Annotated in this window: 45 protein-coding genes and 1 riboswitch (1 of these 46 running past the window's edge); of the genes, 24 read left to right on the plus strand and 21 right to left on the minus strand. The window is 74.4% G+C overall.

The features are described 5' to 3' along the window. On the minus strand, positions 1 to 115 hold the start of the coding sequence (locus tag ACZ45Z_RS21610) for a bile acid:sodium symporter family protein (RefSeq protein ID WP_468364680.1). Its footprint begins 902 nt before the window's first position; 115 of the gene's 1017 nt are visible here — the first part of the coding sequence; its start codon is at positions 113 to 115; the stop codon falls past the left edge of the window. A gap of 325 nt (positions 116 to 440) precedes the next feature. On the opposite strand from ACZ45Z_RS21610, the gene ACZ45Z_RS21615 reads away from it, so the two are divergent. Continuing rightward, the gene (locus ACZ45Z_RS21615; RefSeq protein WP_468364840.1) at positions 441 to 1427 is read left to right on the plus strand and encodes an SCO1860 family LAETG-anchored protein; all 987 of its coding nucleotides are present in this window, start codon (positions 441 to 443) and stop codon (positions 1425 to 1427) included. A gap of 238 nt (positions 1428 to 1665) precedes the next feature. Here the strand turns inward: ACZ45Z_RS21615 and cobC are convergent, their stop codons facing one another. Genes cobC through ACZ45Z_RS21630 form a run of 3 tightly spaced genes read right to left on the minus strand, consistent with a single transcriptional unit; the run spans position 1666 to position 4281 of the window. After that, entirely contained in the window at positions 1666 to 2772 is a 1107-nt protein-coding gene (gene cobC, locus ACZ45Z_RS21620; protein ID WP_468364683.1) for an Rv2231c family pyridoxal phosphate-dependent protein CobC, read from the minus strand. Further along, the gene (locus ACZ45Z_RS21625) at positions 2756 to 3676 is read right to left on the minus strand and encodes a sirohydrochlorin chelatase (RefSeq protein WP_468364685.1); all 921 of its coding nucleotides are present in this window, start codon (positions 3674 to 3676) and stop codon (positions 2756 to 2758) included. The genes cobC and ACZ45Z_RS21625 overlap by 17 nt, the downstream gene beginning before the upstream one ends. Continuing rightward, positions 3673 to 4281 (minus strand): cobalamin biosynthesis protein, encoded by a 609-nt coding sequence (locus tag ACZ45Z_RS21630; RefSeq protein ID WP_468364687.1) that lies wholly within the window; start codon positions 4279 to 4281, stop codon positions 3673 to 3675. The genes ACZ45Z_RS21625 and ACZ45Z_RS21630 overlap by 4 nt, the downstream gene beginning before the upstream one ends. 136 nt (positions 4282 to 4417) lie before the next feature. On the opposite strand from ACZ45Z_RS21630, the gene ACZ45Z_RS21635 reads away from it, so the two are divergent. After that, positions 4418 to 5143, plus strand: coding sequence for a ZIP family metal transporter (locus tag ACZ45Z_RS21635; RefSeq protein ID WP_468364690.1), 726 nt, complete (start codon positions 4418 to 4420; stop codon positions 5141 to 5143). Positions 5144 to 5163: 20 nt separating this feature from the next. Here ACZ45Z_RS21635 and ACZ45Z_RS21640 read toward each other — a convergent pair whose 3' ends face one another. From ACZ45Z_RS21640 to ACZ45Z_RS21660, 5 genes are all read right to left on the minus strand, one after another. Continuing rightward, positions 5164 to 6576 carry a cobyrinate a,c-diamide synthase gene (locus tag ACZ45Z_RS21640; RefSeq protein ID WP_468364692.1) on the minus strand — a complete coding sequence of 471 codons (1413 nt, stop codon included), beginning with the start codon at positions 6574 to 6576 and terminating at the stop codon, positions 5164 to 5166. A 7-nt stretch (positions 6577 to 6583) separates the two neighbouring features. Further along, positions 6584 to 7189 (minus strand): cob(I)yrinic acid a,c-diamide adenosyltransferase, encoded by a 606-nt coding sequence (gene cobO / locus ACZ45Z_RS21645; RefSeq protein ID WP_468364694.1) that lies wholly within the window; start codon positions 7187 to 7189, stop codon positions 6584 to 6586. Next, positions 7189 to 9285: a putative cobaltochelatase gene (locus ACZ45Z_RS21650; RefSeq protein ID WP_468364696.1), complete on the minus strand. Its 2097-nt coding sequence runs from the start codon at positions 9283 to 9285 to the stop codon at positions 7189 to 7191. The genes cobO and ACZ45Z_RS21650 overlap by 1 nt, the downstream gene beginning before the upstream one ends. 148 nt (positions 9286 to 9433) lie before the next feature. Then, positions 9434 to 11044, minus strand: coding sequence for a cobyric acid synthase (locus ACZ45Z_RS21655; protein ID WP_468364699.1), 1611 nt, complete (start codon positions 11042 to 11044; stop codon positions 9434 to 9436). After that, positions 11041 to 12132, minus strand: coding sequence for a cobalamin biosynthesis protein (locus tag ACZ45Z_RS21660; protein ID WP_468364702.1), 1092 nt, complete (start codon positions 12130 to 12132; stop codon positions 11041 to 11043). Before ACZ45Z_RS21660 ends, ACZ45Z_RS21655 begins: the two co-directional genes overlap by 4 nt. 110 nt (positions 12133 to 12242) lie before the next feature. Continuing rightward, positions 12243 to 12463: riboswitch (cobalamin riboswitch) on the minus strand. A 161-nt stretch (positions 12464 to 12624) separates the two neighbouring features. Here ACZ45Z_RS21660 and ACZ45Z_RS21665 point away from each other — a divergent pair. The 3 genes from ACZ45Z_RS21665 to ACZ45Z_RS21675 are packed head-to-tail and all read left to right on the plus strand — an operon-like array spanning position 12625 to position 17245. Further along, the gene (locus tag ACZ45Z_RS21665; protein WP_468364705.1) at positions 12625 to 13104 is read left to right on the plus strand and encodes a hypothetical protein; all 480 of its coding nucleotides are present in this window, start codon (positions 12625 to 12627) and stop codon (positions 13102 to 13104) included. Between the two features lie 5 nt (positions 13105 to 13109). Next, positions 13110 to 15848 (plus strand): caspase family protein, encoded by a 2739-nt coding sequence (locus ACZ45Z_RS21670; protein ID WP_468364707.1) that lies wholly within the window; start codon positions 13110 to 13112, stop codon positions 15846 to 15848. Continuing rightward, the gene (locus ACZ45Z_RS21675; RefSeq protein WP_468364710.1) at positions 15845 to 17245 is read left to right on the plus strand and encodes an extracellular solute-binding protein; all 1401 of its coding nucleotides are present in this window, start codon (positions 15845 to 15847) and stop codon (positions 17243 to 17245) included. The genes ACZ45Z_RS21670 and ACZ45Z_RS21675 overlap by 4 nt, the downstream gene beginning before the upstream one ends. A 67-nt stretch (positions 17246 to 17312) precedes the next feature. On the opposite strand, the gene ACZ45Z_RS21680 is transcribed toward ACZ45Z_RS21675, so the two are convergent. Together ACZ45Z_RS21680 and ACZ45Z_RS21685 are read right to left on the minus strand one after the other, a co-directional pair. Beyond that, a complete protein-coding gene (locus ACZ45Z_RS21680) occupies positions 17313 to 17549 on the minus strand; it encodes a hypothetical protein (protein WP_468364712.1) in 237 nt (78 codons plus the stop codon). 22 nt (positions 17550 to 17571) lie between these two features. Next, positions 17572 to 18843 (minus strand): inorganic phosphate transporter, encoded by a 1272-nt coding sequence (locus ACZ45Z_RS21685; protein ID WP_468364714.1) that lies wholly within the window; start codon positions 18841 to 18843, stop codon positions 17572 to 17574. Between the two features lie 326 nt (positions 18844 to 19169). Here ACZ45Z_RS21685 and ACZ45Z_RS21690 point away from each other — a divergent pair, with 326 nt between their 5' ends. The 3 genes from ACZ45Z_RS21690 to ACZ45Z_RS21700 all read left to right on the plus strand — a co-directional run bounded on the left by ACZ45Z_RS21690 (position 19170) and on the right by ACZ45Z_RS21700 (position 22800). Continuing rightward, complete coding sequence (locus ACZ45Z_RS21690) at positions 19170 to 19913, plus strand: class II aldolase/adducin family protein (protein WP_468364717.1); 744 nt, start codon at positions 19170 to 19172, stop codon at positions 19911 to 19913. 70 nt (positions 19914 to 19983) lie between these two features. After that, positions 19984 to 21111, plus strand: a complete 1128-nt coding sequence (locus tag ACZ45Z_RS21695) for an alpha/beta hydrolase (protein ID WP_468364719.1) — start codon at positions 19984 to 19986, stop codon at positions 21109 to 21111. A 171-nt stretch (positions 21112 to 21282) separates the two neighbouring features. After that, positions 21283 to 22800, plus strand: a complete 1518-nt coding sequence (locus ACZ45Z_RS21700) for a hypothetical protein (RefSeq protein WP_468364721.1) — start codon at positions 21283 to 21285, stop codon at positions 22798 to 22800. A 73-nt stretch (positions 22801 to 22873) separates the two neighbouring features. On the opposite strand, the gene ACZ45Z_RS21705 is transcribed toward ACZ45Z_RS21700, so the two are convergent. Further along, a complete protein-coding gene (locus ACZ45Z_RS21705) occupies positions 22874 to 23287 on the minus strand; it encodes a VOC family protein (protein ID WP_468364724.1) in 414 nt (137 codons plus the stop codon). Positions 23288 to 23601: 314 nt separating this feature from the next. On the opposite strand from ACZ45Z_RS21705, the gene ACZ45Z_RS21710 reads away from it, so the two are divergent. The 3 genes from ACZ45Z_RS21710 to ACZ45Z_RS21720 all read left to right on the plus strand — a co-directional run bounded on the left by ACZ45Z_RS21710 (position 23602) and on the right by ACZ45Z_RS21720 (position 26721). Further along, complete coding sequence (locus ACZ45Z_RS21710) at positions 23602 to 25200, plus strand: ABC-F family ATP-binding cassette domain-containing protein (protein WP_468364727.1); 1599 nt, start codon at positions 23602 to 23604, stop codon at positions 25198 to 25200. 404 nt (positions 25201 to 25604) lie between these two features. Further along, entirely contained in the window at positions 25605 to 25826 is a 222-nt protein-coding gene (locus tag ACZ45Z_RS21715) for a helix-turn-helix domain-containing protein (RefSeq protein ID WP_006606369.1), read from the plus strand. A gap of 115 nt (positions 25827 to 25941) precedes the next feature. After that, the gene (locus ACZ45Z_RS21720; protein ID WP_468364730.1) at positions 25942 to 26721 is read left to right on the plus strand and encodes an enoyl-CoA hydratase/isomerase family protein; all 780 of its coding nucleotides are present in this window, start codon (positions 25942 to 25944) and stop codon (positions 26719 to 26721) included. Between the two features lie 69 nt (positions 26722 to 26790). On the opposite strand, the gene ACZ45Z_RS21725 is transcribed toward ACZ45Z_RS21720, so the two are convergent. After that, a complete protein-coding gene (locus ACZ45Z_RS21725) occupies positions 26791 to 27537 on the minus strand; it encodes a hypothetical protein (RefSeq protein ID WP_468364733.1) in 747 nt (248 codons plus the stop codon). 199 nt (positions 27538 to 27736) lie between these two features. Between ACZ45Z_RS21725 and ACZ45Z_RS21730 the strand changes: the two genes are divergently transcribed. Genes ACZ45Z_RS21730 through amaP form a run of 5 tightly spaced genes read left to right on the plus strand, consistent with a single transcriptional unit; the run spans position 27737 to position 30119 of the window. Continuing rightward, positions 27737 to 28204: an Asp23/Gls24 family envelope stress response protein gene (locus ACZ45Z_RS21730; RefSeq protein WP_468364736.1), complete on the plus strand. Its 468-nt coding sequence runs from the start codon at positions 27737 to 27739 to the stop codon at positions 28202 to 28204. A 36-nt stretch (positions 28205 to 28240) separates the two neighbouring features. Further along, positions 28241 to 28438 (plus strand): hypothetical protein, encoded by a 198-nt coding sequence (locus tag ACZ45Z_RS21735; protein WP_468364738.1) that lies wholly within the window; start codon positions 28241 to 28243, stop codon positions 28436 to 28438. Between the two features lie 6 nt (positions 28439 to 28444). Further along, positions 28445 to 28831 (plus strand): Asp23/Gls24 family envelope stress response protein, encoded by a 387-nt coding sequence (locus ACZ45Z_RS21740; RefSeq protein WP_468364741.1) that lies wholly within the window; start codon positions 28445 to 28447, stop codon positions 28829 to 28831. Continuing rightward, the gene (locus tag ACZ45Z_RS21745) at positions 28828 to 29505 is read left to right on the plus strand and encodes a DUF6286 domain-containing protein (protein ID WP_468364744.1); all 678 of its coding nucleotides are present in this window, start codon (positions 28828 to 28830) and stop codon (positions 29503 to 29505) included. Before ACZ45Z_RS21740 ends, ACZ45Z_RS21745 begins: the two co-directional genes overlap by 4 nt. Positions 29506 to 29513: 8 nt before the next feature. After that, on the plus strand, positions 29514 to 30119 hold the full coding sequence (gene amaP, locus ACZ45Z_RS21750; protein ID WP_468364842.1) for an alkaline shock response membrane anchor protein AmaP: 606 nt from the start codon (positions 29514 to 29516) through the stop codon (positions 30117 to 30119). Between the two features lie 30 nt (positions 30120 to 30149). Here the strand turns inward: amaP and ACZ45Z_RS21755 are convergent, their stop codons facing one another. The 6 genes from ACZ45Z_RS21755 to ACZ45Z_RS21780 all read right to left on the minus strand — a co-directional run bounded on the left by ACZ45Z_RS21755 (position 30150) and on the right by ACZ45Z_RS21780 (position 35804). Then, positions 30150 to 30905 carry an SDR family oxidoreductase gene (locus ACZ45Z_RS21755; protein ID WP_468364746.1) on the minus strand — a complete coding sequence of 252 codons (756 nt, stop codon included), beginning with the start codon at positions 30903 to 30905 and terminating at the stop codon, positions 30150 to 30152. A 4-nt stretch (positions 30906 to 30909) separates the two neighbouring features. Then, on the minus strand, positions 30910 to 32697 hold the full coding sequence (locus tag ACZ45Z_RS21760) for a glycoside hydrolase family 15 protein (RefSeq protein ID WP_468364748.1): 1788 nt from the start codon (positions 32695 to 32697) through the stop codon (positions 30910 to 30912). Between the two features lie 30 nt (positions 32698 to 32727). Continuing rightward, complete coding sequence (locus ACZ45Z_RS21765) at positions 32728 to 33573, minus strand: SURF1 family cytochrome oxidase biogenesis protein (RefSeq protein WP_468364751.1); 846 nt, start codon at positions 33571 to 33573, stop codon at positions 32728 to 32730. Between the two features lie 88 nt (positions 33574 to 33661). Beyond that, positions 33662 to 33895 (minus strand): hypothetical protein, encoded by a 234-nt coding sequence (locus ACZ45Z_RS21770; RefSeq protein WP_468364754.1) that lies wholly within the window; start codon positions 33893 to 33895, stop codon positions 33662 to 33664. Between the two features lie 63 nt (positions 33896 to 33958). After that, positions 33959 to 35002 carry a DEDDh family exonuclease gene (locus ACZ45Z_RS21775; RefSeq protein ID WP_468364757.1) on the minus strand — a complete coding sequence of 348 codons (1044 nt, stop codon included), beginning with the start codon at positions 35000 to 35002 and terminating at the stop codon, positions 33959 to 33961. A gap of 175 nt (positions 35003 to 35177) precedes the next feature. Continuing rightward, positions 35178 to 35804 carry a TetR/AcrR family transcriptional regulator gene (locus ACZ45Z_RS21780; protein ID WP_468364760.1) on the minus strand — a complete coding sequence of 209 codons (627 nt, stop codon included), beginning with the start codon at positions 35802 to 35804 and terminating at the stop codon, positions 35178 to 35180. A gap of 140 nt (positions 35805 to 35944) precedes the next feature. Here ACZ45Z_RS21780 and ACZ45Z_RS21785 point away from each other — a divergent pair, with 140 nt between their 5' ends. From ACZ45Z_RS21785 to ACZ45Z_RS21810, 6 genes are all read left to right on the plus strand, one after another. Beyond that, complete coding sequence (locus ACZ45Z_RS21785; RefSeq protein ID WP_468364762.1) at positions 35945 to 36805, plus strand: acetoacetate decarboxylase family protein; 861 nt, start codon at positions 35945 to 35947, stop codon at positions 36803 to 36805. After that, positions 36805 to 37719 carry an SDR family NAD(P)-dependent oxidoreductase gene (locus ACZ45Z_RS21790; protein WP_468364765.1) on the plus strand — a complete coding sequence of 305 codons (915 nt, stop codon included), beginning with the start codon at positions 36805 to 36807 and terminating at the stop codon, positions 37717 to 37719. The genes ACZ45Z_RS21785 and ACZ45Z_RS21790 overlap by 1 nt, the downstream gene beginning before the upstream one ends. Continuing rightward, on the plus strand, positions 37716 to 39026 hold the full coding sequence (locus tag ACZ45Z_RS21795) for an amidohydrolase family protein (RefSeq protein WP_468364767.1): 1311 nt from the start codon (positions 37716 to 37718) through the stop codon (positions 39024 to 39026). The genes ACZ45Z_RS21790 and ACZ45Z_RS21795 overlap by 4 nt, the downstream gene beginning before the upstream one ends. Next, the gene (locus ACZ45Z_RS21800; protein WP_468364769.1) at positions 39019 to 40302 is read left to right on the plus strand and encodes an amidohydrolase family protein; all 1284 of its coding nucleotides are present in this window, start codon (positions 39019 to 39021) and stop codon (positions 40300 to 40302) included. Before ACZ45Z_RS21795 ends, ACZ45Z_RS21800 begins: the two co-directional genes overlap by 8 nt. Before the next feature lie 148 nt (positions 40303 to 40450). After that, positions 40451 to 41386, plus strand: a complete 936-nt coding sequence (locus ACZ45Z_RS21805; RefSeq protein ID WP_468364772.1) for a sterol desaturase family protein — start codon at positions 40451 to 40453, stop codon at positions 41384 to 41386. After that, positions 41383 to 42156, plus strand: a complete 774-nt coding sequence (locus ACZ45Z_RS21810; RefSeq protein WP_468364775.1) for a lysoplasmalogenase — start codon at positions 41383 to 41385, stop codon at positions 42154 to 42156. The genes ACZ45Z_RS21805 and ACZ45Z_RS21810 overlap by 4 nt, the downstream gene beginning before the upstream one ends. A gap of 3 nt (positions 42157 to 42159) precedes the next feature. Here ACZ45Z_RS21810 and ACZ45Z_RS21815 read toward each other — a convergent pair whose 3' ends face one another. Beyond that, the gene (locus ACZ45Z_RS21815; protein WP_468364777.1) at positions 42160 to 43671 is read right to left on the minus strand and encodes a S8 family serine peptidase; all 1512 of its coding nucleotides are present in this window, start codon (positions 43669 to 43671) and stop codon (positions 42160 to 42162) included. Positions 43672 to 43833: 162 nt separating this feature from the next. Then, on the minus strand, positions 43834 to 44028 hold the full coding sequence (locus tag ACZ45Z_RS21820; protein WP_468364780.1) for a hypothetical protein: 195 nt from the start codon (positions 44026 to 44028) through the stop codon (positions 43834 to 43836). 180 nt (positions 44029 to 44208) lie between these two features. On the opposite strand from ACZ45Z_RS21820, the gene ACZ45Z_RS21825 reads away from it, so the two are divergent. Beyond that, positions 44209 to 44553: a DUF485 domain-containing protein gene (locus ACZ45Z_RS21825; protein WP_468364783.1), complete on the plus strand. Its 345-nt coding sequence runs from the start codon at positions 44209 to 44211 to the stop codon at positions 44551 to 44553. Next, positions 44550 to 46187 (plus strand): solute symporter family protein, encoded by a 1638-nt coding sequence (locus ACZ45Z_RS21830; RefSeq protein ID WP_468364786.1) that lies wholly within the window; start codon positions 44550 to 44552, stop codon positions 46185 to 46187. The genes ACZ45Z_RS21825 and ACZ45Z_RS21830 overlap by 4 nt, the downstream gene beginning before the upstream one ends. Positions 46188 to 46352: the final 165 nt, after the last annotated feature.

The raw sequence follows: 46352 nt of genomic DNA on the forward strand, positions 1-46352 counted from the left end.
CGGCCCGGCGGGCCGCCCGGTCCGGTGCGGACGGCTCACGGTCCGGTGCGGGCGGCGCCGGAACGCCGGGGCCGGGGGCCGGTGCGGGGCTCTGGTTCGTCTGCTCGCTGGGCACGAGGGCACCCTAGCCGTCTTAAGCATGTACAGGACAACGGATTTCGGAACCCGGACCGGTGGCGGGCGGTCGGCGGCGTCACCCGACCGGTGTGACGTCTGTGGCGTGAGGGGAACGCGGCGCCCCGGGAATCGAATGCAGACGCGGAAACCACCCATTGGGGTGAACTCACCGCACGTGGCTGCCCGTTCACCCTCGGTGCGGCCACGATGTGCGGGTCGAGGTCGCCGAGCCGCGTGATGTCCCCCATCGGCGCGGCCGGCGGCTCCACTTCTCTTGTGGGGGTTCCACACACGTGTCCACCAGTCCCACCCGTTACTCCGGCATGCCCGCAGCCCGCGCGGCGGCCGGTCCCGCCGCCGCGCGGCCGGTCCGCCGGCTCGCCGCGACGGCCCTCGCCACCGCCCTCGCCGCCGGCCCCGCCGTCCTGCTCGGCGCCGGCCCCGCGCACGCCACCGGCGGCGACGGCCCGGCCCACGGCACCGCCGGCGCGGTCGTCCTGCGCACCGCACTCAACCTCGGCCTGCTCGACAAGACGGTCGACGTCCCGCTGCGCGCCACGCTCAACGAGGTGCGCGCCCCGGCCTCGGCCGACAAGACCGCGCTGACGGTCACCCTCGACGGCATCGACCGGGGCCGGCCGTTCACCGTGCTGCGCGCCGACGTCGCCACCGCGCGCGCCACCACCGGCCGCCACAAGGCCGAGGGCTACGCCAACGTCGCGCACGCCAAGGTCCACCTGCCCGGCCTTCCCCTGCTGTCCCTCATCGAGGTCCAGCAGGTCACCTCCAGGGCCGTCTGCGCGGCGGGCGAGCGCCCGCGGGCGGAGTCCGAGGTGCTGGGCGGCGTCCGGGTCCTGGGCAAGAAGGTCACGCTCAGCGCCGGCGGCACGACCCGGGTGAAGGTGCCGGGCGTCGGCGAGGTGCGGCTGGACCTGTCGAAGAAGAGCGTGACGTCCAAGAGCGCCGCCGCCACCGCGCTCGACCTGAACGTCTCGGTCAACCCGCTGAAGCTGAACGTCGCCGACGTCACCGGGCGGGTCACCCTCGCCGAGGCCACCTGCACCACCCCCCGGCCCCAGGCACCCGACGACGGCGGCACGGGCGGCACCACCGCCGAGCCGCGCCCCGGCTCCCGGCCGAGCGTCCAGACCGCCTCCCGGCCGGCCACCGGCAACCTCGCCGAGACCGGCGGCAGCTCGACCACCCCGTATCTCGCCGGCGGCGCGGCCCTGCTGCTCGCCGCGGGCGCCGGGGCGCTCGGCTACGCCCGCCGCCGCCGCGCCGCCGCGCCGGGGGACGGGCGCGGCTGACAGACCCGTACACCGCGCCGGTGCCGTGGGGGCGCCGGGCGCGGGTACGGCCGGGGCGTGCCGGGCGGGCCCTACGCGGCCCGCACGGTGTGCCTCACCCCTCGCCGGGCCCCCGTCGAAGCGTGGTTCGACGGATGGGCCCGGCGAGGGCCTCCGCCAGGCAGCCGCGGCACGGTCACCGGCGGCCCGCCGGGTGCGACGAGGCGAGCGCTCGGAGCGGGTGCGGCGAGGCGGGCGCTCAGGGGCCGTCCGGCCCGGCGAGCAGCGCGGCCAGGGCCGCCACGAAGTCGTCCGTCGTGGCCCGGTCCCGGACCGCGAGCCGCAGCCAGTCTGGGCCCAGGCCCGGGAAGGTGTCGCCGCGGCGGACCGCGAAGCCGCGCTCGCGCAGCGCGGCGCGTACCTCGGCGGCCCCCGCCAGCCGGATCAGCACGAACGGCCCCTCGGCCGGCTCCACGGCCCGTATCCCGCCCAGCGCGGCCAGCCGGGACAGCAGATGGGCCCGGTCCTCGGCGATCCGCACGGCCGCCGCGGCCGCCTCCGCGAGCGCCGCCGGCTCGCAGCACGCCTCGGCGGCGGCCAGCGCCGGGCTGGAGACCGGCCAGAGCGGCTGCGCCCGCTCCAGAGCCGCGATCATGCCCGGCTCGGCCAGCACATAGCCGACGCGCAGGCCCGCCAGCCCCCACGTCTTGGTGAGGCTGCGCAGCACCACCACGCCCGGCAGGTCCGTGCGCCCGGCCAGCGACGCCCGCTCCCCGGGCACCGCGTCCATGAACGCCTCGTCCACGACCAGCGTCCGGCCCGGCCGCGCCAGTCGCGCCAGGCTGTCGGCCGGATGCAGCACGGAGGTGGGGTTGGTCGGATTGCCGACGACGACCAGATCGGCGTCCTCGGGCACCGCGTCCGGATCCAGCCGGAAGCCGTCCCGCTCGCTGAGCAGCACCCGCTCCACCGTGTGCCCGGCGTCCCGCAGTGCCGCCTCCGGCTCGGTGAACTGCGGATGCACCACGACCGGCCGCCGGGCGGACACCGCCCGGGCGATCAGCACGAACGCCTCCGCCGCCCCCGACGTCAGCAGCACCCGTCCGGCCGGCAGACCGTGCCGGGCCGCGACCGCCAGGCGCGCGGCGCGCCCGTCGGGATACGCGGCGAGCCCGTCCAGCGACGCGGCGATCCGCTCCTTGAGCCAGGCCGGGGGAGTGCCGCCGCGGACATTGACCGCCAGGTCCGTCAGCGCGGCGCCCGCGCCGCGCACCTCGGCGTCGCCGTGATGCCGCAGATCGGGCTCGCCCGCCGGCGGGGAAGGGCGGGCCGCCGGCAGCCGCACGGACTCAGCGGGCCCCGGCATGGCCACCCCGCTCCCCACCGGCCGGCGCCCCCGGGCCCGCCTGCCGCGGTACGGCGTCGCCGCCCGCGTCCGGCAGCCCGCACCCGCACGTCCCGGCGCGCAGCGCCGCCTCGCCCGCCACCGTCTCGTGGTACCGCTCCAGCACCACGTCGGCCACCTCCCGCACCGGGCCGATCACCCCGGCCCCGAACACCTCGGTCTCCGGATGCGCCGCCGCCCAGCCCTCGGTCTGCATCCACACGCGCTCCGCCAGGGCACCGGCGAACAGCAGGTAGGGCAGCACCACGATCCGGGACCGGCCGGCGACCGCCGGGGCCGCGGCGGCCAGCGCGCGGCACCGGTCGAGCCCGGCCGGCACATCGGGCGCCGCGAGGGACACGAACGCCGTCTCCACACCCGCGTAGCCGCGCCCCTCCCACAGCAGCCGCGCCGCCCGCGCCACCTCGGCGTTGGCCCGCGGATCGCCCGCGCCGGGCCCCACCAGCAGGACCGTCGTACGCGCCCGGTCCTCCGGCCGGCGCGCACCGCCGCCCAGCGCCTCCTCCAGCCGCAGCTCCAGCACGTCCAGCAGCTTCGGATGCGGCCCCAGCTCGGCGCCGCCGGCGTAGCGCAGCCCGGGGTGGGCGCGCCCGGCCCGCTCCAGCACGTCGGCAAGGGATTCGGGCACCGGCCCGGTCGGCCCCAGCAGCAGCGGTACGGCCGCGATCCGGGTCGCGCCCCGCTCCACGAGGCCGTCGACGGCGCCGGCGAGCGGCAGCGGCGACGGCGACGGGCCGAAGAGGCCGCCCGCGACCGGTACTCCGGGGACGCGCCGGCCGATCTCACGCACCAGCGCGGGCAGGGCCTCGGCCTCGCTGTCGTCACGGGCGTGACCGGCGATGAGCAGAGCGGGAGGGGTGGTCACAACGTCTCCTTGGAACCGGTGGTGCGCTGTCGGGCGCGGCGCCGGGGACAGCCGCCGCGGTGCGTGGTGGGGGAGGCCATGACGATATCCGCAGCGTCATCAGGGGCGTCAGCCGCGCCCCGGGTACTTCCGGTAAGCGCCCCGCCGTCCCGTTCCGGCGGCACGGCGAGCGCGCAGGTGGCCCGGGCCGGCCGGCCGCGCGGTGCCGACTTGCGCTTGGCGACGAGCAGTTCGGCGCCCGGCCCGGCGGCCAGCAGCGCCGCCGCCTCGGCGACGCTCGGCGTCCCCACGGCCTCCCGGGCGGCGGCGGACGGCCCCGGCACCGCCAGCGCCGCCAGCGCCCGCGCCGGATAGGCCCGCAGCGGCACCCCCAGCCGCCGCGCCGCCCCGATCAGGCCCGGCTCACCGGCCTTGGCGTCCACCGTCGCCAGCGCCGTGACCGCGTCCGCCGCGTATCCGGCGGCGGCGAGGGTATCCGCGATCAGATCCAGGACCTCCGCCACCGCCACGCCCCGGCCCGCCCCCACGCCGGCGACCAGCCCACCGGGGCGGGGCCGGGCGCCCTCGGCACCCGGGGTAGCGCCGGAGCGGGACGCTGCGGTCATCGGGCGGCTCCTTCGGCACGGGCGGTGGCGGACATGCGGGATCGGCGGCGGGTCAGTAAGCAGGGGGCAGGTAAGCAGGTGGCAGGGGAGCGGCGGCCGCACGGACCGGTCCGGTCCCCGGGAAAGGGGTGAGCGGGTGCCGGTGGCCATCGCGCTGGGCGCGTTCTTCATGACGCTCATCGGCGGCTGGGTGGCCGGCCGGGTCACCGACCGCCGGCACCTGGTCCTGGGCCTCGCGGGCGGCCTCATGCTCGGTGTCGTCGGCCTCGACCTGCTGCCCGAGGCGCTGGAGGCGGCCGGCGGCGACCTGTTCGGAGTACCGGCCGCGCTCCTGTGCTTCGTCCTCGGCTTCCTCGCCGCGCACGCCCTGGAGCGGCTGCTCGCGGTCCGCAAGGCGGCGCACGGCATGGACCCGCACGAGCGGGTCCCGCAGGTGGGCCTGACCGCGGCCACCGCGATGGTGATCCACAGCGGCATGGACGGCTTCGCCATCGGCCTGGCCTACCAGGTGGGCCAGGAGATGGCGGTGGCCGTGGCGCTGGCCGTCATCGCCCACGACTTCGCGGACGGCTTCAACACCTACACGATGACCAGCCTCTACGGGAACGCCCGGCACAAGGCGCTGCTGATGCTGGGCGCCGACGCGGTGGCCCCGCTCGTCGGCGCCGCCGCCACCTTGCTGTTCACCCTTCCGGAGCAGTGGCTGGGCCTCTATCTGGGCTTCTTCGGCGGGGTGCTGCTCTACCTCGCGACCTCCGACATCCTGCCGGAGGCGCATCACGAGCACCCCGCGCTGACCACCCTGGCCTGCACGGTCGCGGGAGCGGGCTTCATCTGGCTGGTGGTCGGCATCGCCGGCTGACCGGCCGCCCGCCCCCCGTCTCACCGGGGGCCGCCCGTCGCACCGGCGGGCGGGCCGCCCGCGGCGCTCGCCACCAGCCGGGCGGCCAGGGACGGTTCGGCCGCCCAGTGCACATGCAGATACGAGGCGTGCACGCCGCCGCTGACGAAGCCCTCCACCCGGCGCTCGGGATGCGTCAGACCCCATGCCGGTGACGGGCCCGCGCCCGGATCGAGCGCCGTGCGGTGGAACTCGTGGCCGCGCACCCGCGTCCCGGCCACCGCCAGCGCGTTGTCCGCCAGCGCCACCGCCTCCCGGTAGCCCAGCGTCAGCCGTTCCGACATCCGCGCGTCCGCGGGCAGCACCCCGCACATCGGCTTGCCGTCGATGGACCGGGACAAATACAGCAACCCCGCGCACTCGGCGGACACCGGCGCGCCGGAGGCGGCCAGCGCGGCCACCGTCTCCCGCAGCGGCGCGTTCGCCGACAGATCCGGCGCGTACACCTCGGGGAAGCCGCCACCGATCACCAGCCCCCGCGTCCCGGCCGGCAGCCGCTCGTCGCGCAGCGGATCGAACGGCGCGACCTCGGCGCCCGCCGCGGTCAGCAGCTCGGCGTGCTCGGCGTACGAGAAGGTGAACGCGGCCCCGCCCGCGACGGCGATCAGCGGCCGCTCACCGGCCGGCGCGCCCCCCACGGCCGCCGCCCCGGCCAGCTCCGCCGCCGGATCCCACGGCTCGTCCGTCAGATCCGGCACGCCCCGCGCCAGCGCCAGCAGCGCGTCAAGATCACAGCCGGCGCGCACCCGCGCCGCCAGCTCGCGCACCGATGCCACCGCCTCGGCCCGCCGCTCGGCCACCGGCACCAGACCCAGGTGCCGCGACGGCGTACGCGCCTCGGGGGTACGCCGCAGCGCGCCCAGCACCGGCACCCCGGACGAGCCCATCGCCTCCCGCAGCAGCTCCTCATGACGGTCCGAGCCGACCTTGTTGAGGATCACCCCGGCCAGCCGGACCTCGGGATCCCATGACGCGAAGCCGTGCACCAGCGCGGCCACCGACCGCGACTGCGACGACGCGTCCACCACCAGCACCACCGGCGCCCGCAGCAGCTTGGCGACCTGCGCCGTCGACGACAGCTCGCCCTGCCCCGACGCCCCGTCGAACAGGCCCATCACGCCCTCGACGATCGCCAGGTCCGCACCCGCCGCGCCGTGCAGGAACAGCGGCGCGATCCGGCCCGGGCCGCACAGGTAGGCGTCCAGGTTGCGGCCGGGGCGGCCGGTGGCCAGGGAGTGGTAGCCCGGGTCGATGTAGTCCGGGCCCACCTTGTGCGGGGAGACGGCGAGACCGGCCTCGGCGAACGCCGCCATCAGGCCGGTGGCCACCGTCGTCTTCCCGGCCCCCGAGGACGGCGCGGCGATGACCAGCCGGGGAATCGCGGTGCCGCTCATGTCACGTTCACCATTCGATGCCCCGCTGGCCCTTCTGGCCGGCGTCCATGGGGTGCTTGACCTTGGACATGTCCGTCACCAGATCGGCGAAGTCCATCAGCGGCTGCGGCGCGTTGCGGCCGGTGATGACGACATGCTGCGTACCGGGACGGTCCCGCAGCGCCGACACCACCTCCTCGGTGTCGATCCAGCCCCAGTGCATCGGATACGCGAACTCGTCCAGCACCAGCAGCTTGTACGTCTCCGCCGCGAGGTCCCGCTTGACCTGCTCCCAGCCCTCGCGCGCCGCGTCCTCGCTGGAGAGCGCGTCCCGGACGTTTCGCTGGACCCACGACCAGCCCTCGCCCATCTTGTGCCAGGCGACCGTGCCGCCCTCGCCGGAGTCGCCGAGCACCTTCAGCGCCCGCTCCTCGCCGACCTTCCACTTCGCCGACTTCACGAACTGGAACACCCCCACCGGCCAGCCCTGGTTCCACGCCCGCAGCGCGAGACCGAAGGCGGCGGTGGACTTGCCCTTGCCGATACCCGTGTGGACGAAGACCAGCGGGCGGTTGCGGCGCTGGCGGGTGGTGAGCCCGTCGTTCGGTACGACGGACGGCTGTCCCTGCGGCATTACGCGGCCTTCCTGTTGCCTTGAACGGTCCGTACGAGCGCGGAGACGCTGTCCGCGCGCAGCTCGTCGAGGGTGATCGCGGTGCCCTGCAGCTCACGGGCCAGCTCGCCCGCCAGCCCCAGGCGCACCGGGCCCGCCTCGCAGTCCACGACCACCGACGCGGTGCCCTCGCCGGCCAGCAGCCGGGCGGCCCGGGTGGCCCGCACCAGCGGCTCGGGTCCGCCGGTCGCCCGCCCGTCGGTGACGACGACCAGCAGCGGCCGCCGCGAGGCGTCACGCATCCGCTCCACGCGCAGCACCTCGTGGGCCCGCAGCAGCCCCTCCGACAGCGGCGTACGGCCGCCCGTCGGCAGCTTCTCCAGCCGCGCCGCGCCCGCCTCGACGGAGGACGTGGGCGGCAGCGCCACCTCGGCGCCGGAGCCGCGGAAGGTGACCATGCCGATCTTGTCGCGCCGCTGGTAGGCGTCCATGAGCAGGGAGAGCACCGCGCCCTTGACCGCGCTCATCCGCTTGCGCGCCGCCATCGACCCGGACGCGTCCACCACGAACAGGACGAGATTGCCCTCCCGGCCTTCGCGTACCGCCTCCCGCAGATCGTCCCGGCGCACCACCAGTCCCCGGCCGTCGCGCCCGCGCGCCCGCTGGTGCGGGGCGGCGGCCTGCACGGTCGCCGCCAGGTGCAGTTTGCCCAGGGAGCCCTGTGGCCGGCGGGCCCCGGTCGTCCGGCCGTGCGCGGTGCGCGCCCGCGACCGGCGGCCGTCCGCGCCCTCGCCGAGCCCCGGCACGTCCAGCCGCCGGGTCTTGAACGGCTCCGTCGCGCCGACGGCGGCCGTCTCGCCGCCGGCCCCCGGCGCGTCCTCCTGGCGCTGCTCCCGCGCCGCCGGCTGCTCCCGCGGCGGCTCGGGGGCGCGGTCGGCGTCCCCCTCCTGCTGGTGGGGCAGTTCGGGGCCCGGCGGCAGCGGCGAGTCCTCCGGTCCGTCGTCCGCCGGCGGCTGCCCGCCGCCCGGACCGCCCCCCTCGGGCCCGCCGTCCGGACCGTCCGGCTCCGGATCGTCGTCGCCGTCCGCGCCCTCGTCCGCCCCGGCGAACTCCTCCAGCGTCTGGTCGAGCTTGTCCTCGTCGATCCCCGGCGCGTCGAAGGGATTACGGCGCCGGCGGTGCGGCAGGGCCAGCAGCGCCGCCTGCCGCACGTCCTCGGCCAGGACGTCGGTGCGGCCCGCCCAGGCCGCCAGCGCGGTCGCGGTGCGCGCCATCACGATGTCCGCGCGCATCCCGTCCACCTCGAACGCGGCACACGTCGCCGCGATCTGCCGCAGCGCGGCGTCCCCCAGCGTCACGCCCGGCAGCAATTCCCGGGCCACCGTGATGCGCTCGCGCAGCGCGTCCTCCTCGGCCGCCCAGCGCGCCGCGAAACCCGCCGGATCGGCGTCGTACGCCAGTCGCCGCCGGACGACCTCGACGCGCTGGTCCGGCTCGCGGGAGGCGGCCACCTCCACCGTCAGGCCGAAGCGGTCGAGCAACTGCGGCCGCAGTTCGCCCTCTTCGGGATTCATGGTGCCCACCAGCAGGAAACGCGCCGCGTGCCGTACGGAGACGCCCTCGCGCTCCACGTACGAGGCGCCCATGGCGGCGGCGTCCAGCAGGAGGTCCACGAGGTGGTCGTGGAGCAGGTTGACCTCGTCGACGTAGAGCACGCCGCGGTGCGCGTCGGCCAGCAGACCCGGCTCGAACGCCTTCACGCCCTCCGACAGCGCCCGCTCGATGTCCAGCGCGCCCACCAGCCGGTCCTCGGAGGCGCCGACGGGCAGTTCCACCATCCGCGTCGGACGGGCCTCGGCCGCGCCCGCCTCGTGGGGCCCGTCGGGGCAGGCCGGGTCGGGGGAGTGCGGGGCGCAGGAGAAGCGGCAGCCGGTGATCACGTCCACGGCCGGCATCAGCGTCGCCAAGGCGCGCACGGCCGTGCTCTTCGCGGTGCCTTTCTCGCCGCGGACCAGCACACCGCCGACGGCCGGGCTCACCGCGTTCAGCAGCAGCGCCAGCCGTAGGTCGTCCATGCCGACCACCGCGGTGAACGGATAGTTCGGGGTCGTGGTCATGCCTCGATGCCTCCTGCGGGCGCCACACGCCCGCGCACGTGATCTGCCACCGCGGACCGAACCGCCGTGGCGCTGGTGCCCCCGCCCGCGCGGGGGTGATGCGTCCTTGCCCTGGGGGGTGTGCGCGCGGCGTCCCTCACGGCGCCCGTCACGGCGCCCCCGGAGGAACGAACGGCAGGCCCCGCGGCACCCCCTCCTCGATCAACCGCAGCAGCGCGTCGGTGTCCGCGTGCTCCTCGATCAGGTCGCCGAGCCGGTCGAGCTGCTCCTCGCGCAGCGCGGCGAAGCTGGTGTCCGGGGCGGGCACGAACGCCCGGCCGGCGTCCGCCGCGACCCGGCGCAGGAACGCCCGCCGGAAGCCGTCGCTCTCCAGCGAACCGTGCCAGTGCGTCCCCCACACCGAGCCGACCCGGCACCCGTCCGAACGATGCCCGGCAGCCGCGGAGATGAACGTCTCCCCGCCGCCCACCTCGGCCACCCCGTGGTGGATCTCGTACCCCTCCACCGGCTCGCCCAGCGCCCGGCCGACCGGCCGCGCCAGCGTCTTGTCGACCGCGAAGCGCACCCGTACGGGCAGCAGCCCCAGACCCGGCACCGCGCCCGCCCGCGACTCGACCTCGTCGTCGATGTGCTCGCCGAGCATCTGGTAACCGCCGCAGATGCCCAGCACCGGGCGGCCCTCGGCGGCCCGCCGCGCGATCGCGTCGGCCAGTCCGCGCTCGCGCAGCCACTGGAGCGCCCGGACCGTGCCGCGGGTGCCGGGCAGCACCACCAGGTCCGCGTCGGCCAGCTCCTCGGCCCGGTCCACGAAGCGCACCACCACGCCCGGTTCGGCGGCCAGCGCGTCCACGTCCGTGAAGTTGGACATCAGCGGCACCGCCGCGACCGCGACCCGCAGCACGTCCGCGCCGTGCGGCGGAGCCACCACGCTCTCGCGCACCGCGCCGCGCAACGACACCCGCAGCCCGTCCTCCTCGTCGATGCCCAGCCCGTGCGCGAACGGCAGGACACCGAAGGTGGGCCGCCCGGTGAGGGCGCGCAGCATCTCCAACCCGGGCTCCAGCAGCGTCACATCGCCCCGGAACTTGTTCACGACATATCCGGCGATCAGCGCCTGGTCCTCTTCCGACAGCAGCGCCGTGGTGCCGAAGAACGAGGCGAAGACCCCGCCGCGGTCGATGTCGCCGACCACGACGACGGGCAGCCGCGCGGCCCGCGCGATCCCCATGTTGACGATGTCGGTACGCCGCAGATTGATCTCCGCCGGGCTGCCCGCGCCCTCGCAGATCACCGCGTCGTGGGTGCGCCGCAGCTCCGCCAGGCAGTCCGTGACGGTGCCCAGCAACTGCTCGCGCCGGCCCGCGTAGAGCGTCCGGCCGCCCGCCGTGCCACCCTCGCTCCCGGCGTGCCCGAAATAGCCCTGGGCGCTCAGCTCGCCCACCGGCTTGCCCAGCAGCACCACCTGACTGCTGCGGTCGCTGCCCGGCTTGAGCAGGACCGGGTTCATCAGGGCGGTCGGCTCCACGCGCGCCGCGGCCGCCTGCATCGCCTGGGCCCGTCCGATCTCCGCGCCCTCGCGCGTCACGAACGAGTTCAGCGACATGTTCTGGGCCTTGAACGGCGCCACGCGGACACCCTGCCGGGCCAGCCAGCGGCAGATGCCCGCGGTGACCACGCTCTTGCCCGCGTCGGACGTCGTACCGGCCACCAGCAGGCCACCGCCGACGCCCCCACCGGGCGCCCGGAACGCTCTGTTCACCAGGTCCTCCTCATGAGCCGGGACGGTCGGCCGGTCGTGCCCCGTGCCGTGAACCGGGCGGCCAGGCGCGCCGCCGGTCCCACCGCGCGCCCCGCCGTACGCGCCGCGTCCGCCGCCCGCCGCCGCGCCGCCGCCGAGCGCGCCGCGCCCACCGCCAGCCGCCCCGCGACGGTCGTCGCCAGCGCCAGCGCGCTGACCCGGCGCGAGAGCCGGACCGCCCGCTCGATGTCGGCGACCGCGACCGGCGGCGCGCCGCCGTTGAGCACCGGCCGGTGCTCGACCCGCCCGCCGTACGCCAGCGTGCCGCCCAGCCGGATGCCCAGGGCGCCCGCGAACGACGCCTCCACCGGGCCCGCGTTGGGGCTCGGGTGCGCGCCGCCGTCGGCCCGCCAGGCCCGCAGCGCGCCGCGCCGGTCGTCGGCCGCCAGCACCGTCAGCGCGGCGGTCAGCCGGGAGCCGGGCCAGCCCGCCACGTCGTCCAGCCGGGCCGCGGCCCAGCCGAACCGGCGGTAGCGCGGCGACTTGTGGCCCACCATGGCGTCCAGGGTGTTCACGGCCCGGAACGCCACCAGTCCGGGTACGCCGCCCAGCGCGCCCCACACCAGCGCGCCCACGACCGCGTCCGAGGTGTTCTCCGCGACCGACTCGACCACCGCCCGGGCCATCTGCGGCCCGTCCAGCGCCTGCGGGTCGCGTCCGCACAAATGGGGCAGCCGCTCCCGGGCCACCTCCAGGTCACCGGCCGTCAGGGCGCCGCCGACGGCCCGCGCCTCGCGGCCGAGCGAGGTGCCGCCCAGCACCGCCCAGACGGTCGCCGCGGTCAGGGCGACCCCGGCGGTGCGACAGGTGGGGGAGGCACCGCGTACGGCGCGGTCGGCCAGCGCGGCGGCGGCGGCCGCGCCCCCCGCGCACACCAGGGCGTGGGCCGTACCGTAACCGCGGTGATCGCGCCACAGCCCGCGCTCCACGGCGCCCGCCGCCCGGCCGAACGCGGCGACCGGATGCCCGCGCCGGGGATCGGCCGCGATCAGGTCGCCGAGAAAGCCGAGGGCCGCGCCGCACGCGTACGTGACGTGTTCGGCACGCATCCGATCAGACCGCCGTCAGCCCTCGAAGGGATGCTGCGACGGCGCTCAGGGTGGCTCTCGAACTGCTGCCGGGCATGGCGGTATGTCCTCACTCAGGGTCCGCGCCCTGGCTCGACGTGACGGCGACGAGAGTCTCCTGGCTCCCCGGATCGGCGTTTCCCCCGGCCTTCCAGTCCGTACGCACGCGACCTGACGGGCGTGCGCGAGGCGGGCCGTGACCTTCTGTGGAGGAACGCTCCCCGGTGACAGTGGCGGGACCGCGCCGGATTCTCACCGGACTTCCTCATCTGTCGCCGAATGGCTCCGGCAGTCCACCACGGCCCGCGAATGCCCGTCAACTTCCCGCTTGACCTGCGACGCTGCCGTCCGGCACGGGTTGTGGCGCACGCCACAGCGTGGTCCGTACGTCACGGACGGTTGCCCGCGCACCTGATTCCACGTCACTATCTGGGGGCACGGCGGGCGATGATGCCGCCGGAAGGGGGCCGGGGGATGCCGCACAGCGCTGACCGTCAAGAGATCCGCATCCGGATCACGGGTACGCACAATCCGCACCAGGACATCGAAGACCTCAAGGCGTGGCTGGAGCGCGAGCCCTGGCTGAGCGACCAGCCGCACGACTGGGCCCTGCGGCCGCGCCCGGCCGGCCAGGACGCCGGCCCGGACGAACCGGACCTCGGCGACATGGCCGTGGGGGTGGACGACCTGGTCCTCGTCATCGTCGGCGCGTTCGCCGCCGAACTCGCCAAGGGCCTGGGCATCGCCCTGCGGGAGTGGCTGCGCCGGCGCAAGGACGAACGCGCGGCGGGCGAGGAGCCCGCCGTGGCCGTCGGCGGCGATGACGGTCTGACCGCCCTCGACGAGGGGCCCGTGGGCACCGATCCCGCCGGGCCCGGACCCGGCAGCCCCGACCCCGGCACCTCCGATCCCGGCAGGCCCGCGAACGAGGGTGGCAGCACCCGCGAGGGCTGAGCCGGATGTCCGAATACGACGCACGGGGCAAGACCAACCGGGCGCTGCTGATCTGTGTCAGCGACTACCGCAACCTGCCCGCCCTGCCCGCGGTGGAGGACAACGCCGAGGAGCTCAAACGCGTCCTGGTCGACCCCGCCACCGACCTGTTCACCGAGGACGAGGTCGTCATCTGCCGGCCCCAGGAGCCGTGGGAGGTCGAGCAGGCGCTGGACGCCGTCGCCGGCGAGGCGCGCGGCCTGCTGCTGGTGTACTTCTCCGGCCACGGGCTGGTCGGCCGCGACGGCGGCGACCTGCAACTGCTGGTCGGCGCCTCGGAGACCCGGCAGCGCCACAAGACCGTCTCCTGGCAGGGCATGGTGCTGTCCTACCTCGACAACGCGCGCGCCGACCGGATCGTGATCGTCCTGGAGTGCTGCTACTCCGGAAACGCCGACGAGACCTTCCACTCCCGCCGCAAACCCATGTCGCTGCTGATGGCCGCCCAGCCCAACCGCCGCATCTTCAGCGGCGACGAACCGGCCGGCGGCAGCCTCTTCACCCGCGCCGCCGTGGAAATCCTGGAAACCGGCATACCGGGCAAGCAGTTCGTCACCTTCGAGGACCTCGTCCGCGCGCTGCGCGAACGGCTCGCCCACGAGCGGACCCCCATGGGCGACGTGTGGGAGCCGCGCTCCGCCAAGCAGAACACCGTCGACGACGTCGTCCTCTCCTTCGCCACGCCCGGCACCCGGCCGCCCACCCCGCTGCGCGTCCGCCTGCGCCGCCGCCTCAACCCCCACGCCCCCCGCCGCCGGAAGCGGCCCGTCCCCCGCCCGCTGAAAGTCCTGACCGCCCTGGCGGCCGTCCTCGGGCTGACCGCCGGCGGCCTCGTCGCCCTGGACGCTCTGCGGGCGGAGCGGGACTGCCCGCCCGCCCTGGAATTACGGCTGCTCACCGCCCCAGAGGCCGAACCCGCCCTGCGCCGGGCCGCCTTCGCCTACGAGATGTCCGCCCGCAACACCCAGCCGCTCGACGGCGAGGACGACCTGCCCGAGGGCTGCCGGCGGGCCCAGATCACCGTCTACTCCGCCGCCAAGGACGAGGTCGACCAGGGCTTCGCCGCCGCCGACCGCTGGCAGGGCGCGGCCCACGGCGCCGGCGGGCCGGCCAAGGACGCCAAGGGTGCCAAGGGCGCCGACGACCCGCTCCACCGGCCCGGCCCGCAACCGGACCTGTGGATCCCCGAATCGACCGCCGACTACGAGGAAGCCCGCCGCGGCATGCCCGCCGGCGGCTCCCCGGCGGCCCTGCACAACACCGGCCCGGTCGCCTACACCCCGCTCGTCGTCGGCATCCCGGCCGACCGGCGCCTGGACGACGTCGAACAGGTCGGCGCCTCCTGGCGGGAACTGCTCAGCGGCACCGACAGCGACCACCGCGGCCTCAAACTCCTGCGCCCCAGCCCCGTCCTGTCCGGCACCGGCCTGCTGCACACCATCGGCCTCTACCTCGCCAACGACGGCACCCGGATCGGCCCGGCGGGCACCCCCGACCCCTCCCTCGCCCAGGACGCCGAACGCCGGCTGTCCGCCCCCGGCAGCCAGTACGCCGGCAGCACCGAGCTGTTGTGCTCACTGCGCCCGGGACCGGGCCGGCCCGGCACCGCGGCCGGCACCGGGCAGGCCGCCCGCTCGGCGCCCCTGGTCTCGGAGAAGTCCCTCGCCGACTTCAACCTCGGCCGCGCCATCGGCAGTTGCCCGGCCCTGAACGCCCCGCTCGCCCCCGGCGACCGGTACGCCGCCTACTACCCCAAGAACGTCCCGGCGCTCGACCACCCCCTGATCCGCGTCGACTGGCAGGGCGCCGCGGACGCCGTCCCCCGGCGGGCCGCGGCCGACAGCTTCGGCCGGTGGCTGCGCGACCCGGCGGGCGGCCTGCCCCTGATGAGCGCGCAGGGCTACCGCGCGGTGCCCGGCACGGACGGCACGGTGCCCGCGCCGTCGCCCGGCTCGCCGCTGCTCGACCACCGCGCCGACACCGACCTCGGCGCGCCCGCCACCGCGTTCACCGGCGGCGGGGACCAGGTGGCCCGCGTCCGGGACGGCTACGACAAGGCCCAGCGCCCCAGCCGGCTGCTGATCCTCTTCGACACCTCCACCTCCATGGCCGACGGCGGCAAGCTCCCCCTCGCCCTCAGCGCGGCCGGCCGGGCGCTGGAAATGGTGGGCGCCCACCACACGTACGGCCTGTGGACCTTCCCCGACCGCGCGCACCCGGCGGACCCGGGCGCGGTCCGCCGCGTCGTCCCGCTCGGCAGCGCCGACCCGGCGGCGGGCAAGGCGGCGCTGGAGCGCATCGCGAAGGGCGAACTGGTCGACCACGGCGCCGCGATGGAAGAGGCCCTGACCGCCGCCGTCCGCGAGATGAGGAAGTCCACCGGCACCAACAACGCCATCGTGCTCGTCCTCGACGAGGACGACGGCGGGCCGCGGCGCGCGGCCGGCGTCGAGCGGACCCTGAACGCCCTGTTGAAGGAGGGCCCTCAGGTACCCGTGCTGATGCTCGTGATGGGCAGATCCGGCTGCGACTCCTTCACCCTCCAGGGCCTCGCCGGCGCCTCCCGGGGCCAGTGCGTGCCCGGCGGCCCGGACGCCCCGGACCTGCTGGCCGGGCTGGTCGCCTCCATCGGGACGGCGGGGAACACCTCGGCGGGCGCGGCGGCGCACACGGCGGGGAACACGTCCGGAAAGGAGAGCCCATGAGCGCCGCGCGCACCGCCGCGCCCGCCGCCCTGGCGGCCCTGGCACTGCTGGCCGCGGTGAGCGGCTGCACGCCGGGACCGGGGCCCGGGCCCGAGAAGGGCGCGATCGTCCTGGCCACCGGCAGCGATCTCAGCAGCTCCGGCGTCCGCCAGGACCTCATCCGCGCCTGGGAGCGGCGCACCGGCCGCACCGTCCGCATCGTCCGCCTCCCCGACACCGCCGACGGCCAGCGCAGCCAGTTGCTGGCGGCCGGCCAGTCCGGCAACAGCGGCTACGACGTGCTCAACCTCGACGTGGCCTGGACCGCGGAGTTCGCCGAGGCGGGCGTCATCAGGCCCTGGGGCACGCACCTGGACGGCGACTTCCTCGACAGCGTCGTCAAGACGGCCGAGCACCAGGGCAAGGTGTGGGCGGTGCCCTTCAACACCGACGCCGGGCTGCTCTACTACCGCAAGGACATCCTCCACGACTACGGCTACGACGAGCCCCCCGCCAACTGGGGCGAGCTGAAGAACATCGCCGTCCAGGTCGCGGACGCCTACAACCGCGCGGCGGCGAAGAAGGCGAAAGACACCGAGGGCGACAAGGACGCGAAGGACACGCCCAGGATGTACGGCATGGTCGCCCAGTTGCGCCCCTACGAAGGGCTGACCGTCAACACCCTGGAATCGGCCTGGGCCAACGGCGGCGACCCGGACGCGCCCGGCTTCACCAAGGGCGAGCAGGTCGGCGCGCTCCAGCAGGGCGTGGCCGACGTCAAGGACCGGCTCGATTCGATCATGCCGCACGAGGCCACCGCGATGGACGAGACCGAGAGCCGCCGCTGGTTCGCCGACGGCCGGGCCCTGTTCATGCGCAACTGGCCGGTCGAATACGCCTCGGTCGCCGAGAAGCTCCGGCCCGGCGTCGAGTTCGACGTCGCCGAACTGCCGGGCCGGCCCACCGACGGCAAACGGATCTCCGTCCTGGGCGGCCAGAACCTCGCCATCTCCGCCGACAGCACCCACCCCGAGGGCGCCCGCCGGCTGATCGAGGCCCTGACCGGCCCGGCCGGTGAGCGCTGCCTGCTGGAGAGGGGCTTCGCCGCGACCCGCGACTCGGCCTACCGGGACGCCGGCCAGGCGCCGGACTGCCCGCTGCCGCCCGGCGACGCCGAGCGCGCGGAGCACGGCGCCACGCGGCAGCCGGCGCGGCGGCCCGACCAGGAGCCGCCGTACACCCGGACGCTGTACGCGGCGCTGCGGGCGGCCGCGCCACGTCCGCGCAGCGCCCACTACCAGACGTTCAGCAAGGTGGTGCAGATCCGGGTCTCGGAATACCTGGGCAGTCGCGGCGGCACCGCCATCGCCGACGCCCTGGCGCGGGAAGCGGACGAGGCGCTCAGCGGCCGCGGCTGATGCCGCGGTCCGCCGAACGCCTCGTCCGAGGTTCCCGCCTGGTCCGTCCGCCGTCGCCGGCGGACGGTCAGCCGGCGACGATCAGGTAGATGCCGTACGCCACCGCCGCCGCGCACAGCGCGAAGGCGGCCACCGCGCCGGTCCGCGCCCCCGCACCCGGCGCGCCGGCCACGGCCGCCTCGCCTTCCTGGCGCGGCTTGCGGGACGTACCGACGATGCCGACGGTGAACAGGCCCACGATCCCGACGGTCACCACGAGGCTGACGCCGAAGACCTGGCCGAGAGCTGCCCAGTCGATGTGCATGGGGTTCCTTAGGTGAGGGCTGCTAGCTGGTGGCCGTCGCGGGCGCGGCCCGCCGGGTGGTCGGAGAGGCCGTGGCGGCGGGCGCCGCGGGCTCGTCGGCGGCCGGCTCGTCGGCCGGGGCGGCCACCGCACCCGCCGGGGGCGGGGAGACGGTGCGCAGCGCGGCGGTCACGACACCCACCGGCTCCGCCGGGATTTCGTTGACGTTGGTGTGGTCGATCGGCTTGCGCCGGGAGGCGGCCCAGATGGCGCCGCAGACGCCGAGTCCGAGGACGGCGACGGCGGCCACGCCCCAGTCGCCGCGCCCGGCCAGGAACGCGGCGCCGGCCGCGACCAGACCGGCGGCCGGCAGGGTCAGGCCCCAGGCGAGGACCATCCGGCCGGCCGTGGACCAGCGGACCACGCCGCCCTTGCGGCCCAGCCCCGAGCCCATGACGGAGCCGGAGCAGACCTGGGTGGTGGAGAGCGCGAAGCCGAGGTGGGAGGAGGCCAGGATGGTGGCCGCGGCGCCGGTCTGGGCGGCGAAGCCCTGCGGCGGCTGGATGTCGGTGATGCCCTTGCCCATCGTGCGGATGATCCGCCAGCCGCCCAGGTACGTGCCGAGCGCGATGGCGACACCGGCCGAGGCGATGACCCACATCGGCGGGTCGGCGTGCGGGGCGATCACACCGCCGGTGATCAGCGCGAGGGTGATCACACCCATCGTCTTCTGGGCGTCGTTGGTGCCGTGGGCGAGCGAGACCAGGGCGGCCGAGGCGATCTGGCCGGCGCGGTAGCCCTTGGCGGTGTCGGTCTCGTCGCGGCCCCGGGACAGCCGGTAGGTGAGCCGGGTCGCGGCCGTCGCGGCCAGACCCGCCACGACCGGCGCGGCCACGGCCGGGATGAGGACCTTCATCACGACGGCGTCGCCGTGCACGCCGTTGGTGCCCACGGACACCAGGGTGGCACCGATCAGACCGCCGAAGAGGGCGTGGGAGGAACTGGAGGGGAGCCCGGCGAGCCAGGTCAGGAGGTTCCAGACGATCGCGCCGACCAGGCCGGCGAAGATCACTTCAGGTCTGATGCCGGCGGCCTCGTCGATGATTCCGCCGGAGATGGTCTTGGCGACCTCCACCGACAGGAAAGCCCCGACGAGGTTGAGCACCGCTGACATCGCCACCGCGGTCTTGGGCTTGAGTGCCCCGGTGGAAATGGTGGTGGCCATTGCGTTGGCCGTGTCGTGGAAGCCGTTCGTAAAGTCGAACACCAAGGCCGTGACGATCACGATCCCGATGAGAAGCGTGATGTGTTCCATTCACCCAGGCAATCAGCTCGATGGTCAGTGACGCTCGGAAACGTACGGAGGGTGGGTGAACGGAAAGTGAACTGGGGCGGGCGTCGTGGTGACGCCCCCGCATTGTTCACGCGGAGGCGTCCACGGCGTCACTTCCGTATCACCTCGCGGCGACCTTCGTGCGCTCGCCGGCGCACCGCATTGTGCCCTACGGGAGGCCGGTCGGCCGGGCGGCGCCGCCGAGGGGTGCCCCGTCCGGCGCACCCCGCCCGGCCTGCCCGTACGGTGACGCGTGCCGTATCCACGTGCCGTATCCACACAGCGCCCGCACCGTGCCGGAGGACACCATGAACGACCAGCCGGACTCCTCTGAACAGCCCGGACCGCACCGGCCCGGGCCGCCCGCCGGACCGCCCGCCGCGGACCGCCTCGCCGCCGCCTGGGACGAACTGGTCGCCACCGCCCGCCGCACGGTCACCGACGGCCTGGTCGTCGGCACCTCCGGCAACGTCTCGGTCCGCGTCGGCGATCTGGTGCTGGTCACCCCCACCGGCGTCGCCTACGACCGGCTCGGACCGGCCGACCTCACCGCCGTCGACCTCGACGGCCACCAGGTCACCGGCGACCTGCGGCCGACCAGCGAGCTGCCCATGCACCTGGCCGTCTACCGCGCCACCGAGGCCACCGCCGTCGTCCACACCCACGCCCCGCACGCCACCGCCGTCTCCACCCTGGTGGACGAGCTGCCGCCGGTCCACTACATGACCGCGGCACTCGGCGGGCCGGTCCGCGTCGCCCCCTACGCGCCCTACGGCAGCGACGAGCTGGCCGCCCACCTGCTCGCCGCGCTGCGCGACCGCACCGGCTGCCTGCTGCGCAACCACGGCACCACCGTCCACGGCGACAGCCTCGGCCAGGCGCTGGACCGCACCGCCCAGCTCGAGTGGATGTGCCGGGTCTGGCTGCTGGCCCGCTCCGTACCCGGCCTGGAGCCCGCCGTGCTGACCGCCGGACAGCTCGACGAGGCCGGCGCCCGACTGCGCGGCTACGGCCAGCCCGGGGAGCGCCGGGCCCCGGAGCGCCGGGGCTGACCCCCCGCCGCCGTCACCCGCCCGCCGCCGCCCACTGGCCCGGCGCGCTCTCGGTCCCCACACTGAGAAGGTGCGCCTGGGTACTGCGGCGGCGTTCGCCGCCATCACCGTGATCGGTGCCGGGGCGGCCGCGGTGGCGGTCGGCCGGTACGCCAGCGATATTGCCCTCAAACCGTCGCCCGACCACCCCTTGCCGGGCGACCCTCCGCTGACGGTGCATGCCGCCACGGAGGAGCTGGTCACCCTCACCCGCAGCCTCGCGTCCCTGCGGCCCGGCCGCTACGGGCTCACCGGCGGCGGCTGCCACGCGGTGGTCGGCCCCGTCGTCGAGGGCACCCCGCACCCGGCCGACACCGTCGTCCGCCGCCTGGAACGGGTCAACCGCGGCGTCCTGACCCCCGGCGTCCGGATGCGCCTGACCCCGCAGGTGCACGCCGGCAACCCCCGCGACGCCCTGGGCCTGGACTTCACCGACGTCGAGATCCCCGGCGAACTGGGCCCGCTCCCCGCCTGGTTCGTCCCCGGCGTCCGCGACACCTGGGTCATCGCCGCGCACGGCCTGGGCACCACCCGGGAACACCCGATGGTGATCCTGCCGGTCCTGCACCGCCACCAGTTGCCGGTCCTCGACCTGGCCTACCGCAACGACCCCGGCGCCCCGCGCACCACCGACGGCATCAACCACCTCGGCGACGCGGAATGGCGCGACCTGGACGCCGCGATGCGCTACGCCTTCCGCTACGGCGCCCGCGACGTGATCCTCTACGGCTGGTCCACCGGCGCGACCATGGCGCTGCGCGCCGCGACCCGCTCCGCGCTGCGCGACCGGATCAGCGGACTCGTCCTGGACTCCCCGCTCCTGGACCGGCACACGACGGTGCGGGCGCTGGCCACCGCCCGACGGGTCCCCCGCGCCCTGCTGCCGCTGGCCGTCCGCGCCGCCGAGGGCGCCACCGGGCTGCCGCTGCACCGCCCGGCCGACGCCGTCGACCCCGCGGAGCTGACCGCCCCCACCCTGCTCTTCCACGGCCCGGACGACACCCTCGCCCCCTGGGCCGCCTCCCGCTCCTTCGCCGCCAGCCGCGCCGACCTGGTCACCCTCCAGGCCGTCCCGCACGCCCCGCACGCCGCGATGTGGAACGCCGACCCCGACAGCTACGAAGAGGCCCTGCGCCGCTTCCTGACCCCGCTCCTGTGAGCCGGACCGCCGGCGCCCCCGCCCGGCGGGTCCCAACGCCCCGGTGACGCGGGGACGTACGGGAGGACAACTCCCCACATCTTGGATGGCGCGCCGGGGCGGCACAGCCCGCGCACCGCACCGGCCCGGTTCCGATTGGGCTTTCGGGCCGTCAACGGCAACACTGCTCCTGTGACGTCCCGTACCCCGCGCGACTCCCGACTCCGTCTCGTCCCCCACCGGCCGATCGCGGCCGCCCGCCGGGCGGTGAGCACCCGGTCCGCCCGGCCGGCGCCCCGCCCTCCCGAGGGCACCCCGCCGCCCGCCGAACTGGCCCGGCAGGCCCGCGCCGTCCTGTCCGGTGCGGCCGGCCTGGCCCGCTGGGCCGACGGCGCCGGCGGCGCCGGAGCGGGCCTGCGGGCCGGACCGGACGGCGCGCTGCCCGAGGCCGCCGTCGAACGGGCCGCCCACGATCTGAGGCTGACGCCGCGGCAGGTCCGCGCCGACTGGGACCGGGCCAGGCTCGCCGGACTCATCGAACTCCACGGCGGCGTGGCCCGCCCCGGCTGGCGGCTGCGCGCCTGGGACCGCGACGACACGGCCGCGCTGCGCGGCTGGGTCGCGCTCTTCGACGCCTGGTCGCTGGCGCTGCCCACCCCGCCCGGTGCCGGCCCCGCCATCGTCGCCGAAGTCGTCGAGGCCGTACCGCAGTTGCTGTCCCTGCTGCATCTGTCGGCCGGTCCGGTCCGGCTGCCGGTCCTGCTCGACATGCTCGACCAGCGCGTCGCCGAACTGCGGACCGAACGCTGCGAGGTGCCCTACGGCCAGGACCCGGCCCCCGGCCGTACGCCGCAGCCGCCCGGCCCCCGGCCGCTCGTGCCCGCCCCGCGCGGCGCGGACCCCGGTACGGACACCGGTACGGACCCCGGCCCGGCCGACGGCACCGCGGGCACCTCGCTCGCCGAGCTGCTGGACTGGGCCCTGGACGCCCTCACCGCGGTCGGCGCGCTGGTCGCCCCGGACGCCGGCTCGGACGCCGTACCCGAACGGACCGACGGCCGCGAGGCGTTGCTGACACCGCTCGGCAACTGGTCGGTGTGGGTCAAGCTGGAGCAGATCTGCGTGGCGGCGCAGAGCCCGGCGGGCCACATCGAACAGTCCGCGGAAGCCATGCTGCGCGGCTGCGCCCGGCTCACCCCCGGCCCGGCGCGCACCGAATACCGCGCCTGGCTCGCGGCGCGCTCCGTCGGCGCGGCCGTCGAGGAACTGCTGACCGTGGCCCGCGGCCAGGACGCGTTGCTGCGCGGGCTGGCCTTCGAGGCGCTGCGCGCGGTCGGCGCGCCCGCCGAGCCCGCCGTGCGCGCCGCGGCCGACGAGCCGGGACTGCGGCCGTACGCCCTGCTGTGGCTGGTCGAACACGAGGGCGGCGACCCGGAGACCGCGCCCGACGTGCTCACCCGCGAGGAGTCGACGTGGCTGTGGGTGGACACCGCGGCCGCCGTCGCCGACCACGGAGAGACCCAGTTGCTGGTGCGTCACCTGGACTCGGCGGTCCAGGGTTCGGTGCCGCGGCTCCTGGAGGAGGTGCGCGCCGTCGGCCATCCGCGCACCGTGCAGGTGCTGGTCGCGCTGGCCGCGGCCCACCCCGACCCGGCGCTCGCCAAGGCCGTGCGCCGCGCGGCGTTCCAGGTGCACACCGGCGGCGCCTGACGCCTCGTCACGCGGCGGCGGGGGCCCGGCGGCACGCGCCGCCGGGCGTCCGGTCCGGGCCCGGGCGGCCGCCTCAGGCCGAGGCGCCCGGCACGTACGTCCCGAAGCTCCAGATGTTGCCCTCGCCGTCCCGCGCCATGTAGTCGCGCGAGCCGTAGTCCTGGTCCTTGGGCGGCATGAGGATCTCCGCGCCGGCCGCCTCGGCCCGCCGGAAGTGCGCGTCGGTGTCCTTGACGACGACGTAGACGCCGGCCGGCCCGCCGTCGCCCATCGCCGTGGCGAACACGCCGCCGTGCCCCTTGGAGCCCAGCATCACCTTGCCGTTGCCGTACGACAGCTCGGCGTGCAGTACGGAGCCGCCCTCGCCCTCGTACACCGCGTCCTGCCGGAAACCGAAGGCTTCGGTCAACAGCCGGATCGCGGCCTGGGCGTCGCGGTAGAGGAGCGTCGGGTAGATCGTCGGCGCACCTGTGCTCGCGGTGGTCATACGCTTCACCGTCCCTGCGGAGAGATCCCCCGTCGTTGTGGTCCGAGACCCCCGTCACAGTTTCCCCGCCGCCGCCCCCGATGCCCCGCAACCGGCCCGCGCGGGCCCACCGGCCGCGGGCCGAACGGGGGACGGACCGCGTCGTCGCCGGTCAGCCCGCCGGTCCGCGCCGTGGGCGACCCGCCCGGGAAAAGTGCTTGCCCCTGCCCGCTAGACTGCCTGTATGGCAGTTCTCCTTTGGGTTCATTAGACGGCGCAGACCGCTCTCGGACCGTCCGTCCAACCCGCCGTCTTCCCTGCCCTGGAGTTTTTCCGTGATCACCGCCTCCGGCCTAGAGCTGCGCGCCGGCGCCCGCATTCTCATCGAATCCGCTTCCTTCCGTATCGCCAAGGGCGACCGCATCGGCCTGGTGGGCCGCAACGGCGCCGGCAAGACCACCCTCACCAAGGTGCTCGCCGGGGAGGGCATCCCGGCCGCCGGCACGGTCACCCGCTCCGGCGAGGTCGGCTATCTGCCGCAGGACCCGCGCACCGGCGACCTCGACGTGCTGGCCCGCGACCGCATCCTCTCCGCCCGCGATCTGGACTCCGTCCTGCGCAAGATGCGCGAGAACGAGGACCGGATGGCCAACGGCTCGGGCGCCACCCGCGAAAAGGCGATGAAGAAGTACGAGCGCCTGGAGACGGAGTTCCTGACCAAGGGCGGCTATGCCGCCGAGGCGGAGGCCGCCACCATCGCGGCCAGCCTCCAGTTGCCCGACCGCATCCTCGCCCAACCGCTGCACACCCTCTCCGGTGGCCAGCGCCGCCGCGTCGAGCTGGCCCGGATCCTGTTCTCGGACTCCGACACCCTGCTGCTCGACGAGCCGACCAACCACCTCGACGCCGACTCCATCGTCTGGCTGCGCGACTACCTCAAGACCTACCGCGGTGGTTTCATCGTCATCTCCCACGACGTCGACCTGGTCGAGACCGTCGTGAACAAGGTGTTCTATCTCGACGCCAACCGCGCGCAGATCGACATCTACAACATGGGCTGGAAGCTCTACCAGCAGCAGCGCGAGGCCGACGAGAAGCGCCGCAAGCGCGAGCGGGCCAACGCCGAGAAGAAGGCCGCGGCGCTCAACTCCCAGGCCGACAAGATGCGGGCCAAGGCCACCAAGACCGTCGCCGCGCAGAACATGGCCAAGCGCGCCGACAAGCTGCTGGCCGGGCTGGACGCGGTGCGCGCCTCCGACAAGGTCGCCAAGCTGCGCTTCCCCGACCCGGCGCCGTGCGGCAAGACGCCGCTGACCGCCGAGGGCCTGTCGAAGTCCTACGGCTCGCTGGAGATCTTCACCGACGTCGACCTGGCCATCGACAAGGGCTCCCGGGTCGTCATCCTGGGCCTCAACGGCGCCGGCAAGACCACCCTGCTGCGGCTGCTCGCGGGCGTCGAGACGCCGGACACCGGCGAGGTCCGCCCCGGGCACGGCCTCAAGCTCGGCTACTACGCCCAGGAGCACGAGACGCTGGACCCGGACCGCACGGTCCTGGAGAACATGCGCTCGGCCGCCCCGGACATGGACCTGGTCGCCATCCGCAAGACGCTGGGCTCCTTCCTGTTCTCGGGCGATGACGTCGACAAGCCCGCCGGGGTCCTCTCCGGCGGCGAGAAGACCCGTCTGGCGCTGGCCACCCTGGTCGTCTCCTCCGCCAACGTCCTGCTGCTGGACGAGCCGACGAACAACCTCGACCCGGCCAGCCGCGAGGAGATCCTCGGCGCGCTGCACACCTTCACCGGTGCGGTGGTCCTGGTCTCGCACGACGAGGGCGCGGTGGACGCGCTGGAGCCGGAGCGGATCATCCTGCTGCCCGACGGCGTCGAGGACCTGTGGGGCCAGGACTACGCGGATCTGGTCGCGCTGGCCTGATCAGGCCGGCTTCCCCGGACCGCCGATCACCGGCTTCCGGGCACCCGCTCCGGCCTCGAGGAGTGGGGACGGGGCTCGCTGATCAAGGGGCTCTGGATCATTCGGCCGACGCGTGATCCATCATCTGAGTGAGAACGGCTCGTACACCGGCGAGCCTGCGGCGCACGGCCGGGCCCCTTGGGCCCGGCCTTCGCCTTTTCGGTCGCATACCCCCTGACCTGCCACTTCTCGACGAATAGGGGACCTTTCCGGCTCACGCGTCGTCCGGAATGAGTGATTCCTGGTGTCCTCACCGCCCGCCGCGGGCCGAAGGATGTCGTAGAGACCTTGCGGAATGGGTGGCCAGGAAGCCGGGGAGGGGTGATCATGAGAGTCCAGAGCGCACTTCCCACGAGGAGGCACGGGTGGCCGAGACTCTGAAGAAGGGCAGCCGGGTAACCGGCGCCGCGCGCGAGAAGCTCGCGGCAGACCTGAAGAAGAAGTACGACTCCGGTGCGAGCATCCGGGCGTTGGCCGAGGAAACGGGCCGCTCCTACGGATTCGTGCACCGGATGCTCAGCGAATCCGGTGTGGTTCTGCGCGGTCGTGGCGGAGCCACGAGGGGCAAGAAGGCCGCCTCGGCCTGACGACCGCGACTCCGGGTGTCAGCGGTGTCCCCCCGGTCGGTCGAGCAGCCGACCGGGAGGTTACCGTTCAGTCACTTACGCACGCAGGTGCGGCTGGCTGACTCGGAGGCGCCCCATGACTCTGCTCGACAAGGACGGTGTGCGGCTCACCGTGGACGACGCGATCGCCACGGTGACCCTCGCCAACGCGGCCAAGCGCAACGCGCAGTCGCCGGCCATGTGGCGGGCGTTGGCCGAGGCGGGCTCCCTGCTGCCGGGCACCGTACGCATCGTGGTGCTGCGCGGCGAGGGCAAGTCCTTCTCCGCGGGCCTGGACCGGCAGGCGTTCACGCCCGAAGGGTTCGACGGCGAGCCGTCGTTCCTCGACCTCGCACGCGGCGAGGACAGCGCGCTGGACGCCACCATCGCCGAGTACCAGGAAGCGTTCACCTGGTGGCGGCGCACGGACCTGGTGTCCATCGCCGCCGTACAGGGCCACGCGATCGGCGCCGGCTTCCAACTCGCCCTCGCCTGTGACCTGCGCGTCTGCGCACAGGACGTCCAGTTCGCCATGCGCGAGACCAGCCTGGGCCTGGTGCCGGACCTGACCGGTACCCATCCCCTGGTCGCCCTCGTGGGCTACGCGCGGGCGCTGGAGATCTGCGCGACCGGGCGCTTCGTGCACGCCGAGGAGGCCGAACGCACCGGCCTGGCCAACCTCGTGGTGCCCGCCGAAGACCTCGACGGCGCGGTGGCCGACCTGGCCGCCGCCCTGACCGCCGCCCCGCGCGACGCCGTCATCGAGACCAAGGCCCTGCTGGCCGGTGCCGTGGGCCGGGGCTTCGAGGAGCAGCGCACCGCCGAGCGGGCCGCCCAGGCGCGCCGGCTCCGCGACCTCGCCGGGCTGGGCGAGTAGGACCCGTCGCGAGAGGGACCCGGGCCGGGGCGCCCGGCCGGGCGGGGTCACCCGTTCGGCCGAGCGCCCTCAGCCGCGTTCCACCGCCGTGACGAGCACCGCGACCGTCCACGGCGTCGGCATCCCCGCCGTCACCGCCTGCCGCACGGCGCGGGCCACGTCCACCGCGCGATGCCCGGCCGTGGTCGCCAGTTGGACCAGAGCGTGGCCCTCCTCGGTCCGTACCGGGCGGGAGAGGCCGCCGAGGGCGGGCGCGAGCCGGGCCACGCCCGGGACGGCCAGGGCCAGGGCGCCGATCGCGTCCGCGTCCCGCGGCGGCCCGCCGGGCGTGGTGACCTCCGGCACCGGGGGCTCCTCGGCGGGCACCTGGGCCACCGGCCCCCCCGGCGTCGGTGACGGCGCCGGCCGCCCCGCCTCGGCCGGCTCCAGCAGGTCGCTGACCCGCAGGTCCACCACGCTCATCACCAGCCCCAACTCCTCTTCCGCCGCCGCCAGCAGCGCCGCCCGCAGCAGGTCCGCGACGGCGGGCAGCGGACGGTCGGCGACCGCGGCGAACTCCGCCTCGACGCGCAGCGGCCCCGGCGGCCAGGCGCTCGGCGGGGGCGGCACGGCCGGGTCCGGGGCGCCCTCGGGATCCGCGACGGACAGCCGCAGCGTGCCCAGGCGTACTCCCGCCGGCGCGCCGAGCGCCCACCGCAGCTCCGCGGCGGCCGCCCGCTCGGTGATCCAGGCCCCGTCCGCGGGCCCGCCGAGCGGCAGCACCCGGCCGATACCGAGCTGCTCCCTCACCACCCGCGCCAACTGGTTCGCGGCCACCGCGTCACCCCTTTCCTGCAGAGTGCTCCCAGCCTGCCGCAGACCGGCCCGTACGGCAGGACGGTGCGGCCGATGGCGCCAACCCGCACCGCGTGGAGCACTCCTCTGCCGCATTCCCGGAGCGGGATCAGGGAACGGCTCTTAGGGTGAGGGACGAAGCGGGCATACCGCTTTTCCCATCCGAAAGGGACGAACGGCGATGAGTGAGAGCCAGCAGCATTCGGACAGCGGAAAGACGCTGGGCGGCAAGCGGGGCGGCGGCGACCCCGCGTCCCGTGGGCGTACCACCATCGCCGACGGTGTCGTGGAGAAGATCGCCGGACTGGCGGCCCGCGATGTCGTCGGTGTCCACGCCATGGGCAGCGGCTTCGCCCGCACCCTCGGCGCTGTCCGGGAACGGGTCCCCGGCGGCGGAGGTAAGGCCTCCACCGCGACCCGCGGCGTGAAGGCCGAGGTCGGCGAGGTGCAGACCGCGCTGGACCTGGAAATCGTGGTCGATTACGGCGTGCCGATCGCCGATGTCGCCCGGGCCGTCCGGGAGAACGTCATCGCCGCCGTCGAGCGGATGACGGGCCTGGAGGTCGTCGAGGTCAATATCGCGGTCAGCGACGTCAAGCTGCCCGACGAGGAAGACGAAGAAGAAGAGCAGGAGTCCCGGCTCCAGTAAGCGGGCCCGTCCGCAGCGGTAGCGAAGGAGCGCGTGATGAGCATGGCCGTGGTCGGCCTTCTGGCCGGTATGGCGCTGGGCTTCGCCGGATATTTCGGCGGTTTCGGAGCCTTTGTGGTGGTGGCGGTATTGGGCCTGATCGGATTCGTGGCGGGCAAATTCGCGGACGGCGATCTGGAGAGCGGTGACTTCTTCCGGTCGCGCGGTGGCGCCCGCGACGACCGGCGGCGGTGAGGCCGGGTGACGACGGTGTCCCCGCCCGCCGCCGCCGTGGCGGCGGGCGAACGCGGCTCGACCAAGATCGCCGACCGGGTGGTCGCCAAGATCGCCGCCCAGGCGGCGCGCGAGGCGCTGCGCGAGACGGCCGCCACGGCTTCCACGGACGCGCACGCGACGGTGACCATCCACCGGCGCGACAGCCGGAAGGACTTCGGCGAGGCGCGCGTCCGGGTGGCCGCCGAGCTCGCCTATCCCTCCGACATCGGCGCGCAGTGCCGTGCGGTGCGCCGCCGGGTGACCGACCGCGTCAAGGCGCTGGCGAACATGGAGGTGCCCGAGGTCGCGGTGGAGGTCGAGCGCCTGCACTCACCGCTGCTGGACACCGCTGACGGGCGGAGGGTGCGATGAGCGACGACGACGCGGACCTGTCGAGCACCCGGCGGCTGCCCACGGCCCTCGCCGGACAGGGCGGCACCGACGGGCCCGAGCAGCCCGGTCCGCGGGGGGCCGGGGACGCTCCCGCCCACGCGGCCGGCAAACGGCGCAGCGGCCGCTTCTGGTCGGCCCGCCGCGTGCCGGCCGCCGTCGTCGCGCTGGTGCTGCTGGGCGCCTCGGGGCTGCTGCTCTACGACGTGTCCGCGGTGCGCGCCGACCGCCCCGCGATGGCCTGGCGCCGCTGGGTCGCCGACCAGCTCGCCACCCGTCACCTGGACGACACCTGGGTGCTGGCCGCCGCGGCGCTCGCCATGCTCATCGGCCTCTGGCTGATCGTGCTGGCGCTCACGCCCGGGCTGCGCGCGGTGCTGCCGATGCGGCCTGCCGCCCCCGGCGTCCGGTCCGGCCTGGACCGCTCGGCGGCCGAGCTGGTCCTGCGCGACCGCGCCGTGGAGGTGCCCGGCGTGCGGTCCGTCTCGATGAAGGTCACCCGCCGCAAGGCCAAGGCGCGGGCACGTTCCCACTTCCGGGAACTGGACGAGGTCCGCGCCGACCTGGAGGCCGCGCTCGGCGACGGGCTGGGCAAGCTGGGGCTGCGGCACCGGCTGGGCCTGTCCGTCGATGTCCGGCGCCCGAAGAAGAGGTGAGCGCGACGATGCGCACGGTCCGAAGAACCACCAACCGGGTGCTGCTCGGCCTGAGCGGCGTGGTGCTGCTGGGCACGGGCGGCCTGGTGCTGCTCGGCGGCCTGGACCTGCCCGCGAAGTGGGACCTGGAGCTGCCCGACGGCTGGCCCTGGAGGCGGCCCGGTGGCGTCCTGCTCTCCGACCGCGACCGGACCCGGTGGACGGACAGCGGCTGGTGGTGGCCGACCGTCATCGCCGCGCTGGCCGTCCTCGTGCTGCTCCTGCTGTGGTGGCTGCTCGCCCAACTCCGGCGGCACCGGATGCGCGAGATCCTGATCGACAGCGGCGACGGCGAGGGCGCCCAGGTGCGCGGCCGGGCGCTGGAGGGCGTGCTGACCGCGGAGACGGAGGCGCTGGACGGCGTCGAGCGGGCCGGGGTGCTGCTGACCGGCCGCCGGTCCGAACCGCGGGTACGGGCCCTCCTGGCGCTCGCCCCGCACGCCGACCCGGGCACCGTCGTCCAGCGCTTCGCCGACGAGACGGTGGAGCACGCGCGCACCTCGGCCGGCCTGGAGGAGTTGCCGGCCGACGTCCGGTTGCGCGCGGTCCGCCACCGTCCCGAGCGGGTCAGCTAGGCCGGTCCCAACTCCCGTCGCCCGCGCGGGTCAGAACCCGCGCCGGGCACCGCCGTCCACCGGGACCATCACACCGGTGACGTACGAGGCGGCCGGCGAGAGCAGGAACGCCGCCGCCCGGCCGAACTCCTCGGGTTCGCCGTAGCGGCCCAGCGGAATCGACGCGGCGTTCCGCGCGCGGGAGCCCTCCGGGTCACCGGAGAGGGCGTCGAGCTGCTTCATGCGGTCGGTGGCGATCCGGCCGGGCAGCAGCCCGACGACCCGGATGCCGCGCGGGCCGACCTCGTCGGACAGTGACTTCGCGAAGCCGGCGAGGCCGGGGCGCAGACCGTTGGAGACGGTCAGCCCGCCGATCGGCTCGTAGACGGAGCCGGAGAGCACGAAGCCGATGACGCCGCCCTCGCTCAGCTCCGCGGCGGCGGTGCGGGCGAGGCGTACCGCGCCGAGGAAGACCGACTCGAAGGCGGTCCGCCACTGCTCGTCGGTGATGTCGGCGGCCGGGCCCGGTGCCGGGCCGCCGACGCTGATCAGGACGCCGTCGAAGCGGCCGAAGCGTTCGCGGGCCGCCGCCACCAGGCGCGCGGCGGCGTCCGGGTCGGCGTTGTCGGCCGCGACGCCGAGGGCCCGCTCGCCCAGGCCGGCGGCCGCCGCGGCCGCGCTGTCCTGGTCGCGCCCGCTGAGGACGACGTTGGCGCCGTCGGCGACCAGTGCGCGGGCGGTGGCGAAGCCCAGGCCGCGGGTCGCCCCGGTGACGAGGTATGTCCGGTCGGTGAGTCCAAGATCCATGGCCCTAGTCTGCCCCCGGCCCGTCGAGCAGGGCGAAGGCGGTCCCCACCAGGCCGATATGGCTGAACGCCTGGGGAAAGTTGCCGAGCTGCCGCCCGGCGGCCGGGTCGTACTCCTCGGCGAGCAGACCGACGTCGTTGCGCAGCGCCAGCAGCCGCTCGAACATCTCGCGGGCCTCCTGGGGGCGGCCGGTGGCCAACAGCGCGTCGGCCAGCCAGAACGAGCAGACCAGGAAGGTGCCCTCGCCGCCGGGCAGGCCGTCGACGGGCAGGCTGCCCTCGGTGCTGTAGCGGCGGACCAGGCCGTCGTGGGTCAGCTCCCGTCGGACCGCGTCGACGGTGCCGATGACGCGCGGATCGCTGCCGGGCAGGAAGCCCAGGCGGGGGATCAGCAGGGTGGCGGCGTCGAGGTCCTTGGAGCCGTAGAACTGGGTGAAGGTGCCGCGTTCGGCGTCGTACCCGCGCGTGCAGACCTCCTGGTGGATCTCCGCGCGCATCGCCCGCCAGCGGTCGACGTCACCGCCGAGCTTCGGAGAGGCCTCGACGGCGCGCACCGCGCGGTCCGCGGCGACCCAGGCCATCACCTTGGAGTGCACGAAGTCCTGGCGCGGGCCGCGGATCTCCCACAGGCCCTCGTCCGGTTCGCGCCAGCGGGATTCCAGGTAGTCCACCAGCGACCGCTGGATGCTCCAGGCATGCGCCTGCGACGGCAGTCCGGCCGAGCGCGCGATGTGGAAGGAGTCCAGGACCTCGCCGTAGACGTCGAGCTGGCACTGTCCGACGGCGGCGTTGCCGATGCGTACGGGCGCCGAGCCGGCGTAGCCGGACAGCCAGGGGAGTTCGGCCTCCGGCAGCCGCCGCTCGCCGGCCAGCCCGTACATGATCTGGAGGTCGTCGGGGGCGCCGGCCACCGCGCGCAGCAGCCAGTCCCGCCAGGCGCCGGCCTCCTCCAGATAGCCGGCGGAGATCAGGGAGTTCAGGGTGAGGCTGGCGTCGCGCAGCCAGCAGTAGCGGTAGTCCCAGTTGCGGACGCCGCCGAGGTCCTCGGGCAGCGAGGTGGTGGGGGCCGCGACGATGCCGCCGGTGGGCGCGTAGGTGAGCGCTTTGAGGGTGATCAGGGAGCGGACGACGGCGTCGCGGTGCGGGCCGTCGTAGCGGCACCCCGCCGACCATTCGTGCCAGTCGTCCAGGGTGTTGTCCAGGGCCTCGAACGGATCGATCCGCCGGGGCCGCGGCTCGTGCGAGGGGTGCCAGGTCAGGAGGAAGGCGGCGCGTTCGCCCGCGCTGACGGCGAAGTCCGAGCGGGTGCTGAGGTCCTTGCCGTAGGTGGTGCCCTGGGCGGGGGTGGTCAGCCAGACCGAGTCGGGTCCGGCGACCGCGACCCGGCAGCCCTGGGACTTGCGCACCCAGGGCACGACCCGGCCGTAGTCGAACCGCAGGCGCAGCACCCCGCGCATCTCTACCCGGCCGCTGAGGCCCTCGACGATGCGGACGACGTCGGGCGCGCGGTCGCGCTGCGGCATGAAGTCGGTGACCTTGACGGTGCCGGTGGGCGTCTCCCACACGGTGTCCAGGACCAGGGAGTCGCCGCGGTAGGAACGCGTCGGGCGGGCCTGGGAGGAGCGGGGGGCCAGGAGCCAGTGGCCGTTGTCCTTGCCGCCGAGGAGGGCCGCGAAGCAGGCGCCGGAATCGAAGCGGGGCAGGCAGAGCCAGTCGATGGAGCCGTCGCGGCCGACGAGTGCGGCGGTCTGCAGATCGCCGATGAGCGCGTAGTCCTCGATGTAGGGGTGCACTCAAGCGCACCTTCCCGCCAGGCGGGCCCCCTACTCGGCCGCGGCGGCCGTCCGTGCTACGGGTTCCGCCGCCGTCGCCCGCTCGGCTTCGGCCGCGGCGTCCCCATCGGCGTCCGCTGCCGCCTTCGCCTCGGCGCGGTCGCGGCGCTCGCGGCGTACGAGGATGATCCAGCCGACCGGCACCCCCGCCGCGAAGAGCCACCACTGGATCGCGTACGCCATGTGCGGGCCGATGCTGTCGTGATCCGGCTCGGGGACCGGCTCGGGCTCGCCGCCGGCCGGCTTCGGCGCCGTCAGCTCGATGTAGCCGCCGAGGACCGGCCGGTGCAGCCGCTCGGCCTGCCGCTCGCTGTTGATCAGCATGACCTGGCGGGCGGGCAGGCCCCGGGTGTCCTTGATGCCGCTGTTCTCGGGGGTCTCGTCGGCCATCATCCGGCCGGTCACAGTGATCTTGCCGTGGGGGGCGGCCGGGACGCGGGGGAAGGTGGTGAGGTCGTCGCCGGGCGAGATCCAGCCGCGGTTGACCAGGACGGCGTCGCCGCCGGGGAGGATCAGCGGGGTCAGGACGTAGTAGCCGATGCTCTGCTCGTCGGCGGCGGTGCGCTGGCGGACGACGACCTCGTGCGCGGTGTCGTAGGTGCCGGTGGCGCTCACCGTGCGCCACATGTCCTTCGCGGGCAGCGGCCGACCGGGGGCGGTCAGCCCGGTGACCGGGACCGGCGCGGCGGCGAGGCTGTCCGCGATGAGCTGGTTCTGCGCCACCTTGTGCTCATGGCGGTGGAACTGCCAGAACCCCAGCTTGATCATGACGGGGATCAGGACGAGGCCCACGAGGGTGAGGATCACCCACTGCCGGGACAACAGGAAGCGGTACACGGCTTCGACGGTACCCGCAGTGCGGCGGCCCCCGAGCAGGGGGTCCTGCCGGTGACCGCCGGAGCGCGCGGCGAATCCGGGCCGGGAATCACACTCTGTCGACGATGCCCACCTTCCCCTCGGCGCGGGCGCAGTGGGCGCCGCAGTACCACTGGCCCTCCACCTCGACGCCCTGGCCGATGATCTGGCACCGGCAGTGCTCACAGATCGGCGCCATGCGGTGGATGGCGCAGGAGAAGCAGTCGAAGACATGCACCGCGCCCTGCGCGTGCACCTCGAACGTCATGCCGTATTCGTTTCCGCAGACCTCACAACGTGCCATGCGCCACAGGGTGCGGGCGGGGCCCGCGCGGGGCGAGGTGCCGGTGGGTGTGTTGGCCGCGCTTCACCCGGACGCAGGCGCCGTGCCCGCGGGAGCCACGTCCTGGAGCAACTGCATGAAAGCGGCCTCGTCGATGACGACCGTGCCGAAGGAGGCGGCCTTGGCGGTCTTGGAGGTCTGCGCGTCGGGGTCGTTGGTCACCAGCAGGCTCGTCAGGCGGGACATGCTCGTCGCGACGTGCAGTCCGGCTTCGATCGCGCGGTCCTCCAGCAGCTCGCGGTCGACGGAGGTGTCACCCGAGAAGGCGACCCGCATGCCCTGGACGAGCCGCCCGCCGGCTACGTAGCGCCCCGGGTTGGGATGCGGGCACGCCGGGCGCTTGCGGGCGGGCCGCCAGGAGGTGGGGCGGTAGGACGACGCGGGGGAGTGCTGCCGGGGCGCGGGGGCGTCGGACCACTCCGTCAGGGGCTGGCAGCTCAGCAGCGGCAGGCGCAGGTTCTCCCGCGCGGCCCGCCGCAGACTGGGGCGGAAGGTCTCGGCGAGCACCCGGGCGTCGTCCAGGGCGTGGTGGGCGCGCTCCTGCACGACGCCGTAATGGGCCGCGAGGGACTCCAGTTTGTGGTTCGGCAGCGGCAGCCCCAGTTCCTTGGCGAGGGCGATCGTGCACAGCCGCTGGCGGACCGGCGCGGTCGCGGCGGCGCGGGCGTACTCCCGGGCGATCATCGACCAGTCGAACATGGCGTTGTGCGCGACCAGCACCCGGTCCTCCAGGCGCCGGGACAGCTCCGGCACGATCTCCGGGAACAGCGGGGCGTCCGCCAGCACCGCGCTGGTCAGACCGTGGATCCAGACGGGGCCCGGGTCGCGCCGCGGGTTGACGAGGGTGTACCAGTGGTCCTGGACCTCGCCCCGCGCGTCGAGCTGGTACACGGCGGCGGAGATGATCCGGTCGTCGCGGGCCAGGCCGGTGGTCTCGACGTCAACCACCGCGTATCCCTGGGGATACGCGTCCGGCCAGGGAGCCGGCGGCGTCTGCGGGCCCGGCTGCCGCCCGATCGTCGGCGCGATCGAGGGGGCTGCTGCCATGTGGTCTTCGAGCATGGTCATTGAGGATACGGGCCACCACTGACAGCCACCCAACCGCCGTCGCGCCGGGCGACGTCCCGGCCCGCCCCCGTCGCCACCCTTCGCGCCGAATGCCGGATTTGACGGATTGATAGGGGTCGGTGGGGGAGTGTCGGCGGGATGTGTCGGGAACCGGCGGGAGGGTGCCGGCCGTTCCCTAGGCCGCCCCCGGCCCCAGTAGCGATGCCACCAGCGCTTCGAGCGAGACCAGGAACAGCCGTTCGGTGTCGGCGGGCGTGGCCAGCGCCCGGGCCAGCGCCGGATCGTGGCCGGCGGCGGGGGAGTCCCACAGTTCACTCTCGCCGGGGCGCTGCTCGGGGGACCGTTCGCGATGACGCTCGACCAGCACGAAGCCCACGACCTGGAACTGCACCGCGCGCACCGCCTCGGCCGCGAGCGCGCCCCGCAGCCCCGCGGCGTGCACCTCGCGCACCAGCGCCTGCTGCGCGGGCAGGAACATCCGCTCCGTCAGGCCGCGTTCGTGCACCAGCGCGATGAGCTGCGGGCGTTCGCGCAGCGCCGTACGCAGGGAGCGGGCGACCGAGATGACGCGCGCCGGCGGGGTGGTGCCGCTGGGGTGGATCTCGCCCATCTCCTCGACGGTGCGCTCCACCAGGGCGTCCAGGAGCGATTCCCGGTTGCCGACATGCCAGTAGATGGACGTGACGGCCGTGCCGAGATCCGTGGCGAGCCGGCGCATGGTCAGCGCCCGCGGGCCCTCGGCCCGGACGATCGCGGCGGCGGCCGCGAGGACCTCTTCGCCGGTCAGCGCGGTGCGTGGCATTTTTCTCCAACTCCCGTCCGTGCAGCGGTCTTTACCCTTCGGCGGCGGCGGTGTAACCCTGTTACAGAACCCCGGTGAGTCCGCTTCCGCGCCGGCCCGCGAGCCGGCTTCGACGAAGGTCCGACGAAGGGTGGCACGACATGGCACGCGTACGGTACGGCGCACGCTCCGAGGCCGAGATGCGGACCTCCAGACAGCGCGCCGCCGCACTCCCCGACATCTGGTCCACCGGCGTCACCGCCGTCTGGGAGACCGACCCGGACGTCGTCGCCGCGGTCCTCCCGCCACCCCTGGAGCCGCCCGAACGGCCCCTGGTGCGGGCCACCGTCTCCGCCGTGGACCTGCCCGGCTACCCGCTGGGCGCCGGCTCGGTCGCCGTCGCCGCCCGGCACCGCGCCGCCGCCACCACCCACGACGGCTGGTATCCGCTGGTCATGCCGATGACCCACGAACGCGCGCTGACCGGAGGACGCGAGGTGTTCGGCGAACCGAAGAAGCTCGGCGAGGTGGTCGTGGAGCGCGACGGCCCCCTCGTCCGCGCCCGGCTCGCCCGGCACGGCATCACCTTCGTCGAGGTACGCGGCACGGTGGCCGGCCCGCTGCCGCTGCCCGCGCCCGCCACCCGACTCGACTTCTACTTCAAGTTCCTGCCCGCCGTGGACGGTTCGGGCTTCGAGGACGATCCGGTCCTGGTGCACTGCACCCGCCACGAGCGGCTGCGCACGCTGGAATCGGTGACCGGCGAGGTGGTGCTGCGCGAGTCGCCGTTCGACCCCGTGGCCGACCTGCCGGTGCTCCGCCTGGTCGGCATCACCCTCGCGGAGAAGACCTCCGACCAGCGGGGCCGGGCCGCCGCACGCGTCGACGCCCGTCGCCTGCTGCCCTATCTCCACCAGCGCTACGACGACGCGGCCCAGGCCCAGGACGCCCCGCCGGAGCGCCCGGACCGCTCCCGCCCGGCGCGGCACACCCCGGCGCCCGCGACCGAGGGGAGGTCCTGATGGAGATCCGCGCCGGACAGGTCGCCGTCGTCACCGGTGCGGCGAGCGGCATCGGCCTGGCCCTGGTCCGCCGCTTCGCCGCCGAAGGACTGAAGGTCGTCCTCGCCGACGTCGAGGAGGAACCGCTGCGCGCCGCCGCCGCCGAACTCGCCGCGGGCGGCGCCGAGGTACTGGCCCGCACCGTGGACGTCGGCATACGCGAGGAGGTCGCCTCCCTCGCCGCCGCCGCGTACGACACCTTCGGCGCCGTCCACCTGCTGTGCAACAACGCGGGCGTCGGCTCCGGAGCCGAGGGCCGGATGTGGGAACACGACCCCCGGGACTGGGAATGGGCCTTCGCGGTCAACGTCTGGGGCGTCTTCCACGGCATCCAGTGCTTCCTGCCGCGCATGCTCGCCGCCGGCGAGCCCGGCCACGTCGTCAACACCTCCTCGACGGACGGCGGCGTCGCCCCCCTGCCCACCGCCTCGGTCTACGCCGTCACCAAGGCCGCCGTGGTCACCATGACCGAATCGCTCCACGCCCACCTGAGGGCCGAACGGGCCGCCGTCGGCGCCTCGGTGCTCTTCCCCGGCCCGCACATGCTCCGTACCGGCCTGTGGGAGTCCCACCGCAACCGGCCCGAACGGTACGCCAAGTCCCGCCCGCGCCGGACGCCGTACCGGGGCCTGGCGCAGTGGGAGGCCGCGATGCGCCAGGCCGGGCGGGAGGTCGCCTTCACGCCGGTCGAGGAGGTCGCGCGGCAGGTCGTGGACGGCGTCCGCGCCGACCGCTTCTGGATGCTGCCGCCCGGCGGCCACAGCGAGGCGCAGATCCGGGCCCGGGCCCGGTCGATGCTCGACCGCTCCGCCCCGGCCTACCTGGAGAACTTCATCCTGGACGACGATCCCGACGCGGGGAGGACCGACCGATGACGGACCACGGCGATGCGGCGACCGGCCACGGCGACCGGTACCTGATCATCTCCTCCGACTGCCACGCCGGCCTCCCCACCGAGGAGTACCGGCCCTATCTCGAATCCCGCTTCCACCGCGCCTTCGACGACTTCCTGGCCCAGCGCGACGCCCGGCGCGCCGAGATGACCCGCCTGGGCGTCCGCGACGAGGCGTTCGCCGAAGCCTGGTTCCGCGACCACGAGGAGGGGCTGCGCGGCGGCTGGGACCCGGTCACCCGCGCCAAGGAGCTGGACGGCGACGGGGTGGCGGGCGAGGTCGTCTTCCCCGACGCGGACGCCGTGGACAGCGGCACCGCCGCGCCCTTCGGCGTCGGCCTCGGCCTCTCCGGCGACCAGGACCCCGAACTGGGCATGGCCGGCGCCCGCGCCCACAACCGCTGGCTGGCCGAACTGTGCGCGCACCAGCCCGAACGCCACTGCGGAGTCGCCCTGCTGCCGGTCACCGGCGACGTCGACCGGGTCGTCGCCGAGATCCACCGGGCGAAGGAATCCGGCCTCGGCGCGCTGATGATCCCCGCGATGTGGGTGGACAAGGCGCCCTACCACGACCGCCGTTACGACCCGGTCTGGGCCGCCGCCGCCGAGACCCGGATGCCGGTGGTGACCCACTCCGGCGCCGCACCCCGCCAGGAGTACGGCGACCACCTCGGCATCTACGTCTCCGAGGTCACCTGGTGGCCCGCCCGCCCCCTGTGGTTCCTGCTCTGGTCCGGCGTCTTCGAACGCCACCCGGACCTGCGCTTCGGCGTCGCCGAATCCGGCTGCTGGTGGCTGCCCAACCTCCTGTGGTTCATGGACCGGCTCTACCTCGGCGCGCACGGCGGCAAGAAACTCTCGCCGTTCGCCGAGCTCGAGCGGCCCCCGCACGCCTACCTCGACCGCAACGTCTTCATCTGCGCGACCAACACCAAACGCCGCGAACTCGCCCAGCGCTACGAGATCGGCGTCGACAACATCCTGTGGGGCTCGGACTACCCGCATCCCGAAGGCACCTGGCCGCACACCGGCACCTGGCTGCGCAAGACCTTCCACGACATCCCCGTCGGCGAGACCCGCCGGATGCTCGGCGAATCCGCCGCCGAGATCTTCGGCTTCGACCGGGCCGCGCTCGCGCCGGTGGCCCGCCGGATCGGCCCCACCCCGGCGGACCTGGGCCAGCCCGCCGACCAGGGACCCGTCGAGGCGTCCTGGCGGCGCGCCAGGGAGACCGGCCGGCACTGGCTGACCGGTTCCGACTTCCCCTACGTAGGAGTGGGCGATGCCTGACACCGCGTCCGGCCCGGCGGCCCCCGCCGGGCCCGGCACCCGCCCCGGCGCCGACCGGCGCTACACCGTCATCTCCGCCGACTGCCACGCCGGCGCCGACCTCCTCGACTACCGGCCCTACCTCCCCGCCCGGCACCACGACGACTTCGACGCCTGGGCGGCCGCCTACGTCAACCCCTACGAGGACCTGCTCGCCGACAGCGCCGACCGCAACTGGAACTCCGACCGCCGGCTGGCCGAGCTGGAGGCCGACGGCATCGTCGCCGAGGTCGTCTTCCCCAACACCATCCCGCCGTTCTTCCCCAGCGCCTCGCTGATGGCCCCGGCGCCCGGCCGCGCGGAGTTCGAACGGCGCTGGGCCGGGCTGCGGGCCCACAACCGCTGGCTCGCCGACTTCTGCGCCCAGGCCCCGGGCCGGCGCGCCGGAGTCGCCCAGATCCTCCTCAACGACGTCGACGAGGCGGTGCGCGAGGTCCGCTGGGCGAAGGACGCGGGCCTGACCGGCGGCATCCTGCTGCCCGGCACCCCGCCCGGCTCCGGCCTGCCCGAGCTGCACTCCCGCACCTACGACCCGCTGTGGGCGGTCTGCGCCGAACTCGGCGTCCCCGTCAACCACCACGGCGGCTCCGCCTCCCCGCCGCTCGGCGACGAACCCGCCGCCCGCGCCGTATTCATGATCGAGACGACCTGGTTCTCGCACCGGGCCCTGTGGCACCTGATCTTCGGCGGAGCCTTCCGCCGCCACCCCGGCCTCCGACTGGTCCTCACCGAACAGGGCTCGGGCTGGATCCCCGGCGTCCTGGACATGCTGGACTACTACCACGGGCGCCTGGTGGCCGCCGCGACCCGCACCGCCACCGCCGAGACCAGGTTCGGCGCCGGGCTGGCCGCGACGATGGGCGCGCCTCCGGCCGCCGTCTGGCGCGACCACTGCTTCGTCGGCGCCAGCTTCATGCGTCCCCACGAGGTCCCGCTGCGGCACCGCATCGGCCTGGACAAGATCATGTGGGGCAGCGACTACCCCCACGACGAGGGCACCCACCCCCACTCCCGCGAAGCCCTCCGCCTGGCCTACGCGGGCCTGCCGCCCGATGAGATCGCCGCGATGACCGGCCACAACGCCGCCCGCGTCTACGGCTTCGACCTCGACCGCCTCGCCCCGACAGCGGCCCGCGCCGGTCCCACCGTCGCCGAGATCGCCCAGCCCCTGGAGAAGATCCCCCCGGACGCCACCAGTCCGGCGTTCGCGCCAGGGGGATCGGTGCGGGTGTGGTGAGCGCGCCGGGGCCCGCCGCTCCCACCGGAGAGGCGGGCCCCGCCGCTACCGCCGGTACGCCGCCCCGTCACCGCTGACAGCCGGTCTTACATACTTCTCGGTAACAACCTCTAGCGGCAGCCCCGCCACCGCCCTTATCGTGCGGGACATGCCGCACCTGCCCGATGTCGTGTTGTGGTCCGTACCGGCCTTCGTCCTGCTCACCGTGGTGGAGATGGTGAGCTACCGCCTGCGTCCCGACGAGGAGGCGGCGGGCTACGAAACCAAGGACGCGGCCACCAGCGTCGGCATGGGACTGGGCAGCCTCGCGTTCGACGCGCTGTGGAAGATACCGATCGTGGCGATCTACGCCGCGGTCTACGAACTCACCCCGCTGCGCGTCCCCGTGCTGTGGTGGACCCTGCCGCTGATGCTGCTCGCGCAGGACTTCTTCTACTACTTCTCGCACCGCGGGCACCACGTCATCCGCATCCTGTGGGCCTGCCACGTGGTCCACCACTCCAGCAGGAAGTTCAACCTCACCACCGCGCTGCGCCAGCCGTGGACGACGTGGACGGTCTGGCCGTTCTACGTCCCGATGATCGCGCTCGGCGTGCATCCGGCGGCCGTCGCGTTCTGCTCCGGCGTCAACCTCGTCTACCAGTTCTGGGTGCACACCGAGCGCGTCGGCAAGCTGCCCAGGCCCGTCGAGTTCGTGCTCAACACGCCCTCCCACCACCGCGTCCACCACGCCTCCCAAGGCGGCTACCTGGACCGCAACTTCGGCGGCATCCTCATCATCTGGGACCGGATGTTCGGCTCGTTCGTCGCCGAGACCGAGCGGCCCGTCTACGGCCTCACCAAGAACATCGAGACCTTCAACCCGCTGCGGGTGGCCACCCACGAATACGCCGCCATCGCGCGCGACGTACGGGCGGCCGGCAACTGGCGCGAACGCGCCGGCCGGGTCTTTCGCGGACCGGGCTGGCAGCCGGCGGCGGCCCAGGCGACCCGGAAGGCCCAGGAAGCCCCGACGGCCCCGAAGACGCCGAAGTCCCCGGCGGCCGCCCGGAAGGCCGCGCCCGCCACCGAGCGCGTCGGGTGACGCGGGTCGGGCGCGAGAGCGCCGCCCGGCTCCTGCTGGGCGCCTTCGCGGTGCTCACCGCCGTCCACCTCACCGCGCTGCTCGTCGGAGGCGGCGCCGGTGCCGCGGGCGGGGCCGGTCACGCCGCCGCGACCGTCGTCCACCTCACCAAACCCGCGCTGATGCCGGTACTCGCCGCCTGGGCCCTCACCCGCGGCGCGCCCCGCCCGCTCGCCGCCGCCCTGCTGTGCGGCTGCGGCGGCGACACCCTCCTCCAGATCGGCGGGGAGTTCGTCTTCCTCCTCGGCATGGGCGCCTTCGCCGCCGGGCACGTCTGCTACCTGCTGCTGTTCGCCCGGCGGGGCGGCTACCCGGGCCGGGCCCGCACCGCCGGGCTCGCCGCCGCCTACGGCGCGGCCTGGCTCGGAACGGTGGCACTGCTGTGGCCCGACCTGGCAGCGGACCTTCGCGTCCCGGTGGCCGGCTACAGCCTGCTGCTCACCGCGATGGCCTTCGGCGCGCTGCGCCTGGGCCCCCGGGCCGCGCTCGGCGGACTGCTGTTCCTGCTCTCCGACACCCTCATCGCCGGCGGGATCGCCCACTGGCCGCAGCCACCCGTCCCGCAGTTCTGGATCATGCTGACCTATACGGCGGCCCAGTACGCGCTGGCGGACGGCGTCCTGCGCGCTTACGCGACCGGACCGGCCCCGGCAGACGAAGGGGCCGGGCGGCGAACCACCCGGCCCCTCCTCGCCGTTACCGACACCGACTCCGGTACCGGTCGGCCGTAGCGCCTACTTCTTCACCGCGTCCAGCGCGTCCACGATGCCGTAGCCGAAGTGGCTGTTGACATGCTTGGTGCCGGTGCAGGTGGCGTCACCCGTGGGGCAGCCGGGGTTGTCGGCGTGCTCCTTCAGGAGCCACTGGATCTCCTGCGGACTGGCCTTGGGGTGCGCGCTCTTGACCAGCGCCGCGACGCCCGCCACGTGCGGCGACGCCATGGACGTGCCGGCCAGGTAGGCCCAGTCGCCGCCCGGCATCGTGGAGAGGATGTTGCCGTTCTTGGCGGGCAGCTCGGGCACCTGCTTGGAGTCGCCGCCCGGCGCCGCCACATCGATCTGACCCAGGCCGTAGTTCGAGTAGTACGACTTGAGCTTGTGCACGCCGGTCGCGGCGACCGTCACCGTGCCCGGGAGCTGGGTGGGCACGTCCCAGCAGGTCTTCGGGCTGATGGTGCGCTCGACGGGCGTCGAGTCGTTAGGGCTGCTGTCGTCGGTCAGCTTGGCGGCCGCGAGATCCATGCTGGAGTTGCCCGCCGCGGCGACGTTGATCGCGCCCTTGCGCTGGGCGTACTTCGCGGCCCGGCCCACCGCGTCGATGATGGCGGCCTGGTCGGCGTCATCCTTGCAGTTGAACATCCACGGGTCGACGTAATAGCTGTTGTTCGTGACCTCGACGCCGTGGTCCGCCGCGAAGACGAAGGCGCACACCACGCTCTCGGCGTAGAACAGGCTGGTCTCGGGCTCGCTGACCTTGATGGCGGAGACCTTCACGCCCGAGGCGACACCGGCCACACCCACACCGTTACGGGCCGCGGCTATGGTCCCCGCGACGTGCGTGCCGTGGTAGTCGTTGTCCGGGTCGTAGGGCCGCCAGGCGCCCGGGGAGGTGTCCGGCAGGCCGCCCACGCAGTTCGCGGACTGCTTCGCGGAGAAGTTCGGCTTCAGATCCGGGTGGGTGTCGTCCACACCGGTGTCGATGACGGCGACGGTGACGTTCCTGCTGCCGGCGTTCACCTTCGCGGCCTGGTCGGCCTTGATGGCCGGCAGGTCCCACTGCAAGGGCTCCAGCGGTTCCCCGCCGTTCGCCTTCGCCGCCACGCCGGCCGCCTTGAGCTGCGACTTCGGCAGGTCGACCTTCTGCGGCTTGCCGATGTCGGTGGTGCCCGACGGCTTCAGCGGCGCGGTGCGCGTGGCACCCGCGGACTGCACGCCCGGCACGGCGCGGACCGCGGCCGCGAACCCGGGATCGGCCGAGTGGACGACGATCACGCCTATCTGCTCATGGGCGGTGATCACCTTCCCTCCGGCCTTGGATATCGCCGTCTTCACCTTGCTGACCGTGGCGTGGTCCGGCGTGGTGTTCACGACGTACGACAGCAGCGGACCATCGGTCGAAACGGCGGCGGGGGAGGAGTCCTGCGACGCGGCGGTGGCCGCGTTCGGGAGGAAACCGAGGGACGCCGTCAGAGCCAGGCCGAGCGGTACGGCAAGCGCCCGCGCCCGTCTGGATCGGGGATGTGCCATGGGTACTCCACATCATCCGTGAGACCGCCCGCGCGCGGGTCGCGCACGGGCGGATGGCATGACTGGTGAAGCTATCGGCGATCAACGGCACACAGCAATGGAATCCCGGAGAAAACCCGGCACGACAGGCGAATTGAGACCTCGTCAGACGGTGGCGGCAGGTCAGGCGCCGCGCCGCAGGGCGCCGATGCTCAGCGGCGGCAGGGCGATCCGCGGGCCGTACCACCGGCGCGACTCCACTCCCGCCGGCCGGCCCACCACGGGCGGCAGGGCGAGCGGAGCCGGCAGCCGGACGCAGCCGTAGGGGCGCCGACGGGGACCGGACGGCTGCGGGGCCTGCGAAAGCGGCGGATTCACACCCGGCACAACGAAACGCCCCCCGACCGGTGGCGGCCACCCGGGGCATTCCCAGGAAATCCACCAACGACCCCCTGTCGCATCGATAGCCACGCCTCTACCATGCGTGATCCACGTCACGACACTTACGCGAGCTTTACCGCCGGCCCCGCCGCCCGCCCCTACGTGTCAGGAGATTCCGTGAGTCCCGCCCCGTCCCTCAACAAGGGCCCCGCCGATCCCCCCGACTACACCGACGTGCAGTCGAGCGCGGAATTCGGCGCACTCCGCCGCTCGCACCGCTCGTTCGCCTTCCCGCTCACCGTCGGCTTCATCCTCTGGTATCTCGTGTACGTGCTGCTGTCGAACTACGCCGGCACCTTCATGGGCACCAAGGTCCTCGGCAACATCAACGTCGCCTTCGTCCTCGGCATCGCCCAGTTCGTCACGACGTTCCTCATCGCCTGGTGGTACGCCCGCCACGCCGCGGCCCGGCTCGACCCGAAAGCCGAAGCCCTCAAGTCCCGCCTGGAGGGCGACGCATGAACCTCACGCAGCAGCCCGGCGCACTCCAGCTCGCGGCCGGCGGCGCGGGCGAACACCGCACCCTGATCATCACCCTCTTCGCGGTCTTCGTCCTCGCCACCCTCGCCATCACCGTCTGGGCCGGCCGCCAGACCAAGGGCGCCGAGGACTTCTACGCCGGCGGCCGCCAGTTCAGCGGCTTCCAGAACGGCCTGGCCATCTCCGGCGACTACATGTCCGCCGCGTCCTTCCTCGGCATCGCGGGCGCCATCGCCCTCTTCGGCTACGACGGCTTCCTCTACTCCATCGGCTTCCTCGTCGCCTGGCTCGTCGCCCTGCTCCTGGTCGCCGAACCGCTGCGCAACTCGGGCCGCTTCACCATGGGTGACGTCCTCGCCTACCGCATGCGCCAGCGCCCGGTACGCACCGCCGCGGGCACCTCCACCATCGTCGTCTCGATCTTCTACCTGCTCGCCCAGATGGCGGGCGCCGGCGCCCTGGTCACCCTGCTCCTCGGCATCACCAGCGAAGCGGGCAAGATCCTCGTCGTCATCCTCGTCGGCATCGTGATGATCCTCTACGTCACCATCGGCGGCATGAAGGGAACCACCTGGGTCCAGATGGTCAAGGCGGTCCTGCTGATCGCGGGCACCCTGCTGATCACGTTCCTGGTGATGCTCAAGTTCCACTTCAACATCTCCACCCTGCTCGGCGCCGCCGCCGAGAACAGCGGCCACGGACCCGCCTTCCTGGAGCCGGGCCTCAAATACGGCGCCACCGCCACCTCGAAGATCGACTTCATCTCGCTGGGCCTCGCCCTCGTCCTGGGCACCGCCGGCCTGCCGCACATCCTGATCCGCTTCTACACCGTCCCCACGGCCCAGGCCGCCCGGAAGTCCGTGAACTGGGCGATCGGCATCATCGGCGCCTTCTACCTGATGACCATCGCGCTCGGCTTCGGCGCCGCCGCCCTCCTCAAGCCCGCCACCATCACCACCTCCAACAAGGCCGGCAACACCGCGGCCCCGCTGCTCGCCCAGGAGATCGGCGGCGGTGCCCACTCCGCCGGGGGCGCGATCCTGCTCGCCGTCATCTCCGCGGTGGCCTTCGCCACCATCCTCGCGGTGGTCGCCGGCCTCACCCTCGCCTCGTCCTCGTCCTTCGCGCACGACCTGTACGTCAACGTCCTCCGCAAGGGCCGGGCCACCGAGAAGGAAGAGGTCGGCGCGGCCCGCTGGGCGACCGTCGGGATCGGCTCCGTCGCCATCGTCCTCGGCGTCTTCGCCCGCGGCCTGAACGTCGCCGGCCTGGTGGCCCTCGCCTTCGCGGTCGCCGCCTCCGCCAACCTCCCCACCCTCCTGTACAGCCTGTTCTGGAAGCGGTTCACCACCCCCGGCGCCCTGTGGTCCATCTACGGCGGCCTGGCCTCCTCCGTCCTGCTGGTCCTCTTCTCCCCGGTCGTCTCCGGCAAGGAGACGTCGATGTTCCCCGGCGCCGACTTCGCCCTCTTCCCCCTGGAAAACCCGGGCCTGATCTCCATCCCGCTGGGCTTCTTCCTGGGCTGGCTGGGATCGGTGCTGTCCAAGGAGGAGCCGGACGTGAAGAAGTACGCCGAGCTGGAGGTCCGCTCCCTGACCGGAACCGGCGCCCACTGAGACATCCGCACCACCACCCCGGGGGGGGGGGGGGGGGGGGGGGGGGGGGGGGGGGGGGGGGGGAGGGGGGGGCGGGGGGGCAGGCTGGGGCCCCCCCCCCGGGGCCGTCAGGAGGCGGACTCGGCCTTCTTACGGGCTTCCTCGGCCTGCTTCGCGGCGGCCTTC

It is taken from the genome of Streptomyces sp. NPDC031210, assembly GCF_055570395.1.

What these genes read in the sequence shown, in the direction of transcription:
- ACZ45Z_RS21755 (WP_468364746.1), bottom strand. Translation starts at nt 30,905, where the DNA reads ATGGATCTTGGACTCACCGACCGGACATACCTCGTCACCGGGGCGACC.
- ACZ45Z_RS21630 (WP_468364687.1), bottom strand. Translation starts at nt 4,281, where the DNA reads ATGACCGCAGCGTCCCGCTCCGGCGCTACCCCGGGTGCCGAGGGCGCC.
- ACZ45Z_RS21675 (WP_468364710.1), top strand. Translation starts at nt 15,845, where the DNA reads ATGAGCGCCGCGCGCACCGCCGCGCCCGCCGCCCTGGCGGCCCTGGCA.
- ACZ45Z_RS21705 (WP_468364724.1), bottom strand. Translation starts at nt 23,287, where the DNA reads ATGACCACCGCGAGCACAGGTGCGCCGACGATCTACCCGACGCTCCTC.
- ACZ45Z_RS21800 (WP_468364769.1), top strand. Translation starts at nt 39,019, where the DNA reads ATGCCTGACACCGCGTCCGGCCCGGCGGCCCCCGCCGGGCCCGGCACC.
- ACZ45Z_RS21815 (WP_468364777.1), bottom strand. Translation starts at nt 43,671, where the DNA reads ATGGCACATCCCCGATCCAGACGGGCGCGGGCGCTTGCCGTACCGCTC.
- ACZ45Z_RS21665 (WP_468364705.1), top strand. Translation starts at nt 12,625, where the DNA reads ATGCCGCACAGCGCTGACCGTCAAGAGATCCGCATCCGGATCACGGGT.
- ACZ45Z_RS21670 (WP_468364707.1), top strand. Translation starts at nt 13,110, where the DNA reads ATGTCCGAATACGACGCACGGGGCAAGACCAACCGGGCGCTGCTGATC.
- cobC (WP_468364683.1), bottom strand. Translation starts at nt 2,772, where the DNA reads ATGCCGGGGCCCGCTGAGTCCGTGCGGCTGCCGGCGGCCCGCCCTTCC.
- ACZ45Z_RS21830 (WP_468364786.1), top strand. Translation starts at nt 44,550, where the DNA reads ATGAACCTCACGCAGCAGCCCGGCGCACTCCAGCTCGCGGCCGGCGGC.
- ACZ45Z_RS21795 (WP_468364767.1), top strand. Translation starts at nt 37,716, where the DNA reads ATGACGGACCACGGCGATGCGGCGACCGGCCACGGCGACCGGTACCTG.
- ACZ45Z_RS21745 (WP_468364744.1), top strand. Translation starts at nt 28,828, where the DNA reads ATGAGCGACGACGACGCGGACCTGTCGAGCACCCGGCGGCTGCCCACG.
- ACZ45Z_RS21790 (WP_468364765.1), top strand. Translation starts at nt 36,805, where the DNA reads ATGGAGATCCGCGCCGGACAGGTCGCCGTCGTCACCGGTGCGGCGAGC.
- ACZ45Z_RS21775 (WP_468364757.1), bottom strand. Translation starts at nt 35,002, where the DNA reads ATGACCATGCTCGAAGACCACATGGCAGCAGCCCCCTCGATCGCGCCG.
- ACZ45Z_RS21805 (WP_468364772.1), top strand. Translation starts at nt 40,451, where the DNA reads ATGCCGCACCTGCCCGATGTCGTGTTGTGGTCCGTACCGGCCTTCGTC.
- amaP (WP_468364842.1), top strand. Translation starts at nt 29,514, where the DNA reads ATGCGCACGGTCCGAAGAACCACCAACCGGGTGCTGCTCGGCCTGAGC.
- ACZ45Z_RS21615 (WP_468364840.1), top strand. Translation starts at nt 441, where the DNA reads ATGCCCGCAGCCCGCGCGGCGGCCGGTCCCGCCGCCGCGCGGCCGGTC.
- ACZ45Z_RS21690 (WP_468364717.1), top strand. Translation starts at nt 19,170, where the DNA reads ATGAACGACCAGCCGGACTCCTCTGAACAGCCCGGACCGCACCGGCCC.
- ACZ45Z_RS21660 (WP_468364702.1), bottom strand. Translation starts at nt 12,132, where the DNA reads ATGCGTGCCGAACACGTCACGTACGCGTGCGGCGCGGCCCTCGGCTTT.
- ACZ45Z_RS21685 (WP_468364714.1), bottom strand. Translation starts at nt 18,843, where the DNA reads ATGGAACACATCACGCTTCTCATCGGGATCGTGATCGTCACGGCCTTG.
- ACZ45Z_RS21780 (WP_468364760.1), bottom strand. Translation starts at nt 35,804, where the DNA reads ATGCCACGCACCGCGCTGACCGGCGAAGAGGTCCTCGCGGCCGCCGCC.
- ACZ45Z_RS21785 (WP_468364762.1), top strand. Translation starts at nt 35,945, where the DNA reads ATGGCACGCGTACGGTACGGCGCACGCTCCGAGGCCGAGATGCGGACC.
- ACZ45Z_RS21735 (WP_468364738.1), top strand. Translation starts at nt 28,241, where the DNA reads ATGAGCATGGCCGTGGTCGGCCTTCTGGCCGGTATGGCGCTGGGCTTC.
- ACZ45Z_RS21680 (WP_468364712.1), bottom strand. Translation starts at nt 17,549, where the DNA reads ATGCACATCGACTGGGCAGCTCTCGGCCAGGTCTTCGGCGTCAGCCTC.
- ACZ45Z_RS21720 (WP_468364730.1), top strand. Translation starts at nt 25,942, where the DNA reads ATGACTCTGCTCGACAAGGACGGTGTGCGGCTCACCGTGGACGACGCG.
- ACZ45Z_RS21640 (WP_468364692.1), bottom strand. Translation starts at nt 6,576, where the DNA reads ATGAGCGGCACCGCGATTCCCCGGCTGGTCATCGCCGCGCCGTCCTCG.
- ACZ45Z_RS21650 (WP_468364696.1), bottom strand. Translation starts at nt 9,285, where the DNA reads ATGACCACGACCCCGAACTATCCGTTCACCGCGGTGGTCGGCATGGAC.
- ACZ45Z_RS21770 (WP_468364754.1), bottom strand. Translation starts at nt 33,895, where the DNA reads ATGGCACGTTGTGAGGTCTGCGGAAACGAATACGGCATGACGTTCGAG.
- ACZ45Z_RS21730 (WP_468364736.1), top strand. Translation starts at nt 27,737, where the DNA reads ATGAGTGAGAGCCAGCAGCATTCGGACAGCGGAAAGACGCTGGGCGGC.
- cobO (WP_468364694.1), bottom strand. Translation starts at nt 7,189, where the DNA reads ATGCCGCAGGGACAGCCGTCCGTCGTACCGAACGACGGGCTCACCACC.